We start from the raw sequence: 55,953 nt of genomic DNA, 5'->3' as shown, positions 1-55,953 counted from the left end.
GAGCCCGCACGCGAGGCGCAAGTCCATCGGTATACTCGTTCTTTTTGAGGAACTGGCGGCCGCTGCAGCCCCGCCATACAATCCAAGATCAGTGATGCTCCACATCAACACGCGAAGATTGATTGCGCTGAGACTGTGGTGCTAGAGTGCTTCTCCTTTAGCGTGGGGCATTGCTATGGGGATGAACCTCGATGCCGTGATCTACTTGCAGCGGAACGGACATCTGACCGGCAGCAAAAACAGAATTCTCGATATCGGGCCGCAGACCATCTATTTCGCACGCGCCGAGCAGATCACGGAAATCGTCGAGCGCCTGGGACAGCCGCGTCCTGACGCAATAACCGTTGATCGGCTCGTCCACTTCTCGACGCCAAGAGCGGACGAGAGAACGACGATGCTTTCCGAGATCACGGATCTCGCAAACATCGAATATGAGGCGATCGATGTTTGTCCCGGGCTGAAGAACACCAACATCCTGGATCTCAACTTCGACGAACTCCCTTCGCAGCTCCGTGGCCATTTCGACGTGGTTCTCAACTTCGGCACCACCGAGCACATCGTCAATCAGTGGAACTGTTTCGAAGTGATGCATGACGCCATGAAGGTCGGCGGCGTGATCTACCATCAGCTGCCAGCGAGCGGCTATCTCGACCACGGATACTTCTGCTACACGCCGCTCTTCTTCCGGGAGCTTGCCCAGGCCAACGGCTACGAGATCGAGTGCCTCGCAGTCACCCATGCGGGCGAAAACCGGATCGACGCTCTCGGCATCACTTGTCTCGGCGGCGATACGATGTTGAATGAGCCGGCCCATCTCGCCGACAACAATCGCGTCCCCCAGCTCAATCTTCACGTCATCCTGCGGAAGACGATCGACCAGGCGTTCCGCCCCTCGCTCGAGATCGCTACGACCCACAGCCAACTGAGCGAAAGGATGCGAGCTCGCTACAGCGACCTCCTCCAGTTGCAGGATCGCATCGAGGCGCTTGAGTCGGAACTCGGCAGAACGGTGAGCCCCCGCCTTATCCGCTGGCTGCAGAAGAACTACGCTCTGCTGCGTGGGAGTGGGCGCGCGCCCGTCCGGCTGCCATAGCGAAAGGTGGCCTACCGTTTCTCGAATTGTGATGCCAGAGAAGCGTAGCTGGCATCAGTATCTGCCATCGGGCGCAGCCGCGCCTTCAATCGACCAGGCCGTGGCAAAGGCTGCGGCCAGGATCTCTCGCGCGTCGGGCACGATCGACTGTCACCGTGAATCTCTCGACGACGCCGTGCTGAGAGCAGGCCGAGATGCAAGCGTCCGCCGTTAGAGGCCAGCGGCGATCTCGACCGTCCTAGCTCCATCACCCGCCAGGAAGCACGGAGGCTTGAGCCGGCAATGGACCATTGTTCAAGCACGTCTGCGGCAGTCGGTCGAACGCGCGAACAAACTCCGACGAGAACCGCTTCGAGCTGTCAAATGACAGATGAGCCTCGTCGACGAAGGTGAGATCGTCGCCGGTATCAGCATCGATATACATCGCCCCGATCGTCTCGGCGAGTTGCTTGGTCGGATCCGGCTTTGGCCAGATTTCGGTCGTCGGCATCGGGACCAGAACGACACAGTCGGCAGGCATGCCAATTCGCTTCAAGAAGTTGTTTGCCTCGATCGCCGAGAGCGGCACATTGACCTGAAAGTCCCGCAACTGGCTCCGACGAACTCGCGGACGCTGGCGATCCGCCATCAGCACATCCCGCCAACGAAAATAGCCATCCACTGAGGATCTGAAGGCCGTCGGCGCCATTTCGCAGTCGACAAACCGTAAATTGCATAGGGCTGGCTGGGCCCACATCTCCCCCTTCTTGACCAGAGCCCGCCCGAGCTCCCATCCATCATGCAGCGCGGCCAGGGCGGGCTCGCTTACCCGATCGTTGAAATAGGGATCGACGCCAATCACCAGCACACGCGGACGCAGATGGTGCTTCACCGCAAGCGCAGAGAAGAACGTCTGCTGGTCTTCATAGCCGAATCCGAGATTAAACTGCCGTAGACCGCGTGCGGCAAAATACGACCGCACTTCGGCCGTGCTGAAAGCAAACATCGTGCGGCTCGACCCAGTAAAGACCACATCGGCTGCCTTCAGGTTGGCAAGCGCCCTGCGCTCGATCCCGAACCAAAACGCAGCATGCTCGAAGTCTCCAAATCGGCGCGCACTGCAGTAGCTGATGAACTGATCAGGCTCCGGCGCCGGCTTGCATCCCGCGATCGAGATCCCCCTGCCGCTATATGCGATCGGAGCCGCCAGGCAGCCCGATACAACGACCATGGCAATATAGATCAACAACCAAAGTTTGTGCCCATCACGCACGCACGCGCCCCCTGCCGGCCGGAACAACGGTTAGCAAATACCACATGGTTGGCCGTCACGCGCAAAAAAATCGACTTAAGATTGAATTCAGAGTCTGACGCAATCAATAACGGTATTTTTATACTTATCTAAGCCGAGTTTCCGACAAGCCGTGGTGAGCTGCCGGAACAAAAAAAGCCCCGCGGCGCGGGGGTCGCGGACTTCGTAGTTCGGCGTCTTGCCGTGGGTCGCGGACGGTGGGAGGCACGTCATCGCCTCGCGTAAGGCCGTCTCGATGCGCAACTTTTTTTGGCCTTGCTTTGACGATATGTCGCAGGCGGGGCGCGGCAATGGCCGGCCAACCTTGTTTTCCCTCGACCGTCGGGTTTAGGTTGTCGGCATGATGATGATCCTGCGAAGCGCGACCCTGCTGGCCGCGGCCTTGACCCTGGCGAACTGCTGCATGTCCGGCACCGGCTGCTCGGGACCGCTGGCCTCGGCCGGCGCACCTGCAGCCACGCCGGCGATGGCCGCTGCGCCCGCCGTGATTGCCGCGCAGCCGACGAGCGCTGCGGCCGACTGGGACGGCCGTGTCGCCACCTCCGACGCCGACACCGAGATGGCGACGGAGCCGGACATCGGCACGCCGCGCAAAGGCGCCAAGCGCCGTGGCGACTCGCGGGTCGACGTGATGTCCGCGCAGTCGAGCTCCGGCTATCGGGGCCGGATGAGCTGGGAGGAGGAACAGGCGGCCGACCTCGCCGACGAGGCCCGCCTCAAGCAGAAGCTCACGATCTGCCGGAACTGCAGCGCAACGCAGTAAGCATCTGTCCCGCCGCATTTTTCGGCCGGTCGCGACCGCCGCACGGAACCGGCATGGTGCATGGCGCGGCGGCGCCCTTTCGGACTTGCAGGCCTCGCTTTTGTCGGATTTCCTAATCAAACCTTGACGACTTGGTTCGTCCGTCAGACGCTCGATTTGCGGGCTGGGCGAACAGCGTTCTCTGCTCGAGTTTTCGCCTCTCCCAGTTTTCGGGAGGAGCATCCGAAGCTTTTTCAATTTGGGTGGTTTCGTGATGAATCCGGTGACGCGCGACACCAGACGCTACCCCGAGAAGCTCAGCCCGAGCCCCGTCAAGGGCGCCCAGCCGATCGCGCTCGCAGCCGCGACGCTCGTGGTGCTCGTCGCAGGCATCGGCGGCATCATGTTGTGGCGTGCCCATGGGGGCGCGCCGGAAGCCGAGCGCGGCGCGGTGACGCGGCAATTGCAGGCGCGCACTGTGCAGGCGTCCGAGCAATTGGTGGAGAAGACCAAGGGCCTGGAAGCCACCCAGCAGGAATCGATCGATCAGCTGCAGATGATGCAGGAGCAGATGCAGAGCATGCGCCGCCTGCTCGCCGCCCAGCAGGCCGACACCAAGCGGCTCTCGGACCAGGTCTCGACCTTGAAGGACTCCATCGACGGCCTGCGCCAGTCCTTCGCCAGCACCCAGAGCTCGGAGCAGGCCGCGCCGGCCCCGCGCAACCGCAGCATCCGCGCCCGCGCCCATGCCAGCCGCAGCGGCCATCGGCATCGCCGCAACCGGTCCTGATATGGCCGGTCCTGACACCTGCTCGTAGAATTTCCCGCCGAATTTTCCCGGGCCCCTGTGAAGTGCTTCACAGATTGAAACCGGGAGTCACGCCATCCTGCCTTCACCGGATGGCGAGCCAATTTCAGGATGGCACAGGGCCAATTTCAATATCCGGGGCTGGCAAGGTCGTTGGCGCCATACTGCGCCGACGGCCTTGTTCTTTGTGGGATCGCGTTCGACCGCCCGGAACGGACCCGACTGCCGCGGCTCTCCGGCTGGTGACTTGCTTTTCCCAGTCAATTCTCGGCTCAATGCGCCCGCAAGACGCAGAGGAGCCCCCATGTCCGCCGATCCAGCACTGACCTCCGATGTCATCGGGCTGACCACGGTCGCCCCCTTCTCACGCCGCGGCTTCATGACCGCGTCCGCTGCCGTGACGGCCGGCTACACGCTGGCTGCCGGCCCGGTGCGGGCCGAGGTCATCACCACCGACAGCAATGGCCTGAATGCCGGAGATGCGAAGATCAAGGTCGGCGACCGCGACATGCCGGCCTATTTCGCCCGCCCCGCCAGCGCCAGCAGCCCGCCCGTCGTGCTGGTCGCGATGGAGATCTTCGGCCTGCATCAGTACATCAAGGACGTGACCCGCCGTCTCGCCAAGCTCGGCGCGTTGGCCGTGGCGCCGGACTACTACTTCCGCAGCGGGACCGACCTCACCAAGATCACCGAGATCAAGGACCTGCTGCCGATCGTGAATGCCAAGCCCGACGCGGAGCTGCTGTCGGACCTCGACGCGACCGTGGCCTGGGCCAAGTCGCAGGGCGGCGACACCTCGCGCCTCGGCATCGTCGGCTTCTGCCGCGGCGGCCGCAACGTGTGGGAATATGCGGCGCATAGTTCGGCGCTGAAGGCGGGCGTCGCGTTCTACGGCCCGCTGATCGATCCGCCCAATCCGGCCTGGCCGAAGAGCCCGACGCAGCTTGCACCCGAGATGAAGGCGCCCGTCCTCGGCCTCTACGGCGAGGCCGACACCGGTATTCCCGTCGCCAGCGTCGAGGCCATGAAGGCCGCGCTCGCCGACAACAAGAAGACCGCGGAGTTCAAGATCTATCCCGGCGCGCCGCACGGCTTCCACGCCGATTATCGCCCCAGCTATCGCAAGGACGCCGCCGAGGACGGCTGGGTGCAGATGCAGGCGTGGTTCAAGAAATACGGCGTGCTGAGCTGACGGCCGCCGCCCGGGCGAGCGAACCGGGGAAGACTGCCCTTCCCCCCCCGCGAGACGTCCCGCTTGTCGCTTGCGCTCATGCGGGCTCCGGGCTGTCGGCGGTTAGCGCAGGCGATGATCGTCGCGACGGATCTTCGCCAGCTGCCTGCCGCCCTGCTCGAGCTCCCAGGCCATCCAGACCAGCGCTGCGCCCAGGCCGACGACGACGCCCATGAAGACCAACGTGAGTTCAGGGGATGTGAGTGTGTTCATCATGCCTGGATCCCATGCAAGCGTTGCGCCAGCTACTTCTCCGTTGCGCGCCGCCGATCGGAGCGACAACAAAAGGTGACGAGATGTCGTTAAGGCGAAGTGACCGGATCGGCCGGTCACCTCGCCCAAGCTTCATTCACACACCTCGACGTTCCGATAGCGCCAGCCGTGCGCCGTGCGCACGCGCTTGCGGGCGACGTAGCAGCCGCCGAGATCTTCGTAGGTGTACGGGTAGTAGTAAGGATAGCCTCCGTAACCGTAGTAGCCGGGATAGCCGAAGCCGAACCCGATTCCGAAGCCTGGACCAAAGCCATGATGATAACCGAATCCGTGATGGAAACCGCCGCCATGAAAGCCGCCCGGCCCGCGCGCCGATGCCATGCCGGGCACCATCGCCGCCGCGATCACGGCACCCGCCAGCAATCCCATTAATCTCTTGCGCATCGATCCGTCTCCAAATTCAACCGGCATGACAATGTCATTGCACTCGGTACTCTCAGCCGGATGTCTCTAAGCCGAATTTGGAACGGCGCGGGGGCAACCCCGCTCACATCTGCGCGATCTCGATGTCGTTGCGTGACGTCCGGAGCCGCGGGCAATATTCAGCAACCGCGGCAGATGCTCTTGACCTTCCGGTCGACCGTCTTGTTCTCCTGCTGAATCTGCTCATCGGTCGCATCACCGGCGTGGTTCGGTCCCGTTGCCGCGGTGCCTCCCGCCGCTCCACGACCCGTGCCGGTCGTGACGCCGGAATTGCTCGACCCCGCCCCGCTCGCGCCGGAACCGGACGACTGCGCCGTGCCGAGGCTGTTAGTCCCGTTGGTGCCTGCCGCCCCCGGTTGCGACAGCCGCGAGGGATTGTTGCCGCTTCCGGCTTCGTTCTGCGCGTTGCCGAGACCGGCGGCGTTCCCTGATCCCGCGGCGATACCGGTCGTGCCGGTGCCGGCGGCCCCCGCACCCGGCGCGCCGCCGCCAGCGCCTCCTCCACCGCCCGCACCGCCTTGCGCGAACACCGCTGTGGCCGTGCTGAGGCCTGCAATCACGATCAAAGTGCCCAACGAAGATCTGGCCATGTGACCGTCTCCCTTTACGCTTCAACCCGACCGGGCGGACCGCGTTCCGGAACGAATGTTGATCGGAGAGGATTGATGGGCGAGGAGACCGAGGAGCCGTGCGCAAGCTGATCGCCTTCGACGAGGACACGTTCGGCAAGCTCAAGCAGCTGGGCCGCGATCAGATGCTGAGTCTGCAGGATCTCGCCGACGAGGCGTTCATGGACCTGTTGGAAAAGCACGGCGTACCGGCGGATCTGAAGGACGCGCTGCGCAAGAGCGCTGCGGAGGATGGCGATGGCACAGGCAAGCCTGCGCGCAAACGGAAAAGCGAGACCGACGACAAGTCCAGAAACCAGTCGAAGCGCAAACCGAAGCAGAGAAGCAGGGCATCAGCATGAGCACCGACCCCGATCCTTTCGAGCAGGGCGAGCGCGCCGCGCGCGAGGCCGAGGCCAATCCCTATCACGACGGCAGCGAGCAGCATGCGCTGTGGGCGAGCGGCCACGAGCGTGTCGCCAGCGCAGCCGAAGCTGGCGAGTCCGAAGGGACGTGAGGGATCTCCGATAGCCCGACAGTTCGATCGGCGGCGAGGTCAGCCGATCTTCTTCAGGCCCTTGGTATAGCGCGGTCCCTTGGCGACATAGGCCTTGGCCGCGATACCCATGCGCTCGACCTGCGCCGGCTCCAGCGTGCGCACGACACGCGCGGGCGCGCCGATGATCAGCGAGTATTCCGGAAAATCCTTGCCCTCGGTGATGATGGCGCCGGCGCCGACGACGCTGCCGCGGCGGATGTGCGCGCCATTCATGATGATCGAGCCCATGCCGATCAGGGCGTCGTCCTCGACCGTGCAGCCGTGCAGGATGACATTGTGGCCGACCGTGACGTTGCGGCCGACGCGCAGCGGAAAGCCGGGATCGACGTGGCAGGTGGCGTTGTCCTGGATGTTGGAGCCTTCGCCGATCTCGATCGAGTCATTGTCGCCGCGGATCACCGCGCCGAACCAGACGGTGACCTCCTTGGCGAGCTTCACCCGGCCGATCACGGTGGCATTGTCGGCGATGTAGTAGTTGCCGTCCGCCGGCAGCTCGGGCGCCTGCCCGTCGAGTTCGTAGATGGCCATCGAGGTCTCCCGTTCGCAGGTGACCTTGGCACAGCCGCCAGAGCGATTTCAAGCAACCGCGGCGGCGGCGCCCGGCACGGGAACTAGGTCAGCACGCCCGCGGCGCGCAGCGTCATCACCACGAAGGTGCCGGACATCATGCTCCAGAAGCCGGCGATGACGGTCGCCAGCATCACGAACTCGAAGCGGCGGCGCTCGATGCGCGCGCCGCGTAGCGTGTTGCGCATGATGATGAAGGGCGCGGCGAACACCAGGAACGGCACCGCGGCGAAGCGCCGGGGCGTGACGCCCTCCTGCAGCAGCTCAAAGCCCGGCGGACGTTCGGCATACGCCTGATAGCCGCTCGCCAGGGCACCGGCCAAGGCGAAACCGATGAGGAGCGAGAACAGGGAATTGAACGCCTCTGCCGACATCGTACGCACTCACACACTTGCAGAACTGCCCGATGCTGGTTTGGCAAAAAGCGCTCGCGCCCGCCACATTATCCTTAAGGAACGGTTAACGGCGGCCGCAGCCGGTGCGCGGCTCCCTGCAGGTAAGTTTCTGCAGAATGCCGCATCGCCGTGGCATAGTCGCCGCTGATTCGGCCTTGAGATCCCCTGCCCGCCATGACGATGTTTTCGGTCCGCAGTGCCCGCCCTTCGAACGGACATGGCCATGCCGTGCCGATCATCCTGGGCTGCGTGCTGGCGGCGGCGGCGATCGCCCTCGTTGCCTACCTGCTCTGGCCGACCTGGCGCGCCAGCACCTTCAAGGGGCCCGAGCGCCTGCCGGTCAGCATCGGCAGCACCGTGTTCAACGTGCCGGCGGCCGCCATCCGGGTGAAGGTCCAGCGCCACACCGGCCCGCAGGAGCGCGTCGATCTCGGCTTCGAATATCCCTCGCTCACGCCGCCCGAGGCGCCGCATCACGTCAGCGCCGACCAGATCGATCAGGCGCCGCACCCGATCGATCGCATCTTCGTCTCGATATCGGCGCATCACGACGCGATGTCGCCCGAGACGCGACTGAAGACAATCTATCCGCGCTACCTCAATCCGGCTGCCGTGTCGGTGCAGGACGGGCTGAGCATGCGAAGCTTCCGCGCGGGCACACCGTACGACGTGGAGGATCTGTTCACGGCCGAGCAGCCTTTGCTGGTCGCCCGCTGCACGCGTGACGCCGCCACGCCCGGCATGTGCCTCAGCGAACGCCGCGTCGAGGGCGCGGATCTGATCTTCCGGTTTCCGCGCAGCTGGCTGTCACAGTGGCAGGACGTCGCCGCCGCGATGGAGCGGCTGACGGCGCAGATGCATGCGACGAAGTAGTCAGTAGTCAGTCGTAGCCCGGATGAGCGCAGCGATATCCGGGGTCTTTCGCCCAGCGCGTGTGAACCCGCATGTCGCTTGCGCTCATGCGGGCTACGCGCTCTAGGACTTACTCCACCAGATCGTCTTCCAGGATCGCCATCTGGAACTGGAACGAGCGATCGTCGTCCTCGTCGTCGACGAACAGCACGCCGATGAACTCCTCGCCGATATAGACTTCGGCGGAGTCCTCCTTCTTCGGCCGCGGCACTACACGGATCTTGGGATTGCCGAACACGCGCTTCAGATACGCGTCGAGCTTCCTGACTTCCTGAACGTCCACGGTGATCTCCAATCGACAGCGAGGTTTGCGGATGATGAGGACGTTGCAGCGCGAACGTCCGTGTCCTTGTGATTTCGACATTGTGATTTCGACATTCCGGCCCACCGATCGAGGCAAGACGAGCCGGCGATGTCGAACGACCTGAAAGGGACGCCGTGGATCTCACATTCACTCCGCCAAGACAAACGGCGGATCGTCAAATCCACAGACGCCGATGTGTTGGCACGAATTTCCCTGGATGAGAAGGTCTTGACTTCGCTGTCGCCGACGCGCTCGCGGCTCAGATCCCGATCGCGTTGATCATCTGATCCATGGTGCGCGACGGCTCCGCACAACCGGCCTCGCCGACGATCTTCGCCGGCACGCCTGCGACGGTGACGTTGTTCGGTACCGGCTTCACGACGACGGAGCCAGCAGCGATGCGCGCGCAATGACCGACTTCGATGTTGCCGAGCACCTTGGCGCCGGCGCCGATCAGCACGCCATGACGAATCTTGGGATGCCGGTCCTCGTTCTCCTTGCCGGTGCCGCCGAGCGTCACGCCATGCAGAATCGAGACGTTGTCCTCGATGATGGCCGTCTCGCCGCAGACGAAGCCGGTGGCGTGATCGAGGAAGATGCCGCGGCCGATGCGCGCCGCCGGATTGATGTCGGTCTGGAACACGGCCGAGGAGCGGCTCTGCAGATAGAACGCGAAATCCTTGCGACTCTTGCGATACAGCCAATGCGCCAGCCGGTGCGTCTGCAGCGCGTGAAAGCCCTTGAAGTAGAGCAACGGATCGATGAAGCGCGAGGTGGCGGGATCGCGATCGTAGACGGCGACGAGATCGGCGCGAAACGCATGGCCGAGGTCCGGCTCGTCGCGCAGCGCGTCGTCGAAGGTCTGGCGGATCAGGTCGCCCGACAGCGCGGAATGATCGAGACGATCGGCAACCCGGTGCACGACCGAATCCTCGAGCCGGCCGTGGTGCAGAACGGTTGAATAGATGAAGGTCGCGAGTTCAGGCTCGCGGCGCACGATCTCTTCTGCCTCGTGGCGGATCCGATCCCAGATCGGATCAAGCGTCGCCAGCTTGCTGCCCTGCTGCGGATTGGTCTGGTGCATAGCCATGGCTGCTTCTCGCAGTTTCAGTGGGCGAGCCTTATAGCACGGCGCTGGGAACGATGTCCTCCGCGGGCTGCGCGAGGCCGGCGATCCATCCCAGCCAGCCCGCCTCCCAGAGAACACGGGATTGAGACATTTCCGTTACGCCCCGCCGCTGACGTCCCGGTTGCGCCGCCATGCCGTTCGGCACCGCGTCGGCTCAAGGTGGGCAGCCGGAACCCGAAATCAAGACGATCGTGGCGGAAGAAGCGGCGGACACCGTGGCTGCGGCAAAAGGAACCACCCGGGCACAGAAGGCCGACCATTCCCCCGTTCAATCCCGGGATCGGCTTTACCATCCATCGCTCTGCGTCTACTAGTGAATATCGCCCTGACCATATTGCGGCCATGGTGCTCCTGATCGGGGGGACACGGGTATCAGTAACACTCAGATCCTGGACGAACGCACGACCGAGGCCGGATCGGCCTGGCTCCCCGTCATCGTCATCCCGCTCTTCCTGGTCGCGCCGGCGCTGTGGAACGGCTACCCGCTGCTGCAGTGGGACACCGGGGGCTACCTCGCGCGCTGGTACGAAGGCTATCTGGTGCCGAGCCGCTCCACCGTGTTCGGGCTCTATCTGCATTGGGGCGAGGGCTCGAGCTTCTGGCTCAATCTCGGTCTGCAGGCGCTGGCAACGCTCTGGATCCTGCAGCTCACCTTGCGCGTGTTGGGACTGGCCCAGCCGCTGCGCCTGCTCTGGATCGGCCTGCTGTTGGTCCTGACCACCGCCCTGCCCTGGCTCGCCAGCATGCTGCTGACCGACATCTTCGCCGGGCTGTCGGTGCTGGCGCTGTACATCATGGTCACGCAGGCACGCCGGACCTCCCTGCTGGAGAAATGCGCGCTGTTCGGCTTCGTGGCCTTCGCCTCCGCCACCCACAGCGCCACGCTCGGCGTCCTGTTCGGCCTGTGCTGCGTCGGCTGGATCGCCTATCCCCGGCTGCGCCGGCAGATCGCGCTCTCGGGCCTCGTCCAGGCCAGCATAACCATCGTCGCGGGGGCGGCGATGCTGCTCGCGGCCAACTTTGCCCTGTCCGGCCAGCTGGCGTGGACGCCGGGCGGCACCGGCGTCGCCTTCGGCCGCATGCTCCAGGACGGTATCGTGGCGCAATATCTGAAGGACCATTGCGCCCGCCAGAAGCTGAAGCTCTGCCCCTATCGCAACGAGCTGCCGCCCACCGCCGACGACTTCCTGTGGGGCAACAGCATGTTCAACAAGCTCGGCCGCTTCGAGGGCATGAACGACGAGATGGGCTTCATCGTGAAGCAGTCGCTCGCGGCCTACCCGCTGTGGCAGGCCAAGGCCGCCGCGGTCGCCACGGCCGAGCAGTTGATGCATGTGGCGACCGGTGAAGGCACCAGCGGCTGGGTGCCGCACACCTACGGCATCATCGAGCGCTACATCCCGTCGCAGGTCCGGGAGATGCGTGCGGCGCACCAGCAGCATTGGGAGATCAATTTCGCCGTCGTGAACTGGCTGCACGTGCCGGTCGCGCTGGGCTCGATGCTCGCGGCAGCAGCGATCGCCGCTCACGCGATCTGGCGGCGGCGGCGCGACGACGTCGCCCTGCTCGCCAGCACCGTGACGCTCGCGCTGCTCGGCAACGCCGTGATCTGCGGCGTGATCTCCGGCCCGCACGACCGCTATGGCGCGCGGCTGGTGTGGATCGCCACCTTCACGGCGCTGATCGCAGCCGCGCGCTGGTTCGGCGGCGAGCGTGCGGACGTGCCGACGGCATGAGGGCCCCGTAGCCCGCGTGAGCGACAGCCGAAGCCGCGAGGCTTCGGCGAAAGCGACATGCGGGTTCACACGCGCTGCGCCGGAAAACCCGTGCGCTCCGCTCGCCCTGGCTCCGCGTTCAGCGCCGCGCCAGGAAATCCACCACGCCGGCCTTGTAGACCTTGTCGCCGACCGCGCGCATGTGGTCGCGGTTGGGAATGTCGAGCACCTCTGCACCCGGGATGAGCGCACCGAGCGCGGGCCCCGAGCCCGACACTTCGTCCGTCGTGCCGACCGCGACCAGCACCGGCACCGCGATGCGGCCCGCATCCTCCCGCGAGATCAAGCCGCGCGAGCCGCGCATGCAGGCAGCCAGCGCCAAGCGGTCCGAGCGGGTCTGGTCGGCGAAGGCGCGGAAGGTGCGGCCGACGGGATCGGTCACGTCGTCGATCGACGGCGCCTCGAGTGCCGAGGCGACGTTCTCGCCGGGTCCGCCGCCTTCGATCATCGCCATGCCGATGCCGCCGAAGATCGCCGAGCGCAGGCGTTGTGGAGTGTTCAAGGCAATATGCGCGGCGATGCGGCCACCGAGCGAGTAGCCCATCACGTCGGCGCTGGCGAGGCCGAGATGATCCATCAGCGCGGTGACGTCGCTCGCCATCTCCGCGATCGAATACAGCGCGGGGTCGTAGAGCTTGGCCGAATCGCCATGGCCGCGATTGTCGAGCGCGATCACCCGGCGGCCGTCCTTGCGCAACTCGGAGGTCCAGCCCGGATAGATCCAGTTGACGGTCTTGGTCGAGGCGAAGCCGTGGACGAGCACGATCGGATCGCCCTCCCCCTCATCGATGAAGGCGATTTCAACAGCGCCGTTGTGAAAGCTCGGCATCGGTCGCGGATCCCGGAATGTGCAAGTATTGATCTTGAGCCGCAGTCTAGCCGCAGGGCGCGGCCGCGGCCAGTTCGGGACGGACCGCAGCGGCCTGCATCTGGCGCAGGCGGCGCCGCTTGCTCCGGTCGAGCCAGGCCTGGGTGGACCGCTCGGCCATCGCCTTGAGCGAGGCGACGAAGCTGAGCAGCGTCATCAACGCGCCGAACAGCCACAGCGCAAGATTGAACGCGCCCGCGGTCAGCAGCAGCGCGCCGCGGCCGAGCAGCTTCAGGATCGCGCGGGTCTGCCCGCCCTTGGCCTCGGCCAGGCGGGCCGCACGGGCAATGTCCTTCGGCCCTTCGGCGAGCTTGAGCGAATCGAGCGCGCCACGCGTGCCGGCCTTTTCGGTGACGCGGCCGACATCCTTGGCGAGCCGCACCAGCGCGCCGGCCTTCTCGGCGCGGAACGCAGCCCGGATCGCGGTCGCGGTCTGGCCCGGCCGCAGCACCGAGCCGGAGGCCACCGCCTGCTGCAACAGCGGCGCATCGACAACCTCGCGCGCCGAGCGCCCGGCCCAGGCGGCGAGCCCCTCGCCGAGCCGGCCGACTTTCCGCGCGTCCTTGACTAGCGTCAGCCCGGCCCGCACCGGCGCGGCAGTCCCGACCGAGGCATAGGTCGCGGCCGTGACGGCAAGGCCCGCAGTCGCGAGACCCAGCACCAGCCGGTCGGTCTCCTCGCCCATCACCAGATGCTTGCCCTCGCGCACCGCGTCGCGGATGTCGCCGAACACGAAGAGGTCGCCGGCCACGGTGCCGGACAGGCTCGCGACGTCATCGGCCTGGCCGGTGACGAGCCCGCTGGCGAAGCGCTTGGCGACACTCCCCGGCGCCTTCTCGGCGGCCACGGCATCGCTCACCCGCTGGATCAGCGCCTCGTCGAGCGCAACGCGATGATCCTGTGCGAGCGCGACGAAACTCTCGGCGAGATCGGGATCGCCAGCCGCGAGCGCATCTTCGATGTTGCGAACAATCCGCGCCGGATCGTTCTGCAGAACGGACGCGATCTGAAGCTCCGACAGCCTCGCCGGTTCATCCTGTGCCACGATGATGGCTCCGGCCCCATAGGCGTGCGGCCATATCGCAGCGCCGACCGCGGCGCTGACGGCAAGCCCGGCCAGCGCCAGACTGATTCCCAGCTTGATTCGCTTCGAGATCACGCCGCCTTCACGTTGTCGCGGGGACGATGCCGAAAGACATAGGATGTCCCGTGCCTGACACAACGGCCCCGACGAAAGAAGGGCTTCTCGGCGGGCCTGAGTTTGTGTCGAATCCACAGGCCACAACATAACGGCGTGCGTTGCACCAAACGCGGGTTCCCAACACTAGGAATTGGCCTTAAGGCTCAGTATGGTCGCGCCGTTTTCGACGCGTGCGGCCCTGCGACCTCAGTCCCGTCCTGCTCCGTCGTGCTGACCGCATACGCTCCCGTTGCCACGCGAGGTGATACCGATGGCCGATAACATCGTCCCGCATTTCCACAATGATGCCGGTGTCCCCGTCATCGAGATCGGCTCGCATGAGTTCATGTGCGTGGGCGCCAATCCGCCGTTCGATCATCCGCACGTGTTCCTCGATCTCGGCAACGACAAGGAAATCATCTGCCCGTACTGCTCGACGCTGTACCGCTATGCGCCGGACCTCGCCGCGGGCGAAGCGCGGCCGCCGGAATGCGTGCTGAAGGACGTTGCCTGATCGGCGTGTCGTGGCATCGCGTACCGTCTATGTGGCTGGAGCCGGGATTGGCGGCCTGACGGCTGCGCTCGCGCTCGCCACCAAGGGCTTCCGCGTCGTCGTGCTGGAGAAGGCCGAACGGCTCGAGGAGGTCGGCGCCGGCCTGCAGCTGTCGCCCAATGCCAGCCGCATCCTGCTCGATCTCGGCCTGGGGCCGCGGCTGACCGCGCGCGCCGTGGTGCCCGACGCCGTCAGCATCATGAGCGCGCGGGCCGGCGGCGAGATCGCCCGCCTGCCGCTCGGCGAGGCCGCGAGCCAGGCGGCTGGCGCGCCCTATTGGGTCATCCACCGCGCCGACCTGCAGGCGGCGCTGGTCGCGGAGGTGATGGCGCATCCGGACGTCGAGCTGCGGCTCGGCTGCCAGTTCGAGGACGTCGCCGCCCACGCCAAGGGCCTGACCGTCGTGCATCGCCGCGGCAATGAGCGCCGCCAGGACGTGGCGCTGGCGCTGATCGGCGCCGACGGCGTGTGGTCGGCGGTCAGGCACCATCTGTTTCCGCAGGTCCGCGCCGCGTTTTCCGGCCTGATCGCCTGGCGCGGCACGCTCGACGCCCGGCAATTGCCACGCGAATTGACCGCGGCACGGGTGCAGCTGTGGATGGGTCCCGAGGCCCATCTCGTCGCCTATCCGATTTCTGCCGGCCGGCAGGTCAACGTGGTCGCGGTGGTGCCGGGGACCTGGAACCGGCCGGGCTGGAGCACGGAGGGTGATCCGAGCGAGCTGAAGGCGGCGTTCGCCCCACCGCGCTGGCCTGCGACGGCGCGGCTGCTGCTCAACGCCGTCGACGGCTGGCGCAAATGGGCGCTGTTCGGCGTCCCCGAAGGCATCGAATGGACCGACGGCAGCGTCGCGCTGCTGGGCGATGCCGCGCATGCCATGCTGCCCTTTGCGGCGCAAGGCGCGGGAATGGCGATCGAGGATGCGGTGGTGCTCGCCAAGAGCCTGAGCGAGGCACGCCCGGACGGTCCCGGCGCGATCCCGGCTGCGCTCAAACGCTACGCCAAGCTGCGCCGTCCGCGCGTCGGCCAGGTGCAGCGCACCGCGCGCAATCAGGGCCGCCTCTATCACATGACCGGGCCGCTGGCGCTGGCCCGCGACCTCAGCATCAAGGCGCTCGGCCCGCAGCGCCTGTCGGCGCGGCAGAGCTGGATCTACGACTGGCGGCTATAGGTTGCCGCTGCGGCTGCGGTCAGTAGACCGAGCCGTCGCGCGGTAAGATCGATGGTGCGCCGGAATTGCTCGAGGCCATCGGCCGCGCATTGCGCGCCGGCTTGACCGGCTTGCCATCCTTCGCGGCCACCGGCGCCGGCGGCGTTTCCACGCATTTGTTGCGGCGCCAGGCCTCTTCGGCGAATTGCGACTGGCCCCTGATGGCGACATAATCGTTGCGATACGCGACCTCGGCGACGATGGCGCCGCCGGCTCCGGTCTCCGCCTTGGCCATCAGGCCCTGCAGCTCGGCCGCGCGCGCCGCGAGCGCCTTGCGCTCGGCTTCGAGCTGCTTGCAGTCGTAGAGATCGTATTTGGCGGGATCCGCGAAGGCCGTCGACACGCTGTCGCTCATGCCTGCGCAGCCTGAGAGCAGCCCTCCCAACACGAACAGTCCTGCGGCGAGCGCGAGACAGTGGTAAGCTGGGCGATGGCAGTCGGTCGTCATGAAGCCTCGATGTTGCAGCCGTCTTAGAGCCTTGTGCCGTTGATGACCGGAGACGGGCCGGTCAGCAAGGCCGCCGTTCGACCGGCAGACCGACCGCCGGAGCGCGCCACCGCCGATTTCGTCACCCTCACCCCCGCCGCGGGATTTCCGCCAGAATCGTTTTTTCCCGGTGCCTGCGTGCCTTACAACGACCGCCTCGTCCATGTCTTGCATCATGCCGTCGCCGACCTGTCACTGCAGACGTGCCATCAAGGACGTGGCCGATCACGTCGGCTTGGACACCATCTCAAGCAGGTGGTGACGGCCGGATTGAGGCTTTACCAAGGCAGCTCGGCTGGCTTAAGCAAAGGATGAGCTGAGGGGCTGCGCGCAACCTCATTCCCGATCACGGGATGATGCGCTAGGTCTCTGATCCCAAAGGCGGACGTGTCGCAGGCAGGAGCCCCTTCCCTCGCTCGGTGATCGCACAAGGGGTGCTTCGGGCACCTGACCTCGTCGGCCGCGCCTCCCCGTGCTCCATCGCGGGATGCTTGCGGCGAGCAAGTGAGACAAAGTCTGTCCGGGACGGCGCGCCAGGCACGGAGCGCCGCCTTGGACGAGATCAACGGTCCGCGCCGCCGATACGAACGAAGGTGCGCGATCCATTGCAGATCTGAGCGTACTGGTTGCCATCCGAACGGCTGACCATCAGGACGACCGGCGCAGGCTGGGCGACCGTGATCGTCCGCGCGCCCTCGCCGATCAATCCACTCACGTCTGCAACGTCCGACACTTGCGTCAGCCCCGCGATCGGACCGGTGAGGATCGTGTGGCTGTAGGTACCCGGCACCAGCTTGAGCGATACTCTCTCATCGGCGGAGATCGTGTAGGTGAACTGGTATGAGGTCACACCCGTCTCACCTCCACCGGTGTCAACCGTGAAGTCCTGGACGTTCATCGTCCCTGTGCCATCGGCGTGAAGCACCATGACGCCTTGGACGGTGAAGGAGAAGAGCTTCAGGGGGCCGCCCTTTGGCGTAAAGTTCGGGTTGAATCCGAGAGCGGCCGGATCCCGGATGCACAATGATTTGCCGGTCAACGCATAGGTTCCGCGTAAACGGACATGATCATCCGCAAACGCGGTCGTGCTCGCCATCGCGGCGGCGACGACCGGAATGAAAAAGCGGTGCATGAGCTACCTCCCCTGGTCAGAACAATGGCTCGCCCGTGTTCTCAGCGATCGTCGTCGCTGATGCGGGTCATGATGAGCGATCCGTTGCAGATCCGCGCATACTGGGTTCCGTTGGAACGGCTGACCGTCAGGACGCTCGGCGCCGGCGGCGAGAGGATGATGGCCCGCGCGCCCTCGCCGATGAATCCGCCGGTGTCGGGAACGTCGACGACCTGCGTCAGCCCGGCGTTCGGGCCGGTCAGCGTCGTGGAGCTGTACGTGCCCGGGACGGCCTTGACCGACAGCTTGCCACCGGGGTCAATCGTGTAGTTGATCTGGTAGGAGACATCGCTGGTCGTCCCTTCGCCGACGTCGACCGTGAAGGACCGGCTATTCACCGTGCCGGTGCCATCGGCGCGAAACACCATGACGCCGTCGACGGTGGTGGCGAAGAACACGACCGGACCCTTTGGCAAGAAATTCGAATCGAATCCGATCGACGCCGAGTTCTGGATGCAGTCCGATGCGCCCGTCATCGCATAGGTCCCGTGGAGCCGACTGGGGTGATCATGAGCAAACGCGGCCGCGCTTGCAGTGATACCGACGAGGACCAAAATAGAAGAGCGATGCAAAGTAGCCTCCCTGATCGAACGATCGCCCTTGCGTGGGCTGGAGGTTTCATATGCCGCAAAGATGACGATTAGTCGTTGTTAGTAAATAAGGCTGCAAAATTGCGCCACACCCGCAAGAGTTGTACGCTCTGCGGCAGTTTCTCATGCGAACAGCTCGACGCCAGCAGGCGCAATCTTCACATCAGTCCCCGCTCCTCGTGCATCCACAGCCAGCCGTGCCGAATCCGAGCTGTGGGCGGGCTGCCGTTGCGGGGGTTGCCATTGGGCTGAACCAAGGCCGTTCAGATATCGGTGCTTCAAGCCGAAATCATCGGCCATCTCTGGCGAGAGACGGCGGCGTTACGTCCAAGGGAGGCCCATTCCTCTAGCGCTTGACACGAAAAACGGTAGCGAAATCAAAGCGCGGACGTGGCGGAATCGGTAGACGCAAGGGACTTAAAATCTTGCGCACTCATTGAAATTACTTTGTTTTTTTGTCTAGCGTCGATGCTCTACGCGATGCAAACCGATAGAACAAAGTGAGATTTGTCTAACAGATTTGAGTAGCATTCCGAACGGGATCGATCCCGACGCGACCTCGCGTGATTTTGTCTTTTAGCCGACGAGAATTCCGTGACTGACAAATGCCTTTGCCTAGTCTTCGATACCCAGTTTGGCGAACGCCTTCGGGATATCGACTCATCCAGCCCTATATGGATTGTCCAATCGAAGGACAATGGTCCGATCGTTTCGGATCTTTGGCAGGCCAACGTCGGTAACATTACAAGCTTTAAACCGCAGAATTTCGATCTGTTGCTGGGTACGGTCGATGAGCATCACCCCGGCTGGTCTGAGTTGGAAGTCATTGGGATTAAAGCTGACGCGGCCAAGGGCACGCTCGAACAGTACGGAAATGGCGAGGTTCGCGAAACAACCACCGGCTTCCACTTTACGAGGGACAGTGGCGCTCTTTCGTGAGCCGAACTGAGCCACTGCCAGATCAAATTAGGCAGCTCAACCAACTTTCGTTCGTATCATCAATATGCGCGCGATTAGTCCGGGCCATCTGGCCGTTGCAATGACCGCACCTTCTCGCTTACCCCTTCCCGACTGCCAACCGCCGGCCAGAAAGGGCTGGATACCGGTTTGTCTGACGCGAGGGTTTTTATTGTCTAACGGATTGCACCCGAGGCCGAAAAGTCGTTAGAGATCAACGATGCGGACGTGGCGGAATCGGTAGACGCAAGGGACTTAAAATCCCTCGATGGCAACGTCGTGTGGGTTCGAGTCCCACCGTCCGCACCAGCCCTGTGCACGCCTCGCTCGACCGCCCTGCCCGGCTCAGTTCAACGCCGCCAGCCGCTCGAGCTCGGCGAGATCGGTGACCTCCAGCCTGCCCTCCGAGATCGTCAGGATCTTGCGATCACGAAACAGCGCCAGCACGCGGCTGACATGGACCGAGGTCAGGCCGATGGCGTCGGCGATGTGCTGCTGCTTCAAGGGAAACGGATAGCGGTGGTGCTGGACCACGCCGTCGACCGCGACGCGCCGCATCAGGCTGAGCAGCAGATGCGCGATCCGACGCTCGGCCGGACGCTGGCCGAGAACGGTGATGAGCTCGTAGGAGGCCCGGCCGTTGTCGCCGAGCGAGCGGAACACCTCCATCATGACCAGCTCGTCGGCGCGACACTGCTTGCGAACCTCCTCGCCATCGAGCCGGCTGACCTGGACCTGGGTCAATGCCTTGGCCGAGAAGCTCATGCCTTTGGCGAAGATCGCCGCCGGCGAGAAGATATCGCCCGGCAGCAGGAAGCGCAGGATCTGGCGGCCGCCATCCGACAACTGGATGTAACGGAATGCCCAGCCGGTGCAGAGCACGAGCACATCGTCGCGCGCCTCGCTCTGGCATTTGATCTGCTGGCCGGCCCGGACGGTGAAGAACTGCTGGTGGAGCCGCGGCAGCGCCGACTGCTCCCCGCAAGCATTGAACAGCGCGGCACAGAATCCGGAATTGAGGTGAGTGCAGGAGACGCAGCGGGCGGCTAGATCGGGGTCTGATCGCAGCATCAAGGGGGGTGCTTGTGTCCAATCTGTCCGCAGGGCCGGCTTCGTCGCGCGGCCGTCGGCACGCAGCGGCGGCCGCTCCGAGTGAGCGGATGCCGAAGCCTCCGGCATGCCTGACAGCTAAGATGGAACCGGTCCGCAGCGATATAACTTGGATTAATGACGTGGCTGAAAGTCGCGCATTCGTCCGCCCCAGCGGCCTTCACGGCGCGATCAGTCGTTTGGACGCGGATCTCACGCCCAAGCAATGATCGACGCGGCTAGCGCCTACGCCGCCTGCGCTCGTGCCATCAGCTCCGCCATGGTGGTGGACTTGAAGCTCGGCCGCCCCTCCAGCCGTTCGATCCAGGCGACGAGATTGGGATGGCCGGCGGTCAGCTCCATCCAGTCCGGCGTCAACGACAGGAAGCTCGCCTGCGGTGCGGCCTGCAGATCGGCCAGCGACAGATGATCGCCGACCATGAACGGCTGCTCGCCGAGCAGCCGCGACAACTCGGCGATGACGGCTCTCGCCTGCGGCATCGCGCGTGCGATCGCGGCTTCGTCGGTGGTCGTGCCGAAGAATTGCGGGCCGACGATGCGCTGGAAGATGATGACGTTGCAGACGCCCTGGAACAGGTACCAGTCGCTGATGTTCATCACCTGGTCCATACGCGCGGCCTGCCTGACGTCCGCGGGCGTCAGGGCCGGCTCGGGCAGCATGCGGTCGAGATAGCGCAGGATCGCCTGGGTCTCGTACAACACGAAGCCGTCATGCTCGAGCACCGGCACACGCCCGAAGGGATGACGCGCCAGATGCGCCGCTCCCTTGGAGTCCCCCGGCGCCAGCGCGGCGAACCGATACGGCGCGCCCTTCTCCTCCAGCGCGATCAGCACGCTGCGCCCGAACGGGCTTCCCGGCACGGAATGGACCACGAACTCGGACATCACGGTCTCCCCACTCTTATGATGATTTGCTCACGATGACGTCGGCGACCGCTCGGCCTCGGCCACGAAACGCAGCAGCAGCCCCGGCCAGCCGCCGTCGACGTCCCGCCGCATCGATGCGCCCGCCTCGCTGCCCATGGTTTCGAACTTGTGGTGCAACAGCTCGACGCGGGTCACGTCCGCGCCTTCGACGACGAATTGCACATCGACCTCCGAGCGCATCGCCGCGTTCGGCTTCCACTGCGCATCGATCTGCCACAGCACGACGAAGCGATGCGGCGGCTCCCATAGCGTGATGGTCGCGACCGTGGTCGCCGTGCCGTCCTCAGCGATCTCGAGCCAGCGACCGCCGAGCTTCGGCTCCAGCAGCACCTTCTCGATCGGCTTGCGGCCGACCCCATGCGTATGCGGCCACCAGCGCGTCAGGCCGCGCGTGAAAACGTCGAACGCATGGTCGATCGGCGCCCGGACATGGACGAGCTTCCGAACCGGCGCGATCACGGCACCCTCACTCATCGATCCTCCCTTTCGTCTGCCGGAGCGTGCGCTCCGCCTCGATCTTGAAGGCGAGCAGTGCGTCGTCCCAGAAGCTGTCGAGCCAGTCGCGGAGCTCGGCCAGCCCCTCACGGCGCAACGAGTAGATGCGCCGCACGCCTTCGCTGCGCTCCTCGACCAGCCCGGCATCCTTCAGCACCTTCAGATGCTGCGATACCGCCGGCCGCGACACCGGCATCCCGGCCGCAATCGCATGGACCGGGCGCGGCCCGCCGCGCAGCCGCTCGAGCACTTCCCGCCGCGTCGGGTCCGCCAACACGTTCAGCGTCGTTCCGTAAGCCATAGCTTACTGTAAGCTGCGACTTACATAATGGTCAAGGGCGGCAGGTCGGGGTACGCGAGAGCCTGATCCGGCAGATCTCGCCACCACCGGTTGCAGGAAGAAACCCGCCATTAACCACAACCGACGAGGGTGGAACCGAACGGCCGCCGGCGTCCGGGCCGGTCACTGCGTGTGACCTCGCTCAGGCCAGCCGGGCTCGCCATCAATGAGAGGCACGATGCTGGGATTCCGCCGAAAGAACGAACCATCGGACGCCCCGCTTGCATCCGACACCTCCGCACACGACGCCTTCCAGGACGCGCTGGCGCAGTGCCTCGGCGACTGGGCGGACGGCAAGCTCAATCGCGATGTCGCAGGCGTCGATGCTGCCGCGCTGCGCGCCAAGCTCAAGCCGCAACTGATCGAGGCCATCCATCGCCTCGGCACCGCGCTCGCGGCCCGCGCGTCCCAGGATCTCGATTCGGTCGTCGACCTCTGCATCAACAGCAACGAAGCCTCGATCAGCGCAGCGCGCCTGATCGGCGCCTCCAACAATCAGTCCGAACGCTGCCAGAGTCTCGCTTCCGCATCGGTCGAGATGCAGGCCTCCGTACACTCCATCCGGTCGACGTCGACCGAAGCCGCTGCCGAGGCCGCCGCGACGCGCCAGGCCGTCGAGAACAGCGTGACCGCGGTACAACGGACGTTGCAGACGATGAACGGCATCGCCAGCTCCGTGCGCGATACCTCGGCGAAGATCGCCGATCTCAGCGCCGCGTCCGCCGAGATCGGATCCATCGTCGGCACCATCGACGCAATCGCCAATCAGACCAACCTGCTGGCACTCAATGCCACCATCGAGGCGGCGCGCGCCGGCGAATTCGGCAGGGGCTTCGCGGTGGTCGCAGCCGAGGTCAAGAACCTGTCGCAGCAGACGACCAAGGCGACCGAGGACATCAAGGGTCGCATCGAGCGGCTGCAGGCCGAGATGAGCGGCATCGTCGAGGCCATGGCCGGCGGCGCCAAGGCGGTCGAGGTCGGCATGTCCGAGATGAACGATCTGGCGCAGGCGATCGATCAGGCCGGCACCCGGACCGCGGTGGTCAGCACCAAGATGGACGAGATCTCCGGCATTCTCGCCGAGCAGTCCGCCGCGACCGACGAGGTCGCGCAGGGCATCACCATCATCGCCGATCTCGCGACCGCCAATGCCAACGAGGTGATGTCGCTCGCGGACACCATGGGCAAGACGGACGCAAAGGTCGGCAAGATGCTGGGCGAGATCGCCAAGCTCTCGCTCGACAACCAGGTGGTGAGATTGGCCAAGGCCGATCACGTGATCTGGAAGAAGCGGCTGGTGGACATGTCGGTCGGCCGGCTGCAACTTCGCGCCGACGAGCTCTCCGATCATCACACGTGCCGGCTCGGCAGATGGTACTATGGCGAAGGCGGCCAGCGTCTGGCCGGCGATCCGGCATTTCGCAACCTCGAACGCCCTCACGAGGCGGTGCATCGCCACGGCAAGGAAGCCGCGCGCCTGTTCAGTTCGGGGCGCATCGATGAAGCCCTCAACGAGATCGGCAAGGTCGAGGTCGCTTCCAGCGAGGTGTTGGCGGCGCTGGACGAGATCAGTGCCTCATAGCTACGAGGCCTGTCGACGTCACGTCACTCCATCCGCGCATCATTCCGGGGCGTGCGCAGCACGAGCCCGGAATCCATAGCCCCAGGACAGAGTGTGGTGCGAGATGGCCGTGGCGCTTGTCTTCGCCACATGACGGCGCGTGGATATGGATTCCGGGCTCATCGCTGCGCGATGCCACGGCATGACGGCGAGAGAGCCGGCCCCGTCGGCAGTCGACGTAGCCCGGATGAGCGCGGCGACATCCGGGTCTCCTCCACAGCGCGTTTGAACCCGGATGTCGCTATCGCTCATCCGGGCTGCGGCTACGGGCCGCGGCCGACATCACGTCACTCGCTCTTGTCGACGTTCCAGAACACCGGCACCGCCTGTCCTTCCAGCACGCCGGTGATCGACTTGCGCCAGGCGCTGGGCATGAACCATTGCCCGAGCGGCACGTAGATCACCTGCTCGTAGATCTCCTGCTGAATCTCGGCGGCGATCCGCTTCTGGTCCTCGGGCTTGGTGGCCTTGGCGAAGGCGTCGCGGAGCTCCTCCATCTTCGGATCATCGGGCCAGCCGAACGGGCTCTTCTGGCCGCGCGCGCCGACGAAGGTGCTGCCGATCGGATTGCCGGAGTCGGCGATCACCGAGTTGGTGAAGAACATGTTCCAGCCGCCCTCCTTGGGCGGCTTCTGGCTGGCACGCCGCGTCACGACGGTCTGCCAGTCCGTCGTCTGCAGATCGACCTTGAAGCCGGCCTCGCGCAACAGCTGCGCGGCGACCACCGGCTGCGCCTTCAGGGTGATCGCATCGCCCGGCGCGAGGATCACGACGGGCGTACCGTCGTAGCCGGCCTCGGCCAGCAGCTTCTTGGCCTGCTCCATGCCGTTGCCCTTCACCAGCGTCTCCGAGCCGATGTCGGATTCGAGCGGCGTGCCGCAGCCGAACACGGCGCCGCAGATCGTGTAGTACTTGGCGTTACCGACGAGCGCGTCGAGCACATCCTTCTGGTTCAGCGCCAGGAACGCCGCACGGCGGATCTTCACATTGTCGAACGGCGGAAACAGGAAGTTCATGCGTCCCAGGGTCTGGTAGCCGAACTTGTTCAGCACGTTCATCGAAAGATCGGGATTAGCGGCGAGCACCGGCTCGAGGTCGAGCGGCGGGAATTCCATGAAGTCGATGTCGCCCGCCTGCAGCGCGTTGACCGCCGTCTGCGCATCGGGCATCGAGACCCACTCGACGCGGTCGACCTTCACCACCTTGCCGCCGGCCGTCCAGCTCGGCGGCTCCTTGCGCGGCACGTAGTCGGTGTTCTTCTCATAGACCGCCTTCACGCCCGGCTGGAATTCCGCCTTGACGAACTTGAACGGTCCGGAGCCGATCTGCTCCGAGATCTGCTGGTTCGCGGGCGTCTCGGCGAGACGCTTCGGCATCATGAACGGCACGTAGGAGGACGGCTTGCCGATCGACTCCAGCACCAGGCCGTAAGGCTCCTTCAGTTTCAAGGTGATGGTCTTGGCATCGGGCGCCTCCAGCGAGGCCGTGGCCTCCATCAGCTTCTGGCCCATGCTGTCGTTGCGGCTCCAGCGCTTCAGCGAAGCGACGCAGTCCTCGGCGGTGACCGGCGCGCCGTCGTGCCACTTCAGGTCGTCGCGCAAGGTGAAGGTGTAGGTCAGCTTGTCGTCCGAGACCTTCCACTCCGCCATCTGCGGCTGGACCCGAAACTTGGCATCGGTCCCGAGCAAGGTGTCGTACACCATGTAGCCGTGGTCGCGCGTGATGTAGGCCGGCGTGAACACGGGATCGATGACGCGCAGATCCGAATGCATCACCGCCGTGATCATCTTCTTGCCGGCGGCGAGGGCCTGGGTCGTCACGCCCGCCATCGACACGGCCATGACCGAGGCGACGAACCATGAAACGAGCGCGGATGAGGTCCGGCGCGAAGTATGTGACATGCGATCTCTCTTGGCGTGGCTTCCATCCGAAGGCCCTGATACCGATCAAGGCCTGACGAGGCGTCTTGCGTCGCGTCTGCAAACGCGGAGCAAAGAGTCTCGACAAGGAGACTTGCAGCAGTTCCATCGCAGGTCAATCGCCATGGGCGCATGGGTCACCGCATCGCACGGATGCACATGGCGCGGCTGCGACGATGGCGTCCCGCCATCTGGAACTCGGCTGCACCTGGTCCGTTATGCGCACCAGCAAGGAGCTTGACGATGCCGAATGAAGTCACCGAACCGCGGGATAATGGCCGACGTCCGGCCGCACCTATCCGCACCGGCAAGACGCCACCCCAGGATCAGATCAGCCCGCCCTTGATGGTCGACGGCCTGGAAGCGGTCCGCGATCCGCACTGCTGACGCGCGGCTCATGCACAAGGCGAGCGCAAGAACAAAAGAGAGACGCGGCGAAGTCTCCGCTTCACCGCGTCTCTCGTTGCGTCACGAGTTCGGCGCGCGGCCTACTCGCTCTTGTCGACGTTCCAGAACACCGGCGTGGCCGGGCCGTCGAGCACTCCGGTCAGCGACTTCCGCCAGCCGCTCGGGAGCAAATACTGGCCGAGCGGGATGTAGATCACCTTCTCGTAGTTCTGCTTCTGGATCTCGGTGGCGATCCTCTTCTGCTCGTCCGGCGAGGCGGACCGCGCATAGGCGTCGCGCAGCTTCTCGATCTCGGCATCCTCGGCCCAGCCGAACCAGCCGCCCTTGGTGCCGCGGCCGCCGATCGACACGTTCGCCACGGGATTGGCGACGTCGGCGCCGACCCAGTTGGTGAAGAACATGTTCCAGCCGCCCTCCTTCACGGGCTTCTGGCTGGCCCGCCGTGTCACCACCGTCTGCCAGTCGGTGGCCTGCAGGTCGACCTTGAAGCCGGCCTCGCGCAACAGCTGCGCCGCCACCACGGGCTGCGCCTTCAAGGTGGTGACGTCGCCCGGCGCCATGATCGCGATCGGCGTGCCGTCATAGCCGGACTCGGCAAGTGCCTTCTTGGCTTCCGCCATGCCGTTGCCCTTGATCAGCGTCTCGGCGCCGACATCGGTCTCGAGCGGCGTGCCGCACACGAACACGGCGCCGCAGATCTTCTGATACTTGTCGTTGCCGACGAGCGCGTCGAGCACGTCCTTCTGGTTCAGCGCGAGGAAGGCCGCGCGGCGCACCTTCACGTTGTCGAACGGCGGGTTGAGGAAGTTCATGCGGCCGAGCGTCTGGTAGCCGAACTTGTTCAGCACGTCGATCTTGAGCTCGGAGTTCGACTCCAGCACCGGCAGCATGTCGTAGGGAAGGTTCTCCATGAAGTCGATGTCGCCCGATTGCAGCGCGTTCACCGCGGTCTGCGCGTCCGGCATCGTGACCCACTCGACGCGGTCGACCTTCACCACCTTGCCGCCGGACGTCCAGCTCGCCGGCTCCTTGCGCGGCACGTAGTCGGTGTTCTTCTCGTACACCGCCTTCACGCCCGGCTGGAATTCCGCCTTGACGAATTTGAACGGGCCCGAGCCGATCTGCTCGGAAATCTGCTGGCCCTGCGGCGTCTCGGCGAGACGCTTCGGCATCATGAACGGCACCAGCGAGGACGGCTTGGCGATCGACTCCAGGACGAGTCCATAGGGCTCCTTCAACTTGAGCACGATGGTCTTGGCATCGGGCGCCTCCAGGCTCGCCGTGAAGTCCATCAGCTTCTGGCCCATGCCGTCGTTGCGGCCCCAGCGCTTCAGCGAAGCGACGCAGTCCTCGGCGGTCACCGGCGTGCCGTCATGCCATTTCAGGCCGTCGCGCAGGGTGAAGGTGTAGGTCAGCTTGTCGTCGGAGACCTTCCAGTCCGCCATCTGCGGCTGGACCTTGAAATTCGAATCGGTCGCCAGCAGCGTGTCGTAAACCATGTAGCCATGGTCACGGGTGATGTAGGCCGTCGTGAATCCGGGATCGATGACGCGCAGATCCGAATGCATCACCGCCGTGATCGTCTTCTTGCCGGCTGCGATGGCCTGGGTGCTCAGCGCCGTCGAGAGCGAAAGCATGGAAACGGCGAGGCTCGTCGCGAGCGTCAGACGTTTCCAGCGCGGGCTGTGGAACATTACGAGGTCTCCTGAGTGGATGGTTTGACCTGAAACTGATCAGATCCAGATCATTCGTTGGGCGTGCAGATCAATCCTTGTGCGAACTAACATGCTGTAAGTCGCAAGCTTTCGACAGTTGCAGAGGTCGCCTTTCGCGTCAATCCGCATTCAGCGCATGCGGCCCGTGGCTGACAATGCCGTTAACGTCTGCATAGCTTTCGCTTTACAAAGCGCGCCCGCCTGCGTCTCGTATCATGAGATCGCGACAATGCCTTGAGAGAGCACCAATGAATCCAGCCCATCTTCCCTTTGATACCGAAATCATGCTGCAGGGCTTGCGCGGCTGGGTCGAGTGCGAAAGTCCGACCTGGGACGCCGCCGCGGTGGAGCGCATGCTGGATCTTGCCGCGCGCGACATGGCGATCCTGGGTGCGACGATCGAGCGCATCGCCGGACGCCAGGGCTTCGCCGGCTGCGTGCGCGCCCGCTTCCCGCACCCGCGGCAGGGTGAGCCCGGCATCCTGATCGCCGGCCACATGGATACGGTTCACCCCGTCGGCACGCTGGCCAAGCTGCCTTGGCGCCGCGAGGGCAACAAATGCTATGGGCCCGGCATCTGCGACATGAAGGGCGGCAACTATCTCACGCTGGAAGCGATCCGCCAGCTGATCAAGGCCTCCATTGCGACGCCGCTGCCGATCACCATCCTGTTCACGCCGGACGAGGAGGTCGGCACGCCCTCGACCCGCGACATCATCGAAGCCGAGGCGCAGCGCAACAAATACGTGCTGGTGCCCGAGCCGGGCCGTCAGGATAATGGCGTGGTGACCGGCCGCTACGCGATCGCCCGCTTCAATCTCGAGGCGATCGGGCGCCCGAGCCATGCCGGCGCGCGGCTCGGCGCGGGTCGTTCCGCCATCCGGGAAATGGCGCGACAGATCCTCGCCATCGACGGCATGACAACGGAGGACTGCACCTTCTCCGTCGGCATCGTTCATGGTGGCCAGTGGGTCAACTGCGTCGCCACCACCGCCACCGGCGAAGCGCTCAGCATGGCGAAGCGGCAGGCCGACCTCGATCGCGGCGTGGAGCGCATGCTGTCCCTGTCCGGCACCACCGACGACGTGACCTTCAAGGTGACGCGCGGCGTGACGCGGCCGGTGTGGGAGCCGGATTCCGGAACCATGGCGCTGTACGAGAAGGCGCGCGGCATCGCCGAGCAGCTCGGCATGGCGTTGCCGCACGGCTCGGCAGGCGGCGGCTCGGACGGCAACTTCACCGGCGCGCTCGGCATTCCGACCCTCGACGGCCTCGGGGTGCGCGGCACCGACATGCACACCCTGAACGAGCACATCGAGATCGACAGCCTCGCCGAGCGCGGCCGCCTGATGGCGGGTCTGCTCGCGACGCTCGACTAGATCGCGACACACGACGGCGCGTAGCCCGCATGAGCGCAAGCGAGATGCGGGTCCCGCTCGTCCGCGCGGTCGCTCCGCTCGCCCGGGCTACGCTGCGCAGCAGCACGGTTTCATTTTCCGGGACCTGCGCGGGGCGAGTGGACAATCACTCCGCAGCGCGCGCATGATGGCATGCGGCTTGCAAAGTTTCGCGCAAGGTTCGCCGCAAAAGTGCTGCGACATTGTTCGCATATGCGATGGTTCGCGCGGATCCCGAACACCGTGTCGTCGCGTGTGCACGAGCAGATGAGCGAACACCGGAGACCTTGAAAGCGATGGATATCGGTGACATGCACACTCTCTCACGACGTTGCGCGCGTCGCCCCAGCACCATGAAGGCGGTTCTCTCGAGATGATCGGTTATCTGCTTCGCCGCATCCTCGCATCCATCCCCGTGATGGGCGTGGTGGCGCTGTTCGTCTTTCTCCTGCTGCGGCTGACGCCGGGCGATCCCGCCGCGATTCTCGCCGGCGACAACGCGACCCCTGAGCAGCTCGAGCGCATCCGCGCCACGCTCGGACTGAACGAGCCGCTCTACATCCAGTTCTTCACCTGGATCAATCAGCTGCTGCATGGCGATCTCGGCGTATCGCTGATCTCGAAGGTGCCGGTGCTGCAGATGATCGGCCAGCGCATCGAGCCGTCGATCTCGGTCGCGATCTCGACCATCATCCTGTCGATCCTCGTCGCCGTCCCGCTCGGCGTCATCGCGGCCTGGAAGCACGGCACCTGGATCGACCGTTTCGTGATGGCGCTTTCGGTGATTGGCTTCTCGGTGCCGGTATTCGTCATCGGCTACATCCTGATCCAGTTGTTCGCGATCAACCTGCGCTGGGTCCCTGTTCAGGGCTTCAAGAGTCTCAGCGCCGGCTTCGGCCCGTTCTTCGAGCGCATCATCCTGCCGACCTGCGCATTGTCCTTCATCTACGTCGCGCTGATCGCGCGCATGACGCGCGCCGCGATGCTCGACGTGCTCGGCGAGGACTTCGTGCGCACCGCGCGCGCCAAGGGCGTCAGCGAGATCGCGGTGCTGTTGCGCCACGCGTTGCGAAATGCGGCCGTGCCCGTCATCACCGTGATCGGCTCCGGCTTCGCGCTGTTGATCTCCGGCGTCGTGGTCACCGAGAGCGTGTTCAACCTGCCCGGCATCGGCCGCCTCACCGTCGACGCCGTGCTGGCGCGCGACTATCCGGTCATCCAGGGCATGATCCTTCTCACCTCGTTCATCTATCTCGCGGTCAATCTCCTGATCGACCTCGCCTACACCCTGCTCGATCCACGCATCCGCTACTGAGGCCCTCATCCGATGGCGATCGTTACCACCCCTGAGCCGTCGATCCCGGTCACCACGCGACTGGGTCCCCGGTTCGGCTTTCTCACCTCGACCCCGATCATCGCCGTGGCGACCGTCTGCCTGTCGCTCATCGTGCTGATCTCGATCCTGGCGCCGCTGCTGGCGCCGCACGATCCCGTGCTGCTCGCTCCGGCGCAACGGCTCAAGCCGTCGAGCGCGCAACACCTGCTCGGCACCGACGCCTATGGCCGCGACCTGTTGTCGCGCACGATCTATGGCGGCCGCATCTCGCTTCTGGTCGGCGTCGGCGCCGCGATCATCTCGATCGCGATCGGACTCGTGATCGGCCTCGTCTCCGGCTTCTTCCGCTGGGTCGACGCCATCCTGATGCGCGTGATGGACGGCCTGATGGCGATCCCGAGCATCCTGCTCGCCATCGCCGTGGTCTCGCTGTCGGGCGCCAGCGTCGGCACCGTGATGATCGCGATCACCATCGTCGAGATCCCGCGCGTCGCACGCCTGGTCCGCTCGGTCGTGCTGACGGCACGCGAGGAGCCCTATGTCGAAGCTGCGATTTCGCTGGGGACGTCGATGCCCAAGATCATGTGGCGGCATCTGATGCCGAACACGATCGCGCCGCTGATCGTCCAGGGCACCTACATCTGCGCCGCCGCGATTCTCACCGAGGCGATCCTGTCGTTCCTCGGAGCAGGCATCAGCCCGGAAACGCCGACCTGGGGCAACATCATGGCCGAGGGCCGCTCCTACTTCCAGATCAAGCCATCGCTGATCTTCTGGCCCGGCCTGTTGCTGTCGATCGCCATCCTCTCGATCAACCTGATCGGCGACGCCGCGCGCGACGCGCTCGACCCGCGCATGAAGCAGCGCGAGGCCGGCAAGTGACAATGGTTTTTCGTCATCGCGAGCGAAGCGACGCGATCCAGGGGCCGCACCCGGAGCTCTGGATTGCTTCGTCGCTATCGCTCCTCGCAATGACGGTGGAGAAATGAACACATGACCGACACCATCCTCGACATCGACAATCTCGTCGTCACCGTCGGCAAGACGAAGAACCCGAACGGCCCGCGCATCATCGACGGCGTCTCGATCAAGGTCGAAAAGGGCGAGACGCTCTGCGTCGTCGGCGAGAGCGGCTCCGGCAAGTCGGTGACGTCGCTGACCACCATGGGCCTGCTGCCGAAGAACGCGCTGCATGCCGTCGGCGGCAGCGTCAAGCTGGTCGGCGAAGAGCTGCTCACCGCGAGCGATCGCCGGCTGCGCGAGCTGCGCGCCACCCGGATGGCGATGATCTTCCAGGAGCCGATGACCGCGCTCAATCCGGTCGTGCCGGTGGGCCGCCAGATCGACGAGGTCCTGCGCGCGCATACGTCCCTTGATGCGCGCACGCGGCGCAAGCGCATCCTCGACATGATGGAACAGGTCCACCTGCCCGACGTCGAGCGCATTTTCGGCTCCTATCCCCATCGCCTGTCGGGTGGCCAGCGCCAGCGCATTATGATCGCGATGGCGCTGGTGCTCGAGCCGAAACTCCTGATCGCCGACGAGCCGACCACCGCACTCGACGTCACCACGCAGAAGCAGATCCTCTCGCTGATCCGCGAGCTGCAGCGCGATCACGGCACCGCCGTGCTGTTCATCACCCACGACATGGGCGTGGTCGCCGAGATCGCCGACCGCGTCTCGGTGATGCGCCAGGGACGCCTGGTCGAGACTGGAGCGCTCGACAAGATCCTGCGGGCGCCCGAGATGGACTACACGCGCAACCTGCTCGCTTCCGTGCCCAGCCTGATCCCGCGCCCGCCCCGGCCTGACAGCACCGAGCCGGTGGTGCTGGAAACCAACGAGCTCGGCAAGGTCTATCGCGAGCGTTCGTTCCTCGGCAAAGCGCGCGAAGTCGTCGCCGCGCAGAACGTCACGCTCACCCTGCGCAAGGGCCGCACGCTCGGCATCGTCGGCGAAAGCGGCTCCGGCAAGTCGACGGTGGCCCGCTGCATCGTCCGGCTGATCGATCCGACCTCCGGCGGCGTCCGTCTGGCCGGCCATGAGATCTCGATCCTGACCCGGCGGCTGCTGCAGCCGCATCGCAAGCGGATCCAGATCGTGTTCCAGGATCCCTACCGCTCGCTCAACCCGCGGCTGACCGTCGGTGAAAGCATCGCCGAGGGACCGGTCAACTACGGCACCTCGCATGACAAAGCGATGGCGCGGGCGCGCGAGCTGCTCGAGCTGGTCGGCCTGCCTGCGGACGCGATCTCACGCTACCCGCACCAGTTCTCCGGCGGCCAGCGCCAGCGCATCGCCATCGCCCGCGCGCTCGCGCTCGATCCCGACGTGCTGGTCGCGGATGAAGCGGTGTCTGCGCTCGACGTCTCGGTACAGGCGCAGGTGCTGGAGCTGCTCGACGAGATCCAGCGCCGGCTCGGCATCGCCATCCTGTTCATCACGCATGACCTGCGCGTTGCCGCGCAGATCTGCGACGACGTCGTCGTGATGCAGAAGGGGCGCATCGTCGAACAGGGTCCGGCCGGCGAGATCCTGACGCATCCGAAGGAAGCCTACACGCGCGCGCTGCTCGAAGCGGCGCCGGGACGGAACTGGGACTTCGCCAACTTCCGGCCGGTGTCGGAAGCAGTGGCGTAGCAACGCCACCCACCGCCGTCGCGGCAAGCGGTGAAGCAATCCAGACTGGATATCTAGACGGATCCTGGATTGCTTCGCAGCAAAGCAATCCAGGCGGCCCGGGGACTCTGAACTGCGTCGCTGAGCCGGCAAGGACCCACGACGAGACGCCACCGCGCCAACGCGCCGTCATCGTGGCCCGCATGCAAAACGGCATCGCTCGATCGCTTGCGTGGGCCGCGATACGCGGTCTAACGTCATCGCACCACCAACAGCCTGAGGCGGAGTGATGACGCGCGTCGCGATCGGCGGCTTTCTGCACGAGACCAATACATTCGCACCGACGAAAGCGGACTACGACGCGTTCATGCATGGCGGCGGCCGCGCCTCGATCGCCGATGCGGCCTCCGTGCTCACGACGATGCGCGGCATCAATGCCGGCCAGGCCGGCTTCATGGCGGTCGCAGAAGCCAACGGTTGGGACGTCATTCCCACCATCGCCTGCGCGGCAAGTCCCTCCGCGCATGTCACCAGGGATGCGTTCGAGCGCATCACGACCGTGATGGTCGAGCGCATCAAGGCCGCCGGCCCGCTCGACGGCGTCTATCTCGATCTGCACGGCGCGATGGTGGCCGAGCATCTTGACGACGGCGAAGGCGAGATCCTGGCGCGCGTGCGCAAGGTCATCGGCCCGAACGTGCCGCTGGTCGCGAGCCTCGATCTGCATGCCAACGTCACGCCCGAGATGATGGCACATGCCGATGCGCTGATCGCCTACCGGAAATATCCGCACACCGATATGGCCGACACCGGCCGCGCCAGCGCCGAGCATCTCTCCCTGCTGCTGCGCGCAAAGGCGCCGCTGGCGAAAGCCTTCCGGCAATTGCCGTTCCTGATCCCGATCAGCTGGCAATGCACCAACGACCAGCCCACCAAAGGCATCTACGAGAAGCTTGCGGCGCTGCAGAGCGAGGCCGTGCCGACGCTGTCGTTCGCGCCCGGCTTTCCCGCCGCCGATTTCGCGCATTGCGGCCCGAGCGTGTTCGCCTATGGCCGGACGCAGGCCGACGCGGACGCCGCGGCGGATGCGATCGCGGCGATCGTCGCGGGCCACGAGAATGATTTCGACGGCCGCATCTACACGCCCGATGACGGCGTGCGCCATGCGATGACGCTGGCGAAGACGGCGACACGCCCGATCGTGATCGCCGACACCCAGGACAATCCCGGCGCGGGCGGCGATTCCGATACGACCGGCATGCTGCGCGCGCTGGTGCGCAATCGCGCCAGCCGCGCCGCGATCGGCATGATCTACGATCCGCAAGCGGCGCTCGCCGCGCATGCGGCCGGCGAAGGGGCCACCGTGACGCTGTCGCTCGGCGGCAAGAGCGGCATCCCCGGCGATGCGCCGTTCGAAGAGAGCTTCATCGTCGAGAAGATCTCCGACGGCCGCTTCGTCGCACCCGGCCCGTTCTACGGCGGCCGCAGGATGGAAATGGGACCGTCAGCGTGCTTGCGCATTGGCGATGTCCGCGTCGTCGTGGCCTCGCACAAGTCCCAGCTTGCCGACCAGGAGATGTACCGCTTCGTCGGCATCGAGCCGACCGCGCAGGCGATCCTGGTCAACAAGAGCTCGGTGCATTTCCGCGCCGATTTCGAACCGATCGCGGAACATCTCCTGATCTGCGCCGCGCCCGGCGCGATGCCCGCCGATCCCTCCACCCTGCCCTGGACCAGCCTGCGTCCGGGCATCCGCCTCAAGCCGAACGGCCCGGCGTTCAAGGCTTAAACCTCTCCAGGGAAACGCACCCATGCCCACCATCGATCGCATCCAAGGTTACGCCGACGAGCTCACCGCCATCCGCCGCGACCTGCACGCCCATCCCGAGATCGGCTTCGAGGAGACGCGGACCTCCGGCATCGTCGCCGAGAAGCTCGCGCAATGGGGCATCGAGGTGCATCGCGGCCTCGGCGGCACCGGCGTGATCGGCGTGCTCAAGGGCAAAGGCGATAGCGGCAAGAGGATCGGCTTGCGCGCCGACATGGATGCGCTGCCGATGGAGGAGAACACCAACCTGCCGTGGCGCTCGACGATCCCCGGTCGCTTCCATGGCTGCGGCCATGACGGCCACACCACGATGCTGCTCGGCACCGCGCGCTATCTCGCCGAGACGCGCAATTTCGACGGCACCGTGCACTTCATCTTCCAGCCGGCCGAGGAAGGCCTCGGCGGCGCGCGGGCGATGATCAAGGACGGCCTGTTCCAGAAGTTCCCGTGCGACGAACTGTACGGCCTGCACAACGCGCCCGACCTGGAGCATGGCGAGATCGCGATCCTGCCCGGTCCGGCCATGGCCGGCGCCGATTTCTTCGACATCCGCATCTCCGGTTACGGCGCCCATGGCGCGATGCCCGAGCGCTCCAAGGACGCGGTGGTGATCGCAACCAGCGTGGCGCAGGCGATCCAGACCATCGTCAGCCGCAATGTCGAACCGCTGCAGGCGGCCGTTGTCTCGATCACGCAGATCCATGCCGGCTCGGCCTACAACGTCATTCCCGGCGATGCCTGGCTGTGCGGCACCGTGCGCGCGTTCTCGGACCCCGTGCGCGCACTGGTGCGCGAGCGCATGCGCGCGATCTGCGCCGGCATGGCGGCGGCGTTCAATTGCGAGATCGATGTCGACATCCGCGACACGTTCAGCGTGCTGGTGAACCAGGAGGAGCAGTCCAAGGTCGTCGAGCAGGTCGCGCGCACCGTGGTCGAGCCGTCCAAGGTGCTGACGCGCTCGACGCCGAAGATGGGCAGCGAGGATTTCGCCGACATGCTGCAGACGATTCCGGGCGCCTATTTCTGGGTCGGCCATGACGGCTCGGTGCCGGTGCACAATCCCGGCTACGTGCTCGACGACAAGATCCTGCCGATCGGCGCCAGCATGTTCGCCCGCATCATCGAGACTCGTCTGCCGGCAGCTTAGCGCTGATCTACGTCAATGAGCGGGCGCGAATTGAGATGAACTTCGGCAACGGAGCACCAGTATGCACAAGCCCGCCTCTGACGACATCACGTCGCTGCACGATCTCTCCGCGGTCGACCTGATCGCCGGCTATCGCGCGCGCCAGTTCTCGCCGTCCGAGGTGATGGACGACGTGCTGGCGCATGTCGCAGTGTGGGAGCCGCATATCAAGGCGCTGTATCTGCTCGATGTCGACGGGGCGCGGGCGGAAGCGAAGGCCTCGACCGAGCGTTGGGCCAAGGACGAGCCGGCAGGCGTCTTCGACGGCGTACCGGCGACGGTGAAGGACAACATCGCCACCAAGGGCCAGCCGATGCCGCTCGGCGCAGCCAGCGTCACGCGCGCGCCGCTGGCGGCCGACGCGCCGCCGGTGGCGCGGCTGCGCGAGGCCGGTGCGATCATCTTCGCCAAGACCACGATGCCCGACTACGGCATGCTGTCGTCGGGCCTGTCGAGCTTCCATCCGCTGACGCGCAATCCGTGGGACCTGCGGATGAACCCCGGCGGCTCCAGCGCCGGCGCGGGTGCCGCGGCCGCAGCCGGCTATGGCCCGCTGCATGTCGGCACCGACATCGGCGGCTCGATCCGGCTGCCCGCGTCGTGGTGCGGTCTCGTCGGGCTCAAGCCGAGCTTCGGCCGCGTGCCGATCGATCCGCCCTATGTCGGCCGCGTCGCCGGGCCGATGACGCGCATCGTCGACGACGCTGCGCTGATGATGAGCGTGCTGTCGAAGCCCGACCGCCGCGACGGCACCAGCCTGCCGCCCTCGGACCTGCACTGGAAGGTCGCGGAGAAGCCGGTGCGCAAGCTGCGCATCGGCGTGATGCTCGACCTCGGCGGCGTCGGCCAGGCGCTCGAGGAGCCGGTGCGTGCGACGACGCTGGCGGCCGCAAAAGCCTTCGAATCCGCAGGTGCCGTCATCAGCGAGGTGAAGGGCTTCCTCACCCGCGAGATGCTCGACGGTCTCGACAATTTCTGGCGTGCGCGGCTGTGGGACGACCTGGCGCGGCTCGCGCCCGACGTTCGTGCCAAGACCCTGCCCTACATCCTGCAATGGGCCGAGCGCGGCGCCGCGCTGTCGGGCGTCGAGGTCATCAGGGGCTTCAACGTCACGATGACCCTGCGCGCCGCCGCAGCAAGACTGTTCTGCGACTATGACTACATCATCTCTCCGACCTCGCCCGGCGTGAAATTCCCCGCCGAGTTCGCCTCGCCGCTCAACGACCCCGAGAGGCCGTTCGAGCACATCACCTACACCGTGCCGTGGAACATGTCGGAGAACCCGGCGATCTCAGTCAATGCCGGCTATGACGCCGACGGCTTCCCGATCGGCCTGCAGATCATCGGCCGCCGCTTCGACGACGTCGGCGTGCTCGGGATGGCGAAGACGTTCGAAGGATTGCGCGGTGAGCAGCGGCCATGGCCGGTGGCGCCCTGACGGATTCGTAGGGTGGGCAAAGGCGCGTACACGGCGCTATCCACGCTCACCGCTGCTGACGGGCGCCGTGCCCACCGCCGGACCATCGGTGAAAATGGTGGGCACGTCGCCGCGCGCGATGCGCGCCGCGCCTTTGCCCACCCTACGGAATACCATACGCACTTGCCGCATGGCCTGATGCTTGCGCATCGGTCCGGAATGACGTTTCTAACAACGAGAACAACAACACATCAGGAAACACCCATGGCGTATCAGACCATTCTCTACGACGTCGCCGACAAGATCCTCACCATCACGCTGAACCGGCCGGAGAAGCTCAACGCCTTCACCGGCACCATGATGGAAGAGCTGATCGACGCCTTCGATCGCGCCGACAAGGATGACGGCGTCAGGGCGATCATCGTCACCGGAGCGGGCCGCGCCTTCTGCGCCGGAGCCGACCTCTCCTCCGGCGCCGACACGTTCGATCGCGATGCCAAGCGCGGGCCGGTGAAGCGCCACGCCGATGGCCGCGTCGACTATTCCGATCCGCAGGTGCGCGACGGCGGCGGCCAGGTGACGTTGCGCATCTTCAAGTCGCTGAAGCCGGTCATCGCCGCGGTGAACGGCCCGGCCGTCGGCATCGGTGTCACCATGCAGCTCGCGATGGACATCCGCATCGCCTCGGAGGGCGCGCGGTTCGGCTTCGTGTTCTCCCAGCGCGGCATCGTGCCGGAGGCGGCGTCGAGCTGGTTCCTGCCGCGCATCGTCGGCATCTCGCAGGCGCTGGAATGGTGCTACACCGGCCGCGTGTTTCCGGCGCAGGAAGCGCTCGCCGGCCGTCTCGTCAGCAAGGTGGTGCCGCCGGAGGAACTATTGCCCACCGCGCGCGCCCTGGCGCGCGAGATCGCAGACAAGACCGCGCCGGTGTCGATCGCGCTGATCCGTCAGATGATGTGGCGCATGATGGGCGCCGACGATCCGATGGAGGCGCACAAGGTCGACAGCCGCGGCATCTACGCGCGCGGCCGCTCCGACGACGTCAAGGAAGGCGTGGTGTCGTTCCTGGAGAAGCGCCCGGCGCAGTTCAAGAACACCGTCACCGCCGACATGCCGGACTATTTCCCGTGGTGGGACGAGCGCGAGTATAAATAGAACGCTGTCATCCCGGACAAGGGCGCGGCACGCGCGCGCCGATCCGGGATCAATAGCCACCGGATGCCGTTTGGCGAAGAACGACGTCCAGGGTGCCGCACGATGGATCACGCAGTATGGGTCCCGGCGCGGAGGCCGGGACGACAGCGAGTGGCGCCCGCGTCACTCCTTCATCAGCGCCACGATCATCGGCGCCACGCGCTCGGCCGCTTTCGCTCGATGAGCAGCCAATCCCATCGCGTGCGATCGCTCACGCCGCCTTGATGCCGCGAATGAAGTCATCGACATGGCGGCGCATGCTCTCGGACTGGCGCAGCAGCTCCGCCGACGCCCCGAGCACCTGGCTGGCGGTGACGCCGGACTCGTTTGCGGCGGCCGTGACCTGCTGGATGTTCTGCGAAATCTCGTCGGTCCCCTTGGCCGCGTGCTGGACGTTGCGCGCCATCTCGCGCGTGGCCGCGCCCTGCTCCTCGACGGCATTCGCGATCGACGACGCGATCTCGTTCAGCTCGCCGATGGTCGTGGTGATGCCGCGGATGGCCCGGACGGCCTCGCTCGACACCTCCTGCATTCCGGAGATCTGCGCGCGGATCTCGCCCGTCGCCTTGGCGGTCTGCTCGGCGAGCAGCTTCACCTCGCCGGCGACGACGGCAAAGCCGCGGCCGGCTTCGCCCGCCCGCGCGGCCTCGATGGTCGCATTGAGCGCGAGAAGGTTGGTCTGGCCGGCAATGTCGCTGATCAGCCGCACGATGTCGCCGATCCGCTCGGCCATGCTGGAAAGGCCCTGCACGGTCTCGTTGGTCCGCTGCCCCTCCGCAGCCGCCTTCTGCGCGATGTCGGCCGACTGCGTCACCTGACCGCCGATGCCCGCGACCGAGCTCGACAGTTGGTCCGTCGCAGCGGCCATCGTCTGCATGTTGCTCGATGCGGCCTCGGTCGCCTGCGCGACGCTGCTCGCTTCACTGCAGGTCCTGCTCGCCGTGCGGTTCATCACGGCGGCCGTCGATTCAAGCTGTGCCGAGGCTGAGATCACGCTGTCGATCACGGCCGCGATATCGCCGCTGAAACGGTCGGTCAGTTCGCCGACGCGCTTGGCTTTTTCGGCGCGCTGACTCATCGCTTCCGCATCCCTGGCGGCGAGCTCGGCGCCATGGATCATGTTCTCCTTGAAGACCTGCACTGCCCTCGCCATCAGACCGACCTCGTCGCGCCGATCGACCGCGTCGATCGCGGTGCTCACATCGCCCTTCGCCAGCCGCGTCATCGTATCGGCCAGCGCGTTGATTGGCCCGGTGATGCTGCGCGCCAGCGCGACGACGATCGCGAGGCTCAGCGCCAAGGCGAGCAGCAGCAGCACGCCGACGGCGGCGAGGCTGGCCGTGGCCGCGGCCTGCTTGCCGGCCATCAGCTCCGACAGCTCAACGGCCAGAGCGTCTTCGACCTGCTTCAGGAGATCGATCCGCAGCGTGGCCGCATCGAACCAGGCTTTGCTCGCAAGCCCTTTGAAATCGCCGCTGACGCCGCCCTGCTCCACCACCTTGCGCATGGCAACGACGCCGTCGATCGCCGGTCCGGTCATCGCCGCATCGAACGCCGCGCGCCCTCTCGCCGAGACGGCGGCGCGAAATGCCGCGAAATAACTGTCCTGTGCTGCAGCCAGCCCTATGGCACGCGCATAGGCGGCCTGCTCGAAGCGACCGGCGGCAAGTCCTCCCGCCACGACGGCGCGCTCCAGGCCGGCGCGCTCCTTGCCTTCCGTCAGGTTGCCATAGGCGATGATCGCCTTGGAGATGTCGTCATCATCGCTCAGCGTCGACATGCTGCTGATCAGACTGGTCAGCCGGCTGACGATATCGGTGAGCGAGCTGACCGCTGCCGCCGGCGTGACGGCTTGGGCATCGATGTCGCCGCGGCGGCGATCGAGCTGCGCCAACGCCTGCTCGCTCGCCTGCGCCGCCTCGGCCAGCGCGCCGCTCCGGCGCAGCCCGTCCAGCGCGGCGACCGCATGCGCGCGCTCGCCGTCGGTCAGCCTGCGCTGCTGATCCAGCTCGGCGCGCATCTGCGTGCCCTTGCTGCTGAGAAACGCCGACGACATGCCGCGCTCACGCTGCAGCTCATGAACGAAACGGCTGAGCTTGCCGACGGCTTCCGCCACCGGCTGCATGTGCATCATCTCGACGCGCACCGCCCATTTCGTGGAGATCTCGTAGGCCGCCAACGCAGCCAATGTGAGGATGGGCAGCAATGCAGACAGGGCAATGCGGTGAAGTATCTTCGACGTCTTCAACATGATCGGCCTCAACCTGTCCGATCATTCTATGAATCCAGTGGTAAAAAAATACATAGACCCGTCCGCCACATTTTTGGGCAGGCCTGCAAACTAATCCATCACCAGCGCCACGCGGCCGATCGCCTTGCGCTCGATCAACAGCCGCATCGCCACTGCGTAATCCTCGAACGGCACACGGTGCGACACGTTCGGCCGCAGCTTGCCCTGCTCGGCGAAGGCCAGCAGCGCCGCCATGCGTCGCTCGCCGAGTTCAGGGTCCCTGCGCACGGCCTCGCCGGCGCGCACGCCGAGCACGCTGGCGCCCTTCATCAGGATCAAATTGGTGCGTGCGAGCCCGATGCCGCCGGTGAAGCCGATCACCAGCAGCCGCGCGCCCCAGGCGATGCAGCGGACGCTGTGCTCGAACACCTCGCCGCCCACCGGGTCGAACACGACGTCGACGCCCCGCCCATCCGTGATGCGCTTGACGGCGTCGCGGAACGGCTCGCGCGCATACAGCACGAGATGATCGGCGCCACGCGCGCGTGCCACCGCGAGTTTCTCCTCCGAGGACGCTGCTGCAATGACCGTCGCGCCCAAGAGCTTGCCGATCTCGACGGCGGCGAGGCCGACGCCGCCACCGGCGCCGTGCACCAGCAGAGTCTCGCCGGGCTTGAGCTGGCCGCGATCGACCAGCGCGTGATGGGCGGTGCCATGGCCGGCGAGATAGGTCGCGCCTTCCGCGTAGTCGAAGGTCGACGGTAGCGGCGTGAGCTGGCTCCCCGCCACCACCGCCTCCTCGGCGTAAGCACCGAAGCGCATGCGGGCGATGACCTTGTCGCCGACGGCATGGCCGGTCACGGCCGCGCCGGTGGCGATGACATCGCCGGCCGCCTCCACGCCGGGCGTGAACGGCAGCTCCGGCTTGAGCTGATACTCACCCGCCGCCATCAGGATGTCCGGGAAATTGATGCCGGCCGCGCGGATCTTCACCCGCACCTCGCCGTCAGCCAATACACGAGACGGCAGGCTTTCGAGCCTCAGCTTCTCCGGCGGGCCGAGCTCGCGGCAAACGATCGCCCGCGGCATCAGCTGGCGCGCCCCTTCGCCCTTGCCAGCGCTTCGCGGATCAGCGGCAGCCGGTCGTTGCCGAAATACATGTCGGTGGCATTGACGAAGATGGTCGGCGAGCCGAAGCCGCCGCGCTTGACGACCTCCTCGGTGTTGATGCGCAGCTGGTCCTTGATGCCCTGCTGCGGGATCCCATCGAAGAACGCCTTCGGGTCGATGCCGACACGCCGGCACACCTCCGTCAGCACCGCATCCTGCGAGATGTCCTGGTCCTCCCCCCAATAGATCTCGAACACGGTCCGCGCGAACGGCACCATGTCCTGCCCCAGCCAGATGCAGCCGCGCATCGCCTTGACGCTGTTCACCGGAAACACCGTCGGCGGCATCTTGATCCTGAGCCCGGCCGAGCGCGCCCAGTCGCCGAGGTCCTTCAGCATGTAGGCCGCTTTGGCCGGCACCGGCTTCTCGCGTTGCGCATAGACGCTGGGATTGACGGTGTTGAAGATACCGCCGACCAGGATCGGCCGCCAGACGATGTCGACGCCGAACTCGCGCGCGAGCGGCTGGATATTGTGGAAGGCGAGATAGGTCCAGGGGCTGGAGCAGTCGAAGAAGAATTCGATCATGTGTGTTTCCTCAAGGTCTTGATGCGTTCGTCATCGAGAGCGCCACGGAGTCATTGAGACCATTAGTGTCGCCCCTGGATTGCTTCGCTGCGCTCGCAATGACGGCGGAGGCAGTTGGCGCACATCACTCTCTCCGTCATTGCGAGAAGCGTAGCGACGAAGCAATCCAGGGGCTGCAACATACGGTCTGGATGGCTTATCCCCGCTTATCCCCATGCTCCTCGCGATGCCGCGGAGCTCGCTCACGATCTCCCCATCATCTCCTTCGCGCGCGCGCCGAACATCACATGACGCGACTTCTCGTTGAACGGCTCCTTGACGAACTTGCCGATCGCAAGCCCGGCCTGCAGCTTGGGCCGCCCGCGCAAGTCCGCGTACCAGCGCTTGATGTCGGGATAGTCGTCGAGCGTGAACCCCTGGGCCTTGTGCGTCATCATCCAGGGAAAGCAGGCGATGTCGGCGATCGAATAGTCGTCGCCGGCGACGTAGGCGCCGGTCTTGCCGAGCTGCACGTCGAGCACGTGGAACAGCCGCGCGACCTCATCACGGTAACGCTGGATCGCATAAGGGATCGTCTCAGCCGCATAGAGCGCGAAATGGCCGTGCTGCCCCATCATCGGCCCGAGTCCGGCCATCTGCCACATCACCCATTGGATGACACGCGAGCGCGCCCGCGTCTCCTGCGGCAGGAAACGGCCGGTCTTGTCGGCCAGATAGATCAGGATGGCACCGGTCTCGAACACCGGGAACGGCGGGCCGCCATCGGCCGGCGCATGATCGACGATCGCCGGAATCCGGTTGTTCGGGCTGATCGCCAGGAACTCCGGCTTGAACTGGTCGCCGGCGCGGATGTCGACGGGAATGACGGTATAGGGCAGCCCGAGTTCCTCGAGCATGATCGAGATCTTCCAGCCGTTCGGCGTCGGCGCGTAATGGAGATCGATCATCCTTCCCCGATTCCTTCCCCGGACCATTATGCCGCGCCGCGGAACACGCGAGGCGGCTTCGTTCTTCTGTACCTGAAGGGTAAGCCATGGCAGACAGGCGCTCAAGCCTGACCGCCCCTATGCTGGAGAGTTCGACCATGCTGTTTCCATCGACCATCGCAGGCTCGCTGCCGAAGCCGGAATGGCTGGCCGAGCCGAACGTGCTGTGGGCCCCGTGGAAGTCGAAGGGCGATGAGCTTGCGCGCGCCAAGCGCGACGCGACCATTCTCGCGCTGAAGCTGCAGGAGGATTCCGGCATCGACATCCTCACCGAGGGCGAGCAGTCGCGCCAGCATTTCGTGCACGGCTTCCTCGAGCGGGTCGAGGGCATCGACTTCGCGCACAAGGTCGAGATGGGCATCCGCAAGGACCGCTACAAGGCGATGGTGCCGCAGGTCGTGGCGCCGTTGTCGCTGAAGGGCCGCGTCCATGGTGACGAGGCGCGGATCGCGCGCACGCACACCACGCGCGCCGTGAAGTTCACCCTGCCGGGGCCGATGACGATCATCGACACCATCGCCGACAACTACTATGGCGACCGCGTCAAGATGGCGTTCGCCTTTGCCGAGTTGCTGAACCAGGAGGCCAAGGCGCTGCACGACGACGGCATCGACATGATCCAGTTCGACGAGCCCGCCTTCAACGTCTACATGGACGAGGTGCGCGACTGGGGCATCAAGGCGCTGGAGCGCGCCGCCGAGGGGCTGACCTGCCCGACGGCCGTGCACATCTGCTACGGCTACGGCATCAAGGCCAACACCGACTGGAAGGAGACGCTCGGCGGCGAGTGGCGGCAGTATGAGGAGACGTTCCCGGTCATCGACGCCAGCACCATCCAGCAGGTCGCGGTCGAATGCCGCAATTCGAAGGTGCCGATCGAGCTGCTCGGCCTGCTCAAGAACAAGATCGTGCAGGCCGGCGTCATCGACGTCGCCAGCGACGCGATCGAGACCGCCGAGGACGTCTGCAAGACCCTCGAGGACGTCATGAAGGTGGTGCCGAAGCAGAACATCATCGCCACGACCAATTGCGGCATGGCGCCGATGCGGCGCGAGATCGCCGAGGCCAAGCTGATGGCGCTCGGCACCGGAGCCAAGCTGGCACGGCAGCGGTTCGCTTGAGCGGCCACGATTGACGGCGCACGCCGACCGATGCTGGCGCCCATCGCCACTCACGCGGTGCCTCCGGAGCATCACAGGTCACCGTCTGTCTCCCGGTCGGCTCCTCTCGCACGCTGACGAGCGCTCGCGCGAGCGCACCGGCCGGTAAGACTCCGGATGAATCAGCAGCAGCGTTGCGCCCGCTGCGCGCAGCGCTCATGTGCACCTTACTGTTAGTTTGGGGCTGCTCTCGGCCGACGGGACGACATCTCGTCGTGATCAACTTCGGCAACCGTGGTAGCGAAATACCCAGCAACATCGTTGGCAGAGCACTGTGTCTTTCGCGTTCTTGACAATGTGTGTACGAGCATTTCATTTCGTTACTACCTGTTAACGCGGTGAGCTTCCGCCGCCTGCATCAGTTTCAAATCTGACGTTTGCCTTCATTGCTGGGGATGGGGATGACTTGCATTGCGAGAACGATTACTGCTGCGCCGAAATCAAAGCCGCGGCGATGGCTGGCCCTCTCCATCCTCTGTGCCAGCACGTTCCTGAGCACCCAGGCCCTGGCGATCGACGTCGCCAACCAGACCGACTGGAATACGGCGGTGGCAGCGGTCGCGGCCGCCGGCGCCAACTCGACCGTGACGATCAACATCACCAGCGGCTTCACGCTGTCGAGCTCGCTTGCACAACTGCAGGCCGCCAACAGCAACGTCACGGTGAACATCACCGGCAACGGCCAGACGATCAACGGCGCCTCCTCGTTTCAGGGCATCGTCGTCAACGGCGCCAACGCGCCGACCGTGAACATCTCCAGCCTGGCGATCACCAACACGGCCGCGATCGGCGGCAACGGCCAGAACGGCCAGAACGGCTATTATAGCGGCGGCCTGGCCTATGGCTCCGGCGGCGGCGGCGGCGGCGGTCTCGGAGCCGGCGGCGGCCTGCTGGTCGGCAGCGGCGCCAACGTCACGATCGCCGCGGTGACCTTCACCAGCAACAGCGCCACCGGCGGCAGTGGCGGCAACGGCGGCAGCGCACAGAACGCGGCAGCCGACCCGGTGAACGGCGGCAATGGCGGCGCGGGCGGTGCCGCGAACAACGGCGGCGCCAGCGGCGGCGGCGGTGCGGGCGGCACCGGCGGACATACCGGCACGCAAGGCACGACCGGCACCGCGGGCGCCGCGCTCGGTGACGGCGGTGGTGGTGGCGGCGGCTCCGGCACCACCAACAGCAACACCTACACCAACAACAATGGCGGCGGCACCGGCAACGCCAATGGCGGCAACGGCGGCACCGGCGGCGACGGCGCTACGAATGCCAGCGGCTCGGGCGGGCCTGGGCCCGGCTCCGACGGCGGCGCCGGCGGCAATGGCGGCGCAGCCAATGGTGGTGCCATCTATGTCGCCACCGGCGGCACGCTGACGATTCTCGACTCGCCGATTTCCGGCAACACCGTCACCGGTGGCACCGCCGGCACCCCCGGCATCGGGATCGGGCCAAGCGCGATCAACGGATTTTCAGCGGCGGCCGGCGCAGCGCAGGGCGCCGGCATCTTCCTGAGCGGCGTGATGGCCAATATCAGCGTGTCCGGCGGGACCGTGACCTATGGCGACTCGATCGGCGGCACCGGCCTGACGACCGGAGGCGTCAACACGGCACTCAACAAGACCGGTGCAGGGACGCTGGTGCTGTCGGCGACCAATACGTTCACCGGCAACGTCAACATCAGCGCCGGCACGCTCTCGGTCGGCGCCACCGCCAATCTCGGCAACGTCGCCAACGACGTGATCATTTCCAACGGCGGCACATTGGCGGTCACCGGCACGACGACGTTCGCCAACGGCCGCGACTTCAAGATTGCCGGGCTGTCGACGCTCGACATTGCCAGCGCGACCACGACCACGTTGCAAGGCATCGTCGGCGACGGCGCCTCCGCCGGCACCCTGGTGAAGGCGGGCGGCGGCATCCTGCTGCTCTCGGGCACCAACACCTACACCGGCGCGACCAATGTCGACGCCGGTACGCTGCGCGCGGGCTCGGCCGGCGCGTTCGGCGCCAGCACGGTGTTCAGCGTGCTGTCCGGCGCCACGCTGGATCTCAACGGCTTCAACAAGACGTTCGGCACGCTGAGCGGAGATGGCACCGTCACCGGCGCCAACGCGACGATCTCGGGCACGTTCTCGCCCGGCAATGGCACCCCGGCCTCCTCCATGGCGATCACCGGCAACCTCGCGTTCCAGTCGGGTGCGCAATATCTGGTGCAGGTGAATCCGAGCACGGCGTCGTTCGCGGCCGTGACGGGCACTGCGACGCTCGGTGGCGCCGCCGTCACCGCGACCTTCGCGAACGGCAGCTACATCTCCAAACAATACACCATTCTGACCGCGACCGGCGGCATCAGCGGCACGTTCGGCGGCATTACCAACACCAACCTCCCAGCCGGGTTCACCTCGACGCTGAGCTATGATGGCAACGATGTTTTCCTCAACCTCTCGATGGGCACGCCGGCGGGGAACATCAATCAGCAGAACGTCAGCAACGCGCTCACCAACTACTTCAACACGAATGGCAGCATCCCCGTAGTCTTCACCGGTTTGACACCAACGGGACTGACGCAGATCTCCGGCGAGACCTCGACCGGCTCGCAGCAGACGACGTTCAACGCGATGACGCAGTTCATGGGCGTCATGACCGACCCGTTCGTTGCCGGTCGCGGCGACTCGGGATCTGCGCCCGGCGGAGCAATCGGCTATGCGGAGGAGACGCTCGCTTATGCCAGCAAGCGCAATCCGAACGACGCCCTGGCCGCGATCTACACCAAGGCGCCGGCCGCGCCCGTGGCCAGACCGGGCTGGAGCGTATGGGCGGCCGGCTTTGGCGGCTCGCAGACCACCGACGGCAACACCGCGCTGGGCTCGAACAACACGACCAGCAACCTCTACGGCACGGCCGTCGGCGCCGACTATCGCTTCTCGCCGTTCACCATCGCCGGTTTCTCGATGGCCGGCGGCGGCACCACGTTCAGCGTCGCCAATGGCGGCAGCGGCCGGTCCGACCTGTTCCAGGCCGGCGCCTTCGTCAGGCACAATATCGGCGCAGGCTATATCTCGGGGGCACTGGCGTATGGCTGGCAGAACATCACCACCAACCGCACTGTGACCGTGGCCGGCGTCGACCAGCTGCGCGCCAATTTCGACGCCAACACCTTTGCCGGCCGGCTGGAAGGCGGCTATCGCTTCGTCTCGCCCTGGATGGGATTTGGGATCACGCCCTACGCCGCGGCGCAGTTCACGACGTTCAGCCTGCCGGGCTATGCGGAGAATGCGGTCTCCGGCGCCAATACCTTCGCGCTCCGCTTCGGATCGCAGAACGTCACCGATACGCGGTCGGAGCTGGGCCTGCGCACCGACAAATCCTATGCGGTGTCCGACGGCGTATTCACGCTGCGCAGCCGCTTCGCTTGGGCCTATGACTTCAACCCCAGCCGGTCGGCCGGGGCCACGTTCCAGGCCCTTCCGGGCGCATCCTTCGTCGTCAACGGCGCGCGGCAGGCGCAGAATTCGGCGCTGACGACGGTCTCTGCCGAGATGAAGTGGCGGAACGGCTGGTCGGCCGGCGCGAGCTTCGAGGGTGAGTTCTCGGATGTGACCCGCAGCTACGCCGGCAAGGGCATCGTGCGCTACACGTGGTGACGCGCGGAGCTCCGCGCGGCACATCCGTGCGGCGCCCCGATCACCCGACGGTCAGGTCATCGCGCTCGGATGCAGCACCGGCGCGTAGCCCGCCTTGATCGCGCGCAGCGTCGAGGGCGGGGTCAGCAGCAACGCGTCGGTGATCCCTGCGCGTGGCGCGTCATAGCCCGCCGCCGACCAGGGCAGCGCCCTGCCTTTTCGGATCAGAAAGCTCTCCTCGCCTGCCTGCACCATAGCCCCGTCAGGCAAGGCGGCGAGCGGCGTCGGCAGCGGATGCAGGCGCTTGCGACCGCGATCGAGGCGCTCGCGATGGAGCACGCGATCAATCTCGGAGATGCGCAGAGCCCCGACGCCGTTGCCCTCCTCCCACGCCGCACGAAACCTCTTGGCGTCGTCGCGGCGGCAGTAGAAGCAGGGGCGATGACCGGCGGCGAGCGCGGTCGCCTCGTCAAGGAAGAACAGCTCGGTCCAGCTTTGCGTTGCCATGACCTTGCGGCGCTTGCCGCGAAACTCGCACAGGCAGACCAGCCATGCGGGACTCGACCAGCGCCGGTTCAGCAGCGTCTTCGTCGCGGGGTCGTGGATGATGCCGCGATTTCCGGTGAAGAGGCCGCGATGCGGCGCGGCGACGATATCGCCCATCGGCGTGACGCGGTTCTGCAGCGGCATGGCGAGCCTTCGGCTGGCGAATAGCGAATGGGGAGTAGCGAATAGCGAACGCCTCGCCCACCCGAATTCCCTATTCGCTACTCCCTATTCGCCACTCTCCGGGCTTACGCCGCCCCGTCGCGCAGCGGCGGCGCAAACGACAGCGCGGTGTCCCAGGGGAAGAAGATCCAGGTGTCCTGCGACACCTCGGTGATGAAGGTGTCGACCAGCGGCCGGCCCTTCGGCTTGGCGTAGACGGTGGCGAAATGGGCGTCGGGGAGAATCTCGCGGACCATGCGTCCGGTCTTGCCGGTGTCGACGAGGTCGTCGACGATCAAGAGCCCCTTGCCGGTGCCGCCGCCGAGCTCCGCGGTGTCGTTTGAAATCCCCTTGAGGACCTGAAGCTCGCCCTGCTTGGTGTGGTCATAGCTCGCGATGCAGATCGTATCGATGACCCGCACGCCTAGCTCGCGCGCCACGATCGCCGCCGGCACCAGTCCGCCGCGGGTGATGGCCACCACGGCTTGAAACGGCCCGATCTCGTTCAGCCGCCAGGTCAGCGCCCGGCAATCGCGATGAAACTGGTCCCAGGACACCGGGAAGGCCCGGCCCGCGCGCTCCTCTGCACTCAAAGTCTTGTCTGGCATCTCATCTCGTCCGTGAGTTCTCAAAAGCTGCACCTGCTTTAGCGCGTCACGTTGAGCCCGGCGAGCATCTCCTTCACCGCAGCCATCGCGGCCGACAGCTTGTCCTGGTCGCGCGAGCGCACCACCAGATGCGTATTCGGCTTCTGGTCCTCGTCGATGAAGGGATAGCTGCCGATGATGGTGTCCGGGTGCGCCTTGGCGATCTCGCGCAAGGGACCGCCGATGTCGCCCTCGCGCGCATTGGCGCGCACCGTCTCGGACAGCATCCGCACGCCCGATTTCAGCTTCGGCGCCACGATGTCCATCATCGCCTGCATGATCGAGGGCACGCCGGCCATGACGATGACGTTGCCGAGCTTGAAGCCCGGCGCCAGAATGGTCGCGCTCTGGATCAGTTCGGCGCCGTCGGGGATGCGCGCCATGCGCAGCCGCGCCTCGTTGAGCTCCTGCTCGCTCCAGCGCTCTCGGAAGCGCGCCACCACCTCGGGATGGTGGTCGATGCCGACGCCGAACGCCTTCGCGATCGCATCCGCGGTGATATCGTCATGGGTCGGACCGATGCCGCCGGTGGTGAACACATAGGTGTAGCGATGCCGCAGCGCGTCGAGCGCCGCGATGATGTCCGGCTCGTCGTCCGAGACCACCCGGACTTCCTTGAGGTCGATGCCGAGATTGGTGAGGTATTCGGCGATGAAGCCGATGTTCTTGTCCTTGGTCCGGCCGGACAGGATCTCGTCGCCGATGACCAGCAACCCCGCGGTGACGATCTCGCTCATGGTTTCTCCTCGCATCTGCCGTCTCTTTTGGCCCGCCACGGCGCCAATGTCATCCGGAACGTCGCAGTCTATGCCGCGGATTTGAGCACGACGCAGCCGGTTTTTCGGGCATGGCTTCAGCAACCCCCACGAAATGCCGCAGGAGAATGCATATCGCGCTGGCCCGGCCCTTGCTACCGTCATGCAGAGTCATGCAGTGTATGGCGAGGCTGGGACACACGGGCATCTATGGCAGTTGCGTTCGACGAAATGAACGAGCCGGGCGGCGAGGTCCGTCAGGCTTATCAGGAGCTGTCGCGGTGGCTGAAGGAAACGCCGCCGGAGGCGCTGGAGTATCGCCGCCACGAGGCGGAGCTGCTGTTCCGGCGAATCGGCATCACCTTCGCGGTCTATGGCGAGGCGGAGGCGCAGGAGCGGCTGATCCCGTTCGACGTCATTCCGCGCATCCTGTCGGGCAAGGAATGGGCGCTACTGGAAAAGGGGCTGAAGCAGCGCGTCAAGGCGCTGAACATGTTCCTGCGCGACATCTATCACGGCCGGGACATCCTGCGCGCCAACGTCGTGCCGGATGACCTGATCTTTCAGAATCCCGTGTTCCGCCCGGAGATGAACGGGCAGGACGTGCCGCACGACGTCTACGTCCACATCGCCGGCATCGACATCGTCCGCGTCGACGCCAACGACTTCATCGTGCTCGAGGACAACGCGCGCACGCCGTCCGGCGTGTCCTACATGCTGGAAAACCGCGAGATCATGATGCGGCTGTTTCCGGACCTGTTCGCGCGCCACCGTGTCGCGCCGGTCGAGCGCTATCCGGACGAGTTGCTGTCGGCGCTGCGCTCGGTCGCGCCGCTCAGCGCCTCGGCCGAGCCGACGGTGGCGCTGATGACGCCCGGCATCTACAACTCCGCTTATTACGAGCACTCCTTTCTCGCCGACAAGCTCGGCATCGAGCTAGTCGAGGGCCGTGACCTCATCGTCAAGAACGATGAGGTGTTCATGCGCACCACCGAGGGGCTGAAGCGGGTCGACGTGATCTACCGCCGCGTCGACGACGACTTCCTCGACCCCCTCACCTTCCGCCCCGACTCGGCGCTCGGCGTGCCCGGCCTGATGTCGGCCTACGTCGCCGGCAACGTCACGCTCGCCAACGCGGTCGGCACCGGCATCGCCGACGACAAGGCGATCTACTCCTACATGCCGGACGTCGTGAAGTTCTATCTGGGCGAGGAGCCGATCCTGAAGAACGTGCAGACCTGGCGCTGCCGCGAGCCGCAGGATCTGTCCTACGTGCTCGACCATCTCGGCGAACTCGTGGTCAAGGAGGTGCACGGCTCGGGTGGCTACGGCATGCTGATCGGCCCGGCCGCCACCAAGGCGACCATCGAGGCGTTCCGCGACAAGCTGAAGCGTGAGCCGGAGGGCTTCATCGCCCAGCCGACCTTGGCGCTGTCGACCTGCCCGACCTGCGTCACGTCAGGGCTGGCGCCGCGCCATGTCGACCTGCGCCCGTTCGTGCTCACCGGACGCGACCACACCACCATCGTGCCGGGCGGCCTCACCCGCGTGGCACTGAAGGAGGGCTCGCTGGTGGTCAATTCCAGCCAGGGCGGCGGCACCAAGGACACATGGGTGCTGGATGAGTAAGCCTCGCCTCACAAACCTTCGATCCATACTTGCCTTTCCCGCCACCGAGGCGGGATCACTCCGCAGCTTGTAGATTGCCCATGCTGTCGCGCACCGCCGAAAACCTGTACTGGCTGGCTCGCTACGTCGAGCGCGCCGAGTATCTCGCCCGCACCATCGACGCCACCTTGCGCGTCACCGCCCTTCCCGCGGCCTATATCGGCAAGACCAACGAGTGGGAGTCGGCGCTGATGACCGCCGGCGTCAATGTCAGCTTCTACGAGCACTACTCCGAGGCCAACGAGCAGAACGTCGTCGAATATCTCTCGTTCAATCCGTCGAACCCGTCCTCGATCAAGAACTGCATCGAGGCCGCCCGTCTCAATGCCCGCTCGGTCCGCACGGCGCTGACCTCGGAGATGTGGGACACGCTCAACGGTTCCTGGATCGAGCTGCAGGAAGTCTGGAGCAAGGGCACCAAGACCCGCGAGGATCTCGCGCGCTTCCTGCGCTTCGTGCAGGAGACCTCGCTGCGCTTCGACGGCTCGGCCTACCGGACGATGCTGCGCAACGACGCGTACTGGTTCTCGCGGCTCGGCCTGCATCTGGAGCGCGCCGACAACACCGCGCGTATTCTCGACGTCAAATATCACGTGCTGCTGCCCGAGGACGAGCATGTCGGCGGCCCGCTGGACTATTATCAATGGACCTCGATCCTGCGTTCGGTGTCGGCGCTCACGGCCTATCACTGGGTCTATCGCGAGACGCTGAAGCCCTGGCTGATCGCGGACCTCCTGATCCTCAACGACACGCTGCCGCGCTCGCTGGCGAGCTGCTACGGCAACCTCGTCCGCAATCTCGACCAGATTGGCGTCGCCTATGGCCGCCAGGGGGCGGCGCAGCGCCATGCCCGCGGCGTCCGCAACCGGCTCGACCACTCCAACATGGACGACATCTTCCAGCGCGGCGTGCACGAGTTCATCCAGGAGTTCATCGCCGACAATTCGCGACTTGGAGAGATCATCACCAAGCAGTATCTGATCTGAGCGCCGGAGCGCAGCGGAAACAGCGATGGGCGGCCGTCGGACTGTGTCTGCGAGACCACGTCCGGCGCCGGGCGCCCTCCCCTTCGCCCGAGGGGTCCTCCTTCCCCCTTTCAGGGGGAGGTGAAACGAGCTACCGCGGACAGCACATCTGACGAAGACTGGTCGACCGCCATGCGCCTGCGTATCTCTCATTCCACCACCTACCGCTACGAGCCGGCGGCGACCGGCGCCATCCAGATCATCCGCATGACGCCCGGCAGCAATGACGGCCAATATGTGGCGGAGTGGCAGATCGACGTGTCGACCGATGCCCGCCTCGACATGCATGAAGACGCATTCGGCAACGTCACCCATGTGATCACCCATGGCGCACTCGAGGACCTCACGATCACGGCCGAAGGCCTGGTCGAGACGCACGACACCGGCGGCGTGTTGAAGGGAGCGGACGAGCGCTTCCCGCCCAGCTTCTTCCTCCGGCAGACACCCCTCACGGCTGCCAATGCCGCCATGGCCGCCGTCGTGCGCGATCTGCGCGCGGAATCGGACAGCGACGTGCTCGGTCTTCTGCACACCCTGATGGTGCAGGTCTACGAGCACATGACCTTCGACGAGGATCCGACCCACAGCGGCACCTCGGCGGCGGAAGCCTTCGTGCTGAAGCGCGGCGTCTGCCAGGACTATGCGCACATCTTCATCGCCTGTGCGCGCGCCGCCGGCATCCCCGCGCGTTTCGTGTCCGGCCACTTCCTGCGCTCCGATGGTGCAGTGCACCAGGAAGCCGGCCATGCCTGGGCGGAAGCCTATGTGCCGAATCTCGGCTGGGTCGGTTTCGACGCCGCCAACTGCATCTGCACCACCGACGCCCATGTCCGGGTCGCCATCGGGCTCGATTATCTCGGCGCAGCCCCGGTGCGCGGCACCCGCTATGGCGGCGGGACCGAGACGCTCACCGTGAAGGTGAAGGTCGAGCAGGTCGGCCGCGGCGGTCCGTCGCAATCGCAGTCGCAGCGGCAGTCCTGAATTCTGGAACCGCCGGCCTTCCCGTAGCCCATATGAGCGACTTGTCCGCCGAAGCCCGCAAGGGCGAAGGCGGAAGCGACATCCGGGTTCACCGAGACAGCGCGTGAGATCCCGGATGTCGCTCCGCTCATCCGGGCTACGGAAGTGCGGGGTTGGACGAAGGGGCGATTTTCGCTAGTAATTCGCGCAATGGCTCGAGGGGACTGAGATGACCTATTGCTGCGGAATTCTGGTGCGTGACGGCCTCGTCATGATCGCGGACACCCGAACCAATGCCGGTCTCGACAACGTCTCGACCTTCCGCAAGCTGCACATCTTCTCCAATCCGGGCGAGCGCATCGTGGCGGTCGCCAGCGCCGGCAATCTCGCCGTCAGCCAGTCCGTGCTCTCGACCTTGACCGAAGGGATGGAGGACCCCGAGACCGGCGAGGTCGAGACCCTGATGAACGCGCCGACGATGTTTCAGGCTGCACAGCGCATCGGCAAGGCGATCCGCATGGTGCATGCCACCGAAGGCCCGGCGCTGAAGGCCGAAGACATCTCGTTCGACGTCTCCTTCCTGTTCGGCGGCCAGATCAAGGGCTCGCGGATGCGGCTGTTCATGGTCTACACCGCCGGCAACTTCATCGAATGCACCACCGACACGCCCTATCTGCAGATCGGCGAGCACAAATACGGCAAGCCGGTGCTGGACCGCGCCATGCATTACGACGTCGAGCTCTACGAGGCGCTGAAGACGGGCCTGATCTCGATGGACTCGACGATGCGCTCCAATCTCGGCGTCGGCCTTCCGATCGACGTGCTGGTGGTGCGCGCGGAGGCCTGCGAGGCCGACCTCAACCACCGCATCGAGGCCGGCGAGCCCTATTTCCACGATCTCCGCTCGCGCTGGTCGGCGGCCCTGCGCGCGGCGCACAACAACATTCCAAGGCCGCCCTACAAGACTCAGAGCGAGTCGAAACACTGAAACTGCAGAACGCTGCAAGACACGTGAACTGAAGGTGAGGAAACATGGCTGAAGCGGCAAAGAAGATCGCCCTGGTGACGGGCGCAGGCACGGGGGTCGGCCGCGCCGCATCGCTGGCGCTGATGAAGGGCGGCTTCACCGTGGTGCTGGTCGGCCGCCGCAAGGAGATGCTGGAGGAGACCGCGAAGCTCGGCGAGCCGGGCATGAGCCTGCCCGTCCCCGCCGACATGACCGATCCCGCCTCGATCGCGGCACTGTTCGACACCGTGAAGTCGACCTACGGCCGACTCGACGTGCTGTTCAACAACGCCGGCATGGGTGCGCCGCCGGTGCCGTTCGAGGACCTCACTTTGCAGCAGTGGCAGTCGGTGGTGGCGACCAACCTCACCGCGCCGTTCCTGTGCACGCAGCACGCCTTCCGCATCATGAAGGATCAGTCGCCGCGCGGCGGCCGCATCATCAACAACGGCTCGATCTCGGCGCATGCACCGCGGCCGTTCTCCTCGCCCTACACCTCGACCAAGCACGCGATCACGGGTCTGACGAAAGCGTCGAATCTCGACGGCCGCGCCTATGACATCGCGGTCGGCCAGATCGACATCGGCAACGCCGAGACGCCGATGACCGAGCGCATGGTCGGCGGCGTACTGCAGCCCGACGGCCGCATGATGCCGGAGCCGCGCATGGACGTGAAGGCCGTCGGCGACGCCGTCGCCTACATGGCCTCGCTGCCGCTCGACGCCAACGTCCTGTTCATCACCGTGATGGCGACCAAGATGCCGTTCGTGGGGCGGGGCTAGCTGTGGTCTTCCAGGAGGTTGTCCATCCGGTCTGAACCGAGGAAGCTGAGGTTGCGAAGCTTCAGTGTTCCAAG

Annotated in this window: 55 protein-coding genes and 1 tRNA gene; 30 read left to right on the top strand and 26 right to left on the bottom strand. The window is 65.6% G+C overall.

All coding sequences use genetic code 11. The annotated features are described in order from the left end of the window. Positions 1-181: 181 nt before the first annotated feature. Positions 182-1,093, top strand: a complete 912-nt coding sequence (locus tag QW868_RS26740) for a methyltransferase domain-containing protein (RefSeq protein WP_315776692.1) — start codon at positions 182-184, stop codon at positions 1,091-1,093. A 247-nt stretch (positions 1,094-1,340) separates the two neighbouring features. Here QW868_RS26740 and QW868_RS26735 read toward each other — a convergent pair whose 3' ends face one another. Next, a complete protein-coding gene (locus tag QW868_RS26735; protein ID WP_316162962.1) occupies positions 1,341-2,321 on the bottom strand; it encodes a hypothetical protein in 981 nt (326 codons plus the stop codon). A 403-nt stretch (positions 2,322-2,724) separates the two neighbouring features. On the opposite strand from QW868_RS26735, the gene QW868_RS26730 reads away from it, so the two are divergent. From QW868_RS26730 to QW868_RS26720, 3 genes are all read left to right on the top strand, one after another. After that, entirely contained in the window at positions 2,725-3,147 is a 423-nt protein-coding gene (locus QW868_RS26730) for a hypothetical protein (RefSeq protein ID WP_315776694.1), read from the top strand. A gap of 253 nt (positions 3,148-3,400) precedes the next feature. Next, a complete protein-coding gene (locus tag QW868_RS26725) occupies positions 3,401-3,916 on the top strand; it encodes a hypothetical protein (RefSeq protein ID WP_315737492.1) in 516 nt (171 codons plus the stop codon). A gap of 397 nt (positions 3,917-4,313) precedes the next feature. Beyond that, positions 4,314-5,126 (top strand): dienelactone hydrolase family protein, encoded by an 813-nt coding sequence (locus QW868_RS26720; RefSeq protein ID WP_410051334.1) that lies wholly within the window; start codon positions 4,314-4,316, stop codon positions 5,124-5,126. A gap of 102 nt (positions 5,127-5,228) precedes the next feature. On the opposite strand, the gene QW868_RS26715 is transcribed toward QW868_RS26720, so the two are convergent. The 3 genes from QW868_RS26715 to QW868_RS26705 all read right to left on the bottom strand — a co-directional run bounded on the left by QW868_RS26715 (position 5,229) and on the right by QW868_RS26705 (position 6,451). Next, positions 5,229-5,381, bottom strand: a complete 153-nt coding sequence (locus QW868_RS26715) for a hypothetical protein (RefSeq protein ID WP_315737739.1) — start codon at positions 5,379-5,381, stop codon at positions 5,229-5,231. Between the two features lie 129 nt (positions 5,382-5,510). Beyond that, entirely contained in the window at positions 5,511-5,822 is a 312-nt protein-coding gene (locus QW868_RS26710) for a hypothetical protein (RefSeq protein ID WP_315754014.1), read from the bottom strand. 158 nt (positions 5,823-5,980) lie between these two features. Beyond that, on the bottom strand, positions 5,981-6,451 hold the full coding sequence (locus QW868_RS26705; protein ID WP_316162964.1) for a hypothetical protein: 471 nt from the start codon (positions 6,449-6,451) through the stop codon (positions 5,981-5,983). A gap of 98 nt (positions 6,452-6,549) precedes the next feature. Here QW868_RS26705 and QW868_RS26700 point away from each other — a divergent pair, with 98 nt between their 5' ends. Both QW868_RS26700 and QW868_RS26695 read left to right on the top strand, forming a co-directional pair. Beyond that, positions 6,550-6,831 (top strand): hypothetical protein, encoded by a 282-nt coding sequence (locus QW868_RS26700; protein WP_316162965.1) that lies wholly within the window; start codon positions 6,550-6,552, stop codon positions 6,829-6,831. Beyond that, complete coding sequence (locus tag QW868_RS26695) at positions 6,828-6,986, top strand: hypothetical protein (protein WP_316162966.1); 159 nt, start codon at positions 6,828-6,830, stop codon at positions 6,984-6,986. Before QW868_RS26700 ends, QW868_RS26695 begins: the two co-directional genes overlap by 4 nt. A gap of 39 nt (positions 6,987-7,025) precedes the next feature. On the opposite strand, the gene QW868_RS26690 is transcribed toward QW868_RS26695, so the two are convergent. Both QW868_RS26690 and QW868_RS26685 read right to left on the bottom strand, forming a co-directional pair. Next, positions 7,026-7,556 (bottom strand): gamma carbonic anhydrase family protein, encoded by a 531-nt coding sequence (locus tag QW868_RS26690; protein WP_315737487.1) that lies wholly within the window; start codon positions 7,554-7,556, stop codon positions 7,026-7,028. Between the two features lie 83 nt (positions 7,557-7,639). Continuing rightward, positions 7,640-7,969: a DUF6949 family protein gene (locus tag QW868_RS26685; RefSeq protein ID WP_172115419.1), complete on the bottom strand. Its 330-nt coding sequence runs from the start codon at positions 7,967-7,969 to the stop codon at positions 7,640-7,642. 195 nt (positions 7,970-8,164) lie between these two features. On the opposite strand from QW868_RS26685, the gene QW868_RS26680 reads away from it, so the two are divergent. Continuing rightward, entirely contained in the window at positions 8,165-8,863 is a 699-nt protein-coding gene (locus tag QW868_RS26680) for a hypothetical protein (RefSeq protein ID WP_315776699.1), read from the top strand. 109 nt (positions 8,864-8,972) lie between these two features. On the opposite strand, the gene QW868_RS26675 is transcribed toward QW868_RS26680, so the two are convergent. Beyond that, positions 8,973-9,185, bottom strand: a complete 213-nt coding sequence (locus tag QW868_RS26675) for a DUF3126 family protein (protein ID WP_006611186.1) — start codon at positions 9,183-9,185, stop codon at positions 8,973-8,975. A 280-nt stretch (positions 9,186-9,465) separates the two neighbouring features. Further along, positions 9,466-10,296, bottom strand: coding sequence for a serine O-acetyltransferase (gene cysE / locus QW868_RS26670; RefSeq protein WP_315737485.1), 831 nt, complete (start codon positions 10,294-10,296; stop codon positions 9,466-9,468). Between the two features lie 170 nt (positions 10,297-10,466). Between cysE and QW868_RS26665 the strand changes: the two genes are divergently transcribed. Both QW868_RS26665 and QW868_RS26660 read left to right on the top strand, forming a co-directional pair. Continuing rightward, a complete protein-coding gene (locus tag QW868_RS26665; protein WP_315811538.1) occupies positions 10,467-10,649 on the top strand; it encodes a hypothetical protein in 183 nt (60 codons plus the stop codon). Between the two features lie 225 nt (positions 10,650-10,874). After that, positions 10,875-12,071 (top strand): hypothetical protein, encoded by a 1,197-nt coding sequence (locus QW868_RS26660; protein ID WP_316231926.1) that lies wholly within the window; start codon positions 10,875-10,877, stop codon positions 12,069-12,071. A 118-nt stretch (positions 12,072-12,189) separates the two neighbouring features. On the opposite strand, the gene QW868_RS26655 is transcribed toward QW868_RS26660, so the two are convergent. Further along, positions 12,190-12,939, bottom strand: coding sequence for an alpha/beta hydrolase (locus QW868_RS26655; protein ID WP_315780698.1), 750 nt, complete (start codon positions 12,937-12,939; stop codon positions 12,190-12,192). 46 nt (positions 12,940-12,985) lie between these two features. Then, entirely contained in the window at positions 12,986-14,137 is a 1,152-nt protein-coding gene (locus QW868_RS26650; protein WP_410051329.1) for a hypothetical protein, read from the bottom strand. A gap of 292 nt (positions 14,138-14,429) precedes the next feature. Between QW868_RS26650 and QW868_RS26645 the strand changes: the two genes are divergently transcribed. Together QW868_RS26645 and QW868_RS26640 are read left to right on the top strand one after the other, a co-directional pair. Beyond that, positions 14,430-14,672, top strand: a complete 243-nt coding sequence (locus QW868_RS26645; protein ID WP_006611181.1) for a zinc-finger domain-containing protein — start codon at positions 14,430-14,432, stop codon at positions 14,670-14,672. Between the two features lie 10 nt (positions 14,673-14,682). Beyond that, positions 14,683-15,882: an FAD-dependent monooxygenase gene (locus QW868_RS26640; RefSeq protein WP_316231925.1), complete on the top strand. Its 1,200-nt coding sequence runs from the start codon at positions 14,683-14,685 to the stop codon at positions 15,880-15,882. A gap of 19 nt (positions 15,883-15,901) precedes the next feature. Here QW868_RS26640 and QW868_RS26635 read toward each other — a convergent pair whose 3' ends face one another. From QW868_RS26635 to QW868_RS26625, 3 genes are all read right to left on the bottom strand, one after another. Next, complete coding sequence (locus QW868_RS26635; protein WP_316231954.1) at positions 15,902-16,369, bottom strand: hypothetical protein; 468 nt, start codon at positions 16,367-16,369, stop codon at positions 15,902-15,904. Between the two features lie 601 nt (positions 16,370-16,970). Next, a complete protein-coding gene (locus QW868_RS26630; protein WP_315759507.1) occupies positions 16,971-17,540 on the bottom strand; it encodes a hypothetical protein in 570 nt (189 codons plus the stop codon). Positions 17,541-17,581: 41 nt separating this feature from the next. After that, the gene (locus QW868_RS26625) at positions 17,582-17,977 is read right to left on the bottom strand and encodes a hypothetical protein (RefSeq protein ID WP_316231924.1); all 396 of its coding nucleotides are present in this window, start codon (positions 17,975-17,977) and stop codon (positions 17,582-17,584) included. Between the two features lie 786 nt (positions 17,978-18,763). Here QW868_RS26625 and QW868_RS26620 point away from each other — a divergent pair. Further along, positions 18,764-19,108: a hypothetical protein gene (locus QW868_RS26620; RefSeq protein ID WP_316231923.1), complete on the top strand. Its 345-nt coding sequence runs from the start codon at positions 18,764-18,766 to the stop codon at positions 19,106-19,108. Positions 19,109-19,348: 240 nt separating this feature from the next. Next, positions 19,349-19,435, top strand: a tRNA-Leu gene (locus QW868_RS26615). A gap of 36 nt (positions 19,436-19,471) precedes the next feature. On the opposite strand, the gene QW868_RS26610 is transcribed toward QW868_RS26615, so the two are convergent. The 4 genes from QW868_RS26610 to QW868_RS26595 all read right to left on the bottom strand — a co-directional run bounded on the left by QW868_RS26610 (position 19,472) and on the right by QW868_RS26595 (position 21,959). Then, positions 19,472-20,197 carry a Crp/Fnr family transcriptional regulator gene (locus QW868_RS26610; RefSeq protein WP_316231922.1) on the bottom strand — a complete coding sequence of 242 codons (726 nt, stop codon included), beginning with the start codon at positions 20,195-20,197 and terminating at the stop codon, positions 19,472-19,474. Between the two features lie 264 nt (positions 20,198-20,461). Beyond that, positions 20,462-21,121, bottom strand: coding sequence for a glutathione S-transferase family protein (locus QW868_RS26605; RefSeq protein WP_316231921.1), 660 nt, complete (start codon positions 21,119-21,121; stop codon positions 20,462-20,464). 30 nt (positions 21,122-21,151) lie between these two features. Beyond that, a complete protein-coding gene (locus QW868_RS26600) occupies positions 21,152-21,637 on the bottom strand; it encodes an SRPBCC family protein (RefSeq protein WP_316231920.1) in 486 nt (161 codons plus the stop codon). Then, positions 21,630-21,959: a metalloregulator ArsR/SmtB family transcription factor gene (locus QW868_RS26595; protein ID WP_316231919.1), complete on the bottom strand. Its 330-nt coding sequence runs from the start codon at positions 21,957-21,959 to the stop codon at positions 21,630-21,632. The genes QW868_RS26600 and QW868_RS26595 overlap by 8 nt, the downstream gene beginning before the upstream one ends. Positions 21,960-22,176: 217 nt before the next feature. On the opposite strand from QW868_RS26595, the gene QW868_RS26590 reads away from it, so the two are divergent. Next, a complete protein-coding gene (locus QW868_RS26590) occupies positions 22,177-23,580 on the top strand; it encodes a methyl-accepting chemotaxis protein (protein WP_316231918.1) in 1,404 nt (467 codons plus the stop codon). A gap of 326 nt (positions 23,581-23,906) precedes the next feature. On the opposite strand, the gene QW868_RS26585 is transcribed toward QW868_RS26590, so the two are convergent. Then, entirely contained in the window at positions 23,907-25,520 is a 1,614-nt protein-coding gene (locus QW868_RS26585) for an ABC transporter substrate-binding protein (RefSeq protein ID WP_316231917.1), read from the bottom strand. Positions 25,521-25,781: 261 nt separating this feature from the next. On the opposite strand from QW868_RS26585, the gene QW868_RS26580 reads away from it, so the two are divergent. Continuing rightward, positions 25,782-25,925 carry a hypothetical protein gene (locus QW868_RS26580; RefSeq protein WP_316231916.1) on the top strand — a complete coding sequence of 48 codons (144 nt, stop codon included), beginning with the start codon at positions 25,782-25,784 and terminating at the stop codon, positions 25,923-25,925. A gap of 101 nt (positions 25,926-26,026) precedes the next feature. On the opposite strand, the gene QW868_RS26575 is transcribed toward QW868_RS26580, so the two are convergent. Then, positions 26,027-27,640, bottom strand: a complete 1,614-nt coding sequence (locus QW868_RS26575) for an ABC transporter substrate-binding protein (protein ID WP_316231915.1) — start codon at positions 27,638-27,640, stop codon at positions 26,027-26,029. Positions 27,641-27,909: 269 nt separating this feature from the next. Between QW868_RS26575 and QW868_RS26570 the strand changes: the two genes are divergently transcribed. The 8 genes from QW868_RS26570 to QW868_RS26535 all read left to right on the top strand — a co-directional run bounded on the left by QW868_RS26570 (position 27,910) and on the right by QW868_RS26535 (position 38,599). Next, positions 27,910-29,040 carry a M20/M25/M40 family metallo-hydrolase gene (locus tag QW868_RS26570; RefSeq protein ID WP_316231914.1) on the top strand — a complete coding sequence of 377 codons (1,131 nt, stop codon included), beginning with the start codon at positions 27,910-27,912 and terminating at the stop codon, positions 29,038-29,040. 391 nt (positions 29,041-29,431) lie between these two features. Continuing rightward, positions 29,432-30,373 (top strand): ABC transporter permease, encoded by a 942-nt coding sequence (locus tag QW868_RS26565; protein WP_315776713.1) that lies wholly within the window; start codon positions 29,432-29,434, stop codon positions 30,371-30,373. 12 nt (positions 30,374-30,385) lie between these two features. Next, complete coding sequence (locus QW868_RS26560) at positions 30,386-31,276, top strand: ABC transporter permease (RefSeq protein WP_315714711.1); 891 nt, start codon at positions 30,386-30,388, stop codon at positions 31,274-31,276. A gap of 111 nt (positions 31,277-31,387) precedes the next feature. Continuing rightward, positions 31,388-33,034 carry an ABC transporter ATP-binding protein gene (locus QW868_RS26555; RefSeq protein ID WP_315737468.1) on the top strand — a complete coding sequence of 549 codons (1,647 nt, stop codon included), beginning with the start codon at positions 31,388-31,390 and terminating at the stop codon, positions 33,032-33,034. Between the two features lie 268 nt (positions 33,035-33,302). After that, positions 33,303-34,802, top strand: coding sequence for a M81 family metallopeptidase (locus QW868_RS26550; protein WP_316231913.1), 1,500 nt, complete (start codon positions 33,303-33,305; stop codon positions 34,800-34,802). 22 nt (positions 34,803-34,824) lie between these two features. After that, a complete protein-coding gene (locus QW868_RS26545) occupies positions 34,825-35,988 on the top strand; it encodes a M20 aminoacylase family protein (RefSeq protein ID WP_316231912.1) in 1,164 nt (387 codons plus the stop codon). Positions 35,989-36,049: 61 nt separating this feature from the next. Then, positions 36,050-37,465: an amidase gene (locus QW868_RS26540; RefSeq protein WP_316231911.1), complete on the top strand. Its 1,416-nt coding sequence runs from the start codon at positions 36,050-36,052 to the stop codon at positions 37,463-37,465. 243 nt (positions 37,466-37,708) lie between these two features. Then, positions 37,709-38,599, top strand: coding sequence for a crotonase/enoyl-CoA hydratase family protein (locus QW868_RS26535; RefSeq protein ID WP_315737464.1), 891 nt, complete (start codon positions 37,709-37,711; stop codon positions 38,597-38,599). Positions 38,600-38,849: 250 nt separating this feature from the next. Here QW868_RS26535 and QW868_RS26530 read toward each other — a convergent pair whose 3' ends face one another. The 4 genes from QW868_RS26530 to QW868_RS26515 all read right to left on the bottom strand — a co-directional run bounded on the left by QW868_RS26530 (position 38,850) and on the right by QW868_RS26515 (position 43,512). Continuing rightward, positions 38,850-40,889: a methyl-accepting chemotaxis protein gene (locus QW868_RS26530; RefSeq protein WP_316231910.1), complete on the bottom strand. Its 2,040-nt coding sequence runs from the start codon at positions 40,887-40,889 to the stop codon at positions 38,850-38,852. Positions 40,890-40,979: 90 nt separating this feature from the next. After that, positions 40,980-41,957 (bottom strand): NADPH:quinone oxidoreductase family protein, encoded by a 978-nt coding sequence (locus QW868_RS26525; RefSeq protein ID WP_316231909.1) that lies wholly within the window; start codon positions 41,955-41,957, stop codon positions 40,980-40,982. Further along, entirely contained in the window at positions 41,957-42,565 is a 609-nt protein-coding gene (locus QW868_RS26520) for a 2-hydroxychromene-2-carboxylate isomerase (protein WP_315811555.1), read from the bottom strand. Before QW868_RS26520 ends, QW868_RS26525 begins: the two co-directional genes overlap by 1 nt. Positions 42,566-42,807: 242 nt before the next feature. Then, on the bottom strand, positions 42,808-43,512 hold the full coding sequence (locus QW868_RS26515) for a glutathione binding-like protein (RefSeq protein WP_316231908.1): 705 nt from the start codon (positions 43,510-43,512) through the stop codon (positions 42,808-42,810). A 137-nt stretch (positions 43,513-43,649) separates the two neighbouring features. On the opposite strand from QW868_RS26515, the gene QW868_RS26510 reads away from it, so the two are divergent. Together QW868_RS26510 and QW868_RS26505 are read left to right on the top strand one after the other, a co-directional pair. Continuing rightward, a complete protein-coding gene (locus QW868_RS26510) occupies positions 43,650-44,672 on the top strand; it encodes a methionine synthase (RefSeq protein WP_316231907.1) in 1,023 nt (340 codons plus the stop codon). A 440-nt stretch (positions 44,673-45,112) separates the two neighbouring features. After that, positions 45,113-48,349, top strand: coding sequence for an autotransporter domain-containing protein (locus QW868_RS26505; RefSeq protein WP_316231906.1), 3,237 nt, complete (start codon positions 45,113-45,115; stop codon positions 48,347-48,349). A 51-nt stretch (positions 48,350-48,400) separates the two neighbouring features. Here the strand turns inward: QW868_RS26505 and QW868_RS26500 are convergent, their stop codons facing one another. From QW868_RS26500 to QW868_RS26490, 3 genes are all read right to left on the bottom strand, one after another. Then, positions 48,401-49,018 carry a hypothetical protein gene (locus QW868_RS26500; RefSeq protein WP_315714723.1) on the bottom strand — a complete coding sequence of 206 codons (618 nt, stop codon included), beginning with the start codon at positions 49,016-49,018 and terminating at the stop codon, positions 48,401-48,403. A 104-nt stretch (positions 49,019-49,122) separates the two neighbouring features. Continuing rightward, positions 49,123-49,644, bottom strand: a complete 522-nt coding sequence (gpt, locus tag QW868_RS26495; protein ID WP_316231905.1) for a xanthine phosphoribosyltransferase — start codon at positions 49,642-49,644, stop codon at positions 49,123-49,125. Between the two features lie 38 nt (positions 49,645-49,682). Next, complete coding sequence (locus QW868_RS26490) at positions 49,683-50,420, bottom strand: competence/damage-inducible protein A (RefSeq protein ID WP_315759531.1); 738 nt, start codon at positions 50,418-50,420, stop codon at positions 49,683-49,685. A 228-nt stretch (positions 50,421-50,648) separates the two neighbouring features. Between QW868_RS26490 and QW868_RS26485 the strand changes: the two genes are divergently transcribed. The 5 genes from QW868_RS26485 (at position 50,649) to QW868_RS26465 (ending at position 55,879) form a co-directional block, all read left to right on the top strand. Next, positions 50,649-52,067: a circularly permuted type 2 ATP-grasp protein gene (locus QW868_RS26485; protein WP_315737454.1), complete on the top strand. Its 1,419-nt coding sequence runs from the start codon at positions 50,649-50,651 to the stop codon at positions 52,065-52,067. A gap of 80 nt (positions 52,068-52,147) precedes the next feature. Beyond that, positions 52,148-53,092 (top strand): alpha-E domain-containing protein, encoded by a 945-nt coding sequence (locus QW868_RS26480; protein WP_315737453.1) that lies wholly within the window; start codon positions 52,148-52,150, stop codon positions 53,090-53,092. Between the two features lie 171 nt (positions 53,093-53,263). Continuing rightward, positions 53,264-54,112 carry a transglutaminase family protein gene (locus QW868_RS26475; RefSeq protein WP_315737452.1) on the top strand — a complete coding sequence of 283 codons (849 nt, stop codon included), beginning with the start codon at positions 53,264-53,266 and terminating at the stop codon, positions 54,110-54,112. Positions 54,113-54,320: 208 nt separating this feature from the next. Next, complete coding sequence (locus QW868_RS26470) at positions 54,321-55,079, top strand: peptidase (protein WP_284419127.1); 759 nt, start codon at positions 54,321-54,323, stop codon at positions 55,077-55,079. A gap of 44 nt (positions 55,080-55,123) precedes the next feature. After that, positions 55,124-55,879, top strand: a complete 756-nt coding sequence (locus QW868_RS26465) for an SDR family oxidoreductase (RefSeq protein WP_315737451.1) — start codon at positions 55,124-55,126, stop codon at positions 55,877-55,879. Positions 55,880-55,953 lie beyond the last annotated feature (74 nt).

Origin of the sequence: Bradyrhizobium sp. SZCCHNR1051, from assembly GCF_032489615.1 — a bacterium.
Taxonomy (GTDB): domain Bacteria; phylum Pseudomonadota; class Alphaproteobacteria; order Rhizobiales; family Xanthobacteraceae; genus Bradyrhizobium.
Note: the sequence above shows the minus strand (reverse complement) of the source record. Positions and strands in the feature narration are given on the sequence as shown.

Coding starts and splice junctions, on each gene's coding strand:
- QW868_RS26555 (WP_315737468.1), top strand. CDS start 31,388: ATGACCGACACCATCCTCGACATCGACAATCTCGTCGTCACCGTCGGC.
- QW868_RS26500 (WP_315714723.1), bottom strand. CDS start 49,018: ATGCCGCTGCAGAACCGCGTCACGCCGATGGGCGATATCGTCGCCGCG.
- QW868_RS26655 (WP_315780698.1), bottom strand. CDS start 12,939: ATGCCGAGCTTTCACAACGGCGCTGTTGAAATCGCCTTCATCGATGAG.
- QW868_RS26595 (WP_316231919.1), bottom strand. CDS start 21,959: ATGGCTTACGGAACGACGCTGAACGTGTTGGCGGACCCGACGCGGCGG.
- QW868_RS26730 (WP_315776694.1), top strand. CDS start 2,725: ATGATGATGATCCTGCGAAGCGCGACCCTGCTGGCCGCGGCCTTGACC.
- QW868_RS26465 (WP_315737451.1), top strand. CDS start 55,124: ATGGCTGAAGCGGCAAAGAAGATCGCCCTGGTGACGGGCGCAGGCACG.
- QW868_RS26665 (WP_315811538.1), top strand. CDS start 10,467: ATGCCGTTCGGCACCGCGTCGGCTCAAGGTGGGCAGCCGGAACCCGAA.
- QW868_RS26560 (WP_315714711.1), top strand. CDS start 30,386: ATGGCGATCGTTACCACCCCTGAGCCGTCGATCCCGGTCACCACGCGA.
- QW868_RS26510 (WP_316231907.1), top strand. CDS start 43,650: ATGCTGTTTCCATCGACCATCGCAGGCTCGCTGCCGAAGCCGGAATGG.
- QW868_RS26480 (WP_315737453.1), top strand. CDS start 52,148: ATGCTGTCGCGCACCGCCGAAAACCTGTACTGGCTGGCTCGCTACGTC.
- QW868_RS26705 (WP_316162964.1), bottom strand. CDS start 6,451: ATGGCCAGATCTTCGTTGGGCACTTTGATCGTGATTGCAGGCCTCAGC.
- QW868_RS26520 (WP_315811555.1), bottom strand. CDS start 42,565: ATGATCGAATTCTTCTTCGACTGCTCCAGCCCCTGGACCTATCTCGCC.
- QW868_RS26550 (WP_316231913.1), top strand. CDS start 33,303: ATGACGCGCGTCGCGATCGGCGGCTTTCTGCACGAGACCAATACATTC.
- QW868_RS26605 (WP_316231921.1), bottom strand. CDS start 21,121: ATGTCCGAGTTCGTGGTCCATTCCGTGCCGGGAAGCCCGTTCGGGCGC.
- QW868_RS26470 (WP_284419127.1), top strand. CDS start 54,321: ATGACCTATTGCTGCGGAATTCTGGTGCGTGACGGCCTCGTCATGATC.
- QW868_RS26740 (WP_315776692.1), top strand. CDS start 182: ATGAACCTCGATGCCGTGATCTACTTGCAGCGGAACGGACATCTGACC.
- QW868_RS26635 (WP_316231954.1), bottom strand. CDS start 16,369: ATGACGACCGACTGCCATCGCCCAGCTTACCACTGTCTCGCGCTCGCC.
- QW868_RS26580 (WP_316231916.1), top strand. CDS start 25,782: ATGCCGAATGAAGTCACCGAACCGCGGGATAATGGCCGACGTCCGGCC.
- QW868_RS26685 (WP_172115419.1), bottom strand. CDS start 7,969: ATGTCGGCAGAGGCGTTCAATTCCCTGTTCTCGCTCCTCATCGGTTTC.
- QW868_RS26570 (WP_316231914.1), top strand. CDS start 27,910: ATGAATCCAGCCCATCTTCCCTTTGATACCGAAATCATGCTGCAGGGC.
- QW868_RS26525 (WP_316231909.1), bottom strand. CDS start 41,957: ATGCCGCGGGCGATCGTTTGCCGCGAGCTCGGCCCGCCGGAGAAGCTG.
- QW868_RS26515 (WP_316231908.1), bottom strand. CDS start 43,512: ATGATCGATCTCCATTACGCGCCGACGCCGAACGGCTGGAAGATCTCG.
- QW868_RS26585 (WP_316231917.1), bottom strand. CDS start 25,520: ATGTCACATACTTCGCGCCGGACCTCATCCGCGCTCGTTTCATGGTTC.
- QW868_RS26600 (WP_316231920.1), bottom strand. CDS start 21,637: ATGAGTGAGGGTGCCGTGATCGCGCCGGTTCGGAAGCTCGTCCATGTC.
- QW868_RS26710 (WP_315754014.1), bottom strand. CDS start 5,822: ATGCGCAAGAGATTAATGGGATTGCTGGCGGGTGCCGTGATCGCGGCG.
- cysE (WP_315737485.1), bottom strand. CDS start 10,296: ATGGCTATGCACCAGACCAATCCGCAGCAGGGCAGCAAGCTGGCGACG.
- QW868_RS26680 (WP_315776699.1), top strand. CDS start 8,165: ATGACGATGTTTTCGGTCCGCAGTGCCCGCCCTTCGAACGGACATGGC.
- QW868_RS26475 (WP_315737452.1), top strand. CDS start 53,264: ATGCGCCTGCGTATCTCTCATTCCACCACCTACCGCTACGAGCCGGCG.
- QW868_RS26505 (WP_316231906.1), top strand. CDS start 45,113: ATGACTTGCATTGCGAGAACGATTACTGCTGCGCCGAAATCAAAGCCG.
- QW868_RS26645 (WP_006611181.1), top strand. CDS start 14,430: ATGGCCGATAACATCGTCCCGCATTTCCACAATGATGCCGGTGTCCCC.
- QW868_RS26690 (WP_315737487.1), bottom strand. CDS start 7,556: ATGGCCATCTACGAACTCGACGGGCAGGCGCCCGAGCTGCCGGCGGAC.
- QW868_RS26535 (WP_315737464.1), top strand. CDS start 37,709: ATGGCGTATCAGACCATTCTCTACGACGTCGCCGACAAGATCCTCACC.
- QW868_RS26485 (WP_315737454.1), top strand. CDS start 50,649: ATGGCAGTTGCGTTCGACGAAATGAACGAGCCGGGCGGCGAGGTCCGT.
- QW868_RS26720 (WP_410051334.1), top strand. CDS start 4,314: ATGACCGCGTCCGCTGCCGTGACGGCCGGCTACACGCTGGCTGCCGGC.
- QW868_RS26575 (WP_316231915.1), bottom strand. CDS start 27,640: ATGTTCCACAGCCCGCGCTGGAAACGTCTGACGCTCGCGACGAGCCTC.
- QW868_RS26725 (WP_315737492.1), top strand. CDS start 3,401: ATGAATCCGGTGACGCGCGACACCAGACGCTACCCCGAGAAGCTCAGC.
- gpt (WP_316231905.1), bottom strand. CDS start 49,644: ATGCCAGACAAGACTTTGAGTGCAGAGGAGCGCGCGGGCCGGGCCTTC.
- QW868_RS26565 (WP_315776713.1), top strand. CDS start 29,432: ATGATCGGTTATCTGCTTCGCCGCATCCTCGCATCCATCCCCGTGATG.
- QW868_RS26530 (WP_316231910.1), bottom strand. CDS start 40,889: ATGTTGAAGACGTCGAAGATACTTCACCGCATTGCCCTGTCTGCATTG.
- QW868_RS26715 (WP_315737739.1), bottom strand. CDS start 5,381: ATGATGAACACACTCACATCCCCTGAACTCACGTTGGTCTTCATGGGC.
- QW868_RS26545 (WP_316231912.1), top strand. CDS start 34,825: ATGCCCACCATCGATCGCATCCAAGGTTACGCCGACGAGCTCACCGCC.
- QW868_RS26610 (WP_316231922.1), bottom strand. CDS start 20,197: ATGCTGCGATCAGACCCCGATCTAGCCGCCCGCTGCGTCTCCTGCACT.
- QW868_RS26490 (WP_315759531.1), bottom strand. CDS start 50,420: ATGAGCGAGATCGTCACCGCGGGGTTGCTGGTCATCGGCGACGAGATC.
- QW868_RS26695 (WP_316162966.1), top strand. CDS start 6,828: ATGAGCACCGACCCCGATCCTTTCGAGCAGGGCGAGCGCGCCGCGCGC.
- QW868_RS26540 (WP_316231911.1), top strand. CDS start 36,050: ATGCACAAGCCCGCCTCTGACGACATCACGTCGCTGCACGATCTCTCC.
- QW868_RS26630 (WP_315759507.1), bottom strand. CDS start 17,540: ATGCACCGCTTTTTCATTCCGGTCGTCGCCGCCGCGATGGCGAGCACG.
- QW868_RS26590 (WP_316231918.1), top strand. CDS start 22,177: ATGCTGGGATTCCGCCGAAAGAACGAACCATCGGACGCCCCGCTTGCA.